The organism is Moellerella wisconsensis (assembly GCF_022592395.1).
In the GTDB taxonomy this organism is placed as follows: domain Bacteria; phylum Pseudomonadota; class Gammaproteobacteria; order Enterobacterales; family Enterobacteriaceae; genus Moellerella; species Moellerella wisconsensis.
The window spans coordinates 1,153,429-1,211,099 of sequence record NZ_CP093242.1; the positions used below are offsets into that span (position 1 = coordinate 1,153,429).

The 57,671-nt window shown below is 39.5% G+C and carries 50 protein-coding genes, 1 tRNA gene and 1 pseudogene (2 of these 52 only partly in view); 23 read left to right on the forward strand and 29 right to left on the reverse strand.

The window, feature by feature from the left end; translation table 11 throughout:
• Positions 1–498, forward strand: partial view of an MBL fold metallo-hydrolase gene (locus MNY66_RS05080; protein ID WP_047255475.1) — the 3' portion only. 150 nt of this gene lie to the left of the window's left edge; 498 of the gene's 648 nt are visible here — the last part of the coding sequence; its start codon lies beyond the left edge, outside the window; the stop codon is at positions 496–498.
• A 183-nt stretch (positions 499–681) separates the two neighbouring features.
• Here the strand turns inward: MNY66_RS05080 and MNY66_RS05085 are convergent, their stop codons facing one another.
• Positions 682–1,872: an amino acid aminotransferase gene (locus tag MNY66_RS05085; protein ID WP_241501577.1), complete on the reverse strand. Its 1,191-nt coding sequence runs from the start codon at positions 1,870–1,872 to the stop codon at positions 682–684.
• A 350-nt stretch (positions 1,873–2,222) separates the two neighbouring features.
• Positions 2,223–3,338, reverse strand: coding sequence for a porin (locus MNY66_RS05090; protein WP_269430895.1), 1,116 nt, complete (start codon positions 3,336–3,338; stop codon positions 2,223–2,225).
• A 375-nt stretch (positions 3,339–3,713) separates the two neighbouring features.
• Here MNY66_RS05090 and MNY66_RS05095 point away from each other — a divergent pair, with 375 nt between their 5' ends.
• Positions 3,714–3,899: a hypothetical protein gene (locus MNY66_RS05095; protein ID WP_047255472.1), complete on the forward strand. Its 186-nt coding sequence runs from the start codon at positions 3,714–3,716 to the stop codon at positions 3,897–3,899.
• A 114-nt stretch (positions 3,900–4,013) separates the two neighbouring features.
• Here the strand turns inward: MNY66_RS05095 and asnS are convergent, their stop codons facing one another.
• Positions 4,014–5,411 (reverse strand): asparagine--tRNA ligase, encoded by a 1,398-nt coding sequence (gene asnS, locus MNY66_RS05100; protein ID WP_047255471.1) that lies wholly within the window; start codon positions 5,409–5,411, stop codon positions 4,014–4,016.
• Between the two features lie 387 nt (positions 5,412–5,798).
• Positions 5,799–7,013, reverse strand: coding sequence for a nicotinate phosphoribosyltransferase (gene pncB / locus MNY66_RS05105; protein WP_047255470.1), 1,215 nt, complete (start codon positions 7,011–7,013; stop codon positions 5,799–5,801).
• Between the two features lie 570 nt (positions 7,014–7,583).
• On the opposite strand from pncB, the gene pepN reads away from it, so the two are divergent.
• From pepN to MNY66_RS05120, 3 genes are all read left to right on the forward strand, one after another.
• On the forward strand, positions 7,584–10,202 hold the full coding sequence (gene pepN / locus MNY66_RS05110) for an aminopeptidase N (RefSeq protein ID WP_241501578.1): 2,619 nt from the start codon (positions 7,584–7,586) through the stop codon (positions 10,200–10,202).
• A gap of 340 nt (positions 10,203–10,542) precedes the next feature.
• Positions 10,543–11,553 (forward strand): quinone-dependent dihydroorotate dehydrogenase, encoded by a 1,011-nt coding sequence (gene pyrD / locus MNY66_RS05115; protein ID WP_241501579.1) that lies wholly within the window; start codon positions 10,543–10,545, stop codon positions 11,551–11,553.
• Between the two features lie 594 nt (positions 11,554–12,147).
• The gene (locus MNY66_RS05120) at positions 12,148–12,693 is read left to right on the forward strand and encodes a cell division protein ZapC (RefSeq protein ID WP_047255467.1); all 546 of its coding nucleotides are present in this window, start codon (positions 12,148–12,150) and stop codon (positions 12,691–12,693) included.
• A 44-nt stretch (positions 12,694–12,737) separates the two neighbouring features.
• On the opposite strand, the gene MNY66_RS05125 is transcribed toward MNY66_RS05120, so the two are convergent.
• Positions 12,738–13,844, reverse strand: coding sequence for a YcbX family protein (locus MNY66_RS05125; RefSeq protein WP_241501580.1), 1,107 nt, complete (start codon positions 13,842–13,844; stop codon positions 12,738–12,740).
• A gap of 98 nt (positions 13,845–13,942) precedes the next feature.
• On the opposite strand from MNY66_RS05125, the gene rlmKL reads away from it, so the two are divergent.
• The 6 genes from rlmKL to rmf all read left to right on the forward strand — a co-directional run bounded on the left by rlmKL (position 13,943) and on the right by rmf (position 22,125).
• Positions 13,943–16,051, forward strand: coding sequence for a bifunctional 23S rRNA (guanine(2069)-N(7))-methyltransferase RlmK/23S rRNA (guanine(2445)-N(2))-methyltransferase RlmL (gene rlmKL, locus MNY66_RS05130; protein ID WP_241501581.1), 2,109 nt, complete (start codon positions 13,943–13,945; stop codon positions 16,049–16,051).
• Between the two features lie 13 nt (positions 16,052–16,064).
• On the forward strand, positions 16,065–17,984 hold the full coding sequence (locus tag MNY66_RS05135; RefSeq protein ID WP_241501582.1) for an ABC transporter ATP-binding protein: 1,920 nt from the start codon (positions 16,065–16,067) through the stop codon (positions 17,982–17,984).
• 106 nt (positions 17,985–18,090) lie between these two features.
• Positions 18,091–19,317, forward strand: a complete 1,227-nt coding sequence (gene pqiA / locus MNY66_RS05140; protein ID WP_241501863.1) for a membrane integrity-associated transporter subunit PqiA — start codon at positions 18,091–18,093, stop codon at positions 19,315–19,317.
• On the forward strand, positions 19,314–20,966 hold the full coding sequence (gene pqiB / locus MNY66_RS05145) for an intermembrane transport protein PqiB (RefSeq protein ID WP_047255463.1): 1,653 nt from the start codon (positions 19,314–19,316) through the stop codon (positions 20,964–20,966). The genes pqiA and pqiB overlap by 4 nt, the downstream gene beginning before the upstream one ends.
• Positions 20,966–21,532: a membrane integrity-associated transporter subunit PqiC gene (gene pqiC / locus MNY66_RS05150; RefSeq protein ID WP_047255462.1), complete on the forward strand. Its 567-nt coding sequence runs from the start codon at positions 20,966–20,968 to the stop codon at positions 21,530–21,532. Before pqiB ends, pqiC begins: the two co-directional genes overlap by 1 nt.
• A gap of 425 nt (positions 21,533–21,957) precedes the next feature.
• Positions 21,958–22,125 carry a ribosome modulation factor gene (rmf, locus tag MNY66_RS05155; protein WP_047255461.1) on the forward strand — a complete coding sequence of 56 codons (168 nt, stop codon included), beginning with the start codon at positions 21,958–21,960 and terminating at the stop codon, positions 22,123–22,125.
• 275 nt (positions 22,126–22,400) lie between these two features.
• Here rmf and fabA read toward each other — a convergent pair whose 3' ends face one another.
• The 3 genes from fabA to MNY66_RS05170 all read right to left on the reverse strand — a co-directional run bounded on the left by fabA (position 22,401) and on the right by MNY66_RS05170 (position 25,393).
• Positions 22,401–22,919 carry a bifunctional 3-hydroxydecanoyl-ACP dehydratase/trans-2-decenoyl-ACP isomerase gene (fabA, locus tag MNY66_RS05160; protein ID WP_047255460.1) on the reverse strand — a complete coding sequence of 173 codons (519 nt, stop codon included), beginning with the start codon at positions 22,917–22,919 and terminating at the stop codon, positions 22,401–22,403.
• A gap of 84 nt (positions 22,920–23,003) precedes the next feature.
• On the reverse strand, positions 23,004–24,743 hold the full coding sequence (locus MNY66_RS05165) for an AAA family ATPase (protein WP_047255459.1): 1,740 nt from the start codon (positions 24,741–24,743) through the stop codon (positions 23,004–23,006).
• 476 nt (positions 24,744–25,219) lie between these two features.
• Complete coding sequence (locus MNY66_RS05170; protein WP_072057336.1) at positions 25,220–25,393, reverse strand: GhoT/OrtT family toxin; 174 nt, start codon at positions 25,391–25,393, stop codon at positions 25,220–25,222.
• A 291-nt stretch (positions 25,394–25,684) separates the two neighbouring features.
• On the opposite strand from MNY66_RS05170, the gene matP reads away from it, so the two are divergent.
• Complete coding sequence (matP, locus tag MNY66_RS05175; RefSeq protein WP_047255458.1) at positions 25,685–26,152, forward strand: macrodomain Ter protein MatP; 468 nt, start codon at positions 25,685–25,687, stop codon at positions 26,150–26,152.
• Positions 26,153–26,267: 115 nt separating this feature from the next.
• Here matP and ompA read toward each other — a convergent pair whose 3' ends face one another.
• Together ompA and sulA are read right to left on the reverse strand one after the other, a co-directional pair.
• The gene (gene ompA, locus MNY66_RS05180; RefSeq protein WP_047255457.1) at positions 26,268–27,338 is read right to left on the reverse strand and encodes a porin OmpA; all 1,071 of its coding nucleotides are present in this window, start codon (positions 27,336–27,338) and stop codon (positions 26,268–26,270) included.
• Positions 27,339–27,693: 355 nt separating this feature from the next.
• Complete coding sequence (sulA, locus tag MNY66_RS05185; protein ID WP_047255456.1) at positions 27,694–28,215, reverse strand: SOS-induced cell division inhibitor SulA; 522 nt, start codon at positions 28,213–28,215, stop codon at positions 27,694–27,696.
• A gap of 298 nt (positions 28,216–28,513) precedes the next feature.
• Between sulA and MNY66_RS05190 the strand changes: the two genes are divergently transcribed.
• Positions 28,514–29,071 (forward strand): TfoX/Sxy family DNA transformation protein, encoded by a 558-nt coding sequence (locus MNY66_RS05190; protein WP_241501583.1) that lies wholly within the window; start codon positions 28,514–28,516, stop codon positions 29,069–29,071.
• A gap of 116 nt (positions 29,072–29,187) precedes the next feature.
• Here MNY66_RS05190 and yccS read toward each other — a convergent pair whose 3' ends face one another.
• Entirely contained in the window at positions 29,188–31,332 is a 2,145-nt protein-coding gene (gene yccS / locus MNY66_RS05195) for a YccS family putative transporter (RefSeq protein WP_241501584.1), read from the reverse strand.
• A 132-nt stretch (positions 31,333–31,464) separates the two neighbouring features.
• Here yccS and helD point away from each other — a divergent pair, with 132 nt between their 5' ends.
• A complete protein-coding gene (gene helD / locus MNY66_RS05200) occupies positions 31,465–33,519 on the forward strand; it encodes a DNA helicase IV (protein ID WP_241501585.1) in 2,055 nt (684 codons plus the stop codon).
• 106 nt (positions 33,520–33,625) lie between these two features.
• Here the strand turns inward: helD and MNY66_RS05205 are convergent, their stop codons facing one another.
• Positions 33,626–34,084 (reverse strand): methylglyoxal synthase, encoded by a 459-nt coding sequence (locus MNY66_RS05205; protein ID WP_047255453.1) that lies wholly within the window; start codon positions 34,082–34,084, stop codon positions 33,626–33,628.
• Between the two features lie 226 nt (positions 34,085–34,310).
• On the opposite strand from MNY66_RS05205, the gene MNY66_RS05210 reads away from it, so the two are divergent.
• Entirely contained in the window at positions 34,311–34,730 is a 420-nt protein-coding gene (locus MNY66_RS05210; RefSeq protein WP_241501586.1) for a CoA-binding protein, read from the forward strand.
• A gap of 128 nt (positions 34,731–34,858) precedes the next feature.
• On the opposite strand, the gene hspQ is transcribed toward MNY66_RS05210, so the two are convergent.
• The gene (hspQ, locus tag MNY66_RS05215) at positions 34,859–35,179 is read right to left on the reverse strand and encodes a heat shock protein HspQ (RefSeq protein WP_197075993.1); all 321 of its coding nucleotides are present in this window, start codon (positions 35,177–35,179) and stop codon (positions 34,859–34,861) included.
• Positions 35,180–35,476: 297 nt separating this feature from the next.
• Here hspQ and MNY66_RS05220 point away from each other — a divergent pair, with 297 nt between their 5' ends.
• The gene (locus MNY66_RS05220; RefSeq protein ID WP_241501587.1) at positions 35,477–35,761 is read left to right on the forward strand and encodes an acylphosphatase; all 285 of its coding nucleotides are present in this window, start codon (positions 35,477–35,479) and stop codon (positions 35,759–35,761) included.
• A gap of 34 nt (positions 35,762–35,795) precedes the next feature.
• Here MNY66_RS05220 and tusE read toward each other — a convergent pair whose 3' ends face one another.
• Entirely contained in the window at positions 35,796–36,125 is a 330-nt protein-coding gene (tusE, locus tag MNY66_RS05225; protein WP_047255449.1) for a sulfurtransferase TusE, read from the reverse strand.
• Positions 36,126–36,308: 183 nt separating this feature from the next.
• On the opposite strand from tusE, the gene MNY66_RS05230 reads away from it, so the two are divergent.
• Positions 36,309–36,396: transfer RNA gene (locus MNY66_RS05230), tRNA-Ser, on the forward strand.
• Between the two features lie 432 nt (positions 36,397–36,828).
• Here the strand turns inward: MNY66_RS05230 and MNY66_RS05235 are convergent.
• The 3 genes and pseudogenes from MNY66_RS05235 to MNY66_RS05245 all read right to left on the reverse strand — a co-directional run.
• Positions 36,829–36,972, reverse strand: a complete 144-nt coding sequence (locus tag MNY66_RS05235) for a hypothetical protein (protein ID WP_241501588.1) — start codon at positions 36,970–36,972, stop codon at positions 36,829–36,831.
• On the reverse strand, positions 36,969–37,361 hold the full coding sequence (locus MNY66_RS05240) for a hypothetical protein (protein ID WP_241501589.1): 393 nt from the start codon (positions 37,359–37,361) through the stop codon (positions 36,969–36,971). The genes MNY66_RS05235 and MNY66_RS05240 overlap by 4 nt, the downstream gene beginning before the upstream one ends.
• 301 nt (positions 37,362–37,662) lie before the next feature.
• Positions 37,663–37,926: pseudogene (locus MNY66_RS05245) on the reverse strand (IS110 family transposase); the annotation flags it as partial.
• A 122-nt stretch (positions 37,927–38,048) separates the two neighbouring features.
• On the opposite strand from MNY66_RS05245, the gene MNY66_RS05250 reads away from it, so the two are divergent.
• Together MNY66_RS05250 and MNY66_RS05255 are read left to right on the forward strand one after the other, a co-directional pair.
• On the forward strand, positions 38,049–38,327 hold the full coding sequence (locus tag MNY66_RS05250; RefSeq protein WP_241501590.1) for a tRNA-specific adenosine deaminase: 279 nt from the start codon (positions 38,049–38,051) through the stop codon (positions 38,325–38,327).
• Between the two features lie 85 nt (positions 38,328–38,412).
• Complete coding sequence (locus MNY66_RS05255) at positions 38,413–38,550, forward strand: hypothetical protein (protein ID WP_239407435.1); 138 nt, start codon at positions 38,413–38,415, stop codon at positions 38,548–38,550.
• A 418-nt stretch (positions 38,551–38,968) separates the two neighbouring features.
• Here the strand turns inward: MNY66_RS05255 and MNY66_RS05260 are convergent, their stop codons facing one another.
• From MNY66_RS05260 to MNY66_RS05295, 8 genes are all read right to left on the reverse strand, one after another.
• Entirely contained in the window at positions 38,969–39,553 is a 585-nt protein-coding gene (locus MNY66_RS05260) for an antirestriction protein ArdA (RefSeq protein WP_241501591.1), read from the reverse strand.
• Between the two features lie 663 nt (positions 39,554–40,216).
• Entirely contained in the window at positions 40,217–40,669 is a 453-nt protein-coding gene (locus MNY66_RS05265; protein ID WP_241501592.1) for a hypothetical protein, read from the reverse strand.
• A 6-nt stretch (positions 40,670–40,675) separates the two neighbouring features.
• On the reverse strand, positions 40,676–40,888 hold the full coding sequence (locus MNY66_RS05270; RefSeq protein ID WP_239407432.1) for a hypothetical protein: 213 nt from the start codon (positions 40,886–40,888) through the stop codon (positions 40,676–40,678).
• Positions 40,889–40,985: 97 nt separating this feature from the next.
• Complete coding sequence (locus tag MNY66_RS05275) at positions 40,986–41,306, reverse strand: hypothetical protein (protein ID WP_072063290.1); 321 nt, start codon at positions 41,304–41,306, stop codon at positions 40,986–40,988.
• A gap of 93 nt (positions 41,307–41,399) precedes the next feature.
• Positions 41,400–42,134 (reverse strand): outer membrane protein, encoded by a 735-nt coding sequence (locus tag MNY66_RS05280; protein WP_241501593.1) that lies wholly within the window; start codon positions 42,132–42,134, stop codon positions 41,400–41,402.
• Between the two features lie 626 nt (positions 42,135–42,760).
• The gene (locus MNY66_RS05285) at positions 42,761–43,597 is read right to left on the reverse strand and encodes a DUF932 domain-containing protein (protein ID WP_241501594.1); all 837 of its coding nucleotides are present in this window, start codon (positions 43,595–43,597) and stop codon (positions 42,761–42,763) included.
• A 59-nt stretch (positions 43,598–43,656) separates the two neighbouring features.
• Positions 43,657–44,082, reverse strand: a complete 426-nt coding sequence (locus tag MNY66_RS05290; protein ID WP_241501595.1) for an antirestriction protein — start codon at positions 44,080–44,082, stop codon at positions 43,657–43,659.
• An 80-nt stretch (positions 44,083–44,162) separates the two neighbouring features.
• Positions 44,163–45,035 carry a GTPase family protein gene (locus tag MNY66_RS05295; RefSeq protein WP_241501596.1) on the reverse strand — a complete coding sequence of 291 codons (873 nt, stop codon included), beginning with the start codon at positions 45,033–45,035 and terminating at the stop codon, positions 44,163–44,165.
• A gap of 548 nt (positions 45,036–45,583) precedes the next feature.
• Here MNY66_RS05295 and MNY66_RS05300 point away from each other — a divergent pair.
• The 4 genes from MNY66_RS05300 to MNY66_RS05315 all read left to right on the forward strand — a co-directional run bounded on the left by MNY66_RS05300 (position 45,584) and on the right by MNY66_RS05315 (position 49,472).
• Positions 45,584–46,444 (forward strand): helix-turn-helix transcriptional regulator, encoded by an 861-nt coding sequence (locus tag MNY66_RS05300; RefSeq protein WP_241501597.1) that lies wholly within the window; start codon positions 45,584–45,586, stop codon positions 46,442–46,444.
• Between the two features lie 37 nt (positions 46,445–46,481).
• Positions 46,482–47,558: a chemotaxis protein gene (locus MNY66_RS05305; protein ID WP_241501598.1), complete on the forward strand. Its 1,077-nt coding sequence runs from the start codon at positions 46,482–46,484 to the stop codon at positions 47,556–47,558.
• A gap of 70 nt (positions 47,559–47,628) precedes the next feature.
• The gene (locus MNY66_RS05310; RefSeq protein ID WP_241501599.1) at positions 47,629–49,200 is read left to right on the forward strand and encodes a cobalamin adenosyltransferase; all 1,572 of its coding nucleotides are present in this window, start codon (positions 47,629–47,631) and stop codon (positions 49,198–49,200) included.
• Positions 49,197–49,472, forward strand: a complete 276-nt coding sequence (locus tag MNY66_RS05315; RefSeq protein WP_241501600.1) for a YkgJ family cysteine cluster protein — start codon at positions 49,197–49,199, stop codon at positions 49,470–49,472. Before MNY66_RS05310 ends, MNY66_RS05315 begins: the two co-directional genes overlap by 4 nt.
• Positions 49,473–49,660: 188 nt before the next feature.
• On the opposite strand, the gene MNY66_RS05320 is transcribed toward MNY66_RS05315, so the two are convergent.
• The 4 genes in view from MNY66_RS05320 to MNY66_RS05335 are tightly spaced (at most 59 nt apart) and all read right to left on the reverse strand, a layout consistent with a single transcriptional unit that may run on beyond the window.
• Complete coding sequence (locus tag MNY66_RS05320) at positions 49,661–50,374, reverse strand: M48 family metallopeptidase (protein ID WP_241501601.1); 714 nt, start codon at positions 50,372–50,374, stop codon at positions 49,661–49,663.
• A complete protein-coding gene (locus MNY66_RS05325) occupies positions 50,371–53,466 on the reverse strand; it encodes a type I restriction endonuclease subunit R (RefSeq protein ID WP_241501602.1) in 3,096 nt (1,031 codons plus the stop codon). Before MNY66_RS05325 ends, MNY66_RS05320 begins: the two co-directional genes overlap by 4 nt.
• A 59-nt stretch (positions 53,467–53,525) precedes the next feature.
• Positions 53,526–56,150 carry a DUF2357 domain-containing protein gene (locus MNY66_RS05330; protein ID WP_241501603.1) on the reverse strand — a complete coding sequence of 875 codons (2,625 nt, stop codon included), beginning with the start codon at positions 56,148–56,150 and terminating at the stop codon, positions 53,526–53,528.
• Positions 56,150–57,671, reverse strand: partial view of an McrB family protein gene (locus MNY66_RS05335; protein WP_241501604.1) — the 3' portion only. Its footprint extends 623 nt past the window's final position; 1,522 of the gene's 2,145 nt are visible here — the last part of the coding sequence; its start codon lies beyond the right edge, outside the window; its stop codon occupies positions 56,150–56,152. The genes MNY66_RS05330 and MNY66_RS05335 overlap by 1 nt, the downstream gene beginning before the upstream one ends.

The window sequence follows — 57,671 nt, forward strand, 5'->3', positions numbered from 1 at the left end:
AAAGTTTTACTTACGCATGGGCATTTCGACCATGTGGGAGCCGCAGCTGCGGTGTCTAAACATTTCTCTGTGCCTATTTATGGCCCACAAAAAGAAGATCTATTCTGGATTGAAGGTCTCTCAGAGCAAAGTCAAATGTTTGGCGTCGAAGATTGTCCGCATTTTATGCCAGACAGATGGCTAGAAGAAGGCGATCAAGTGACCTGTGGTGCTATTACATTTTCTGTCTTACATTGCCCTGGGCATACACCGGGACATATTATCTTTGTAAACCACCAAGACAAATTAATCTCTATGGGGGATGTGCTGTTTAAAGGTGGAGTAGGTCGCAGTGATTTCCCTCGTGGTGATCATCAAGCGCTGATTGATTCAATTAAAAACAAAGTGTTACCGCTTGGCGATGATTATCATTTCATTCCGGGGCATGGACCTATGTCAACTTTAGGCCATGAGCGTAAAACTAATCCATTTTTACAAGATGAAATGCCCGTTTGGTAATTAATTGCGTTGATTAGCCTTTTTTCTGATAAAAAGCACAGACAAAGGGCGCTATAAGCATCGTCATAAATAGCACACAAAAAACCGCCACTAATTAAGGGGCGGTTTTTTTATGCCTAACCGAGTTATCATGCCGAAACAGCTACAAAGCGTTGTGACGATACAAGCCACTTATCGCTCTGTTTACAGAACCTTGACGATAGCTTCGCACAGTGGAACCATATTCTCTAATGTTAGGCCAGCGACATTGATACGGCCAGAGCTGACCGCATAAACACCAAACTCTTCACGCAGACGCTCAACCTGTTCTTTAGTCAGTCCACTGAAAGAGAACATGCCATTTTGATTAATAATAAAATCAAAGTTTTGTTTCGCGCCTTTCTCAGCCAATGTATTTACAAATAACTGACGCATACGCTTAATGCGCTCGCGCATTGTAGCTAGTTCTTGTATCCATTCAGCTCTTAGTGCGTCATCTGACAAAATGATAGTAACCACCGATGCACCATGGGCAGGAGGATTAGAATAGTTAGCTCGAATAACTGCTTTAGCTTGGCTAAATGCACGCTCGGCATTATCGCTATCTTTGGCGATAATAGTGCAAGCACCTACGCGTTCATTATATAAGCCAAAATTCTTAGAATAAGAACTGGCAACAATTAACTCTGGGTTATCTTTGGTGAAAATACGCAAACCTTGAGCATCTTCTTCTAAACCCGTCGCAAATCCTTGGTAAGCAAAGTCGAATACCGGTAATAATCCTTTTTCAGCGCAGAAGGCTGAGAGTTTTTCCCACTGTGCAGGCTGTGGGTCGATACCGGTTGGATTATGGCAGCAACCATGGATAACGACTACATCACCCGGCTGAGCGGCTGACAGGCTGTTTAACATGCCGTCAAGGTCGAAGCAGCGATTTACTGCATCGTAATAGGTATAGGTTAAGACTTCTAGGCCTGCGGCTTCGAAGATATTGCGATGATTGGGCCAAGTTGGGTTGCTGATCCAAACATGTTTAGCATGGGTTTGCTTGGCAATGAATTCTGCTGCAATACGTAAAGCACCGGTACCGCCAGGGGCTTGTGCTGTACGTGCACGCTTGCTGGTAATAATTTCATGTTGTTTGCCGAACAGCAGTTCCTGTGTGACACGACCAAACTCTGGCAGACCACTTATCGCCAGATAATTTTTGGTGTTTTCATTTTCGAGGAGGAATTTCTCTGCTTTTTTGACGGTATCTAAAACGGGAGTTTTACCTGATTCATCCTTGTAAACACCAATGCCCAAATTGATTTTATTGTCGCGAGAGTCAGCGCGGAAGGTATCTGCCAATCCTAAAATAGGATCTGCGGGTGCTGCAGTAATTTTCTCAAACATGTTATCGATTCCAAAGCTCAGTTGTGAAGCCCAATAATGCTGAGATATCAGGTTAACGCGATGCTATCGATTTGCCAACCATTTTACTGAAAATTGATAGGATCTTGTGAGGTGGATAGAAAATGCGTTCAGAGCGATGAAAAATAGCACAGACAAGAGTGATATCAACTATTTTTATTTTGAGCAAGTAAATACACTGAGGGGTTAGGGAAAATATAAAAAGTTAGCTGAATACCAACCACAATAAGTAGGCATTTATAAAATAGCTATAAACATAGGCATAAAAAAGCAGTGCCGAAGCACTGCTTTTCGTAAAATTTACTGATATTCAAACTATCGCTAAGCGATAATTAGAATTGGTAAACTAAACCTAAACCAACTACGTTATCAGTTGCAATACCAGCTGATTCAGTGAAGGTGTTGTCTTTCAACAAGTTGATTTTGTAATCAACCACTGCAGACATATTTTTGTTGAAGTAGTAGTAAGAACCGACTGAGATATATTTCATCAGGTCTTTGTTTGAGTAATTGTAACCAGCTAAGTTTTTACCTTTAGACTGAACGTATGCTAAAGATGGTTTTAAACCGTAGTCAGCAAACATGTACTGAGCAACTAACTCGATGTTTTCAGTTTTATTTGCAACGTTGTCATCTTTACCAAAAACAGTAGTGTTCAGAGTCTGACCGTACATAGCGGCTAAGTAAACGTTGTTTGCATCGAATTTACCACCAACGTTCCAGGCTTCGGCACGTTTACCAGTAGCAGTAGTCTTAGTTTTTTGCTCTTCAGTACGAGCAGAGTTAGAATAACCACCACCCAGAGTAACGCCCCAGCCTAAATCATACGCAGTAGAGAAACCGTAGCCGTCACCATTATTTTCGAACGGTTCTGCTTTCCAACCAGATTTGTTGTCAGCGGTGTTTTTGCCTTGGTACTGCAGGGCAAAGCTCAGGCCATCAACATAACCGAACATATCAGTGTTACGGTAAGTTAACAGGTTACGGTTACGACCAGTCATGAAGTTATCAGTCTGAGACATAGAGTCGCCGCCCCACAGAGGCAGAACGTCGGTCCATGCGTTGGTGTCATAGATAACACCGTAGTTACGGCCGTAGTCGATTGAACCGAAGTCAGCAAATTTCAAACCAGCATAAGCTAAACGGTTTTTATTTTTGTTAGAGTCTTCAGTATTGTTGGTTTTGGTTTCCCACTCAAAACGACCGAAACCAGTCAGTTGATCAGTAATTTGAGTATCGCCTTTGATACCAACACGTACGCGTGAATCGTCGCCGTCTTCACTTTTACCGTTGTTATCTTTTTTGCTATCAGCAAAGTAATGACGAACGTCAACTTTACCGTAGATATCTAATTTGTTGCCATCTTTGTTGTAGATTTCAGCTGCGTTTGCTGCGCCTGCAGCTAACAATGCTGGGATAACTACTGCAAGAATATTGCGCTTCATCATTATTATTACCCTCATTAGTGTTATTCGGACACTTGCCACTGCTAATAATATTTCTCGAAAATTTTCTTAATTATTTTCTGAACTATTTATTGAAGTTTAGTGTCGTCTGTTTTCGGCGTCCAGTGTTCCATTGCTAAATAAATTTATCTACCCCCAATATGCTACAAAAACGAAGATTCTGTAACAAATGGAAAAAAAGTATTACAAAATGTAAATTATAGGGAGTTATTTAACCACTGATTGTACCAGTTATAAAAAAAACATGAAATTTTTACGTTTTATCACCTTAGAAAATTGAACCATTTAAGATGATTTTGGTCTTATGCCCGCGACTGATTTTATTGTGCAAAAATTTTATCGGCGGCTTATTTAATAATGGTTGAAGAAAATGAGATTTATCCGACGATAGTCATCAATAAAAAAGATGATCTGACGAGAAACAGAATGAAACAGGCTACTAAAAATATTAACCGCAAGGATATGAGCCAGAAAGGATATGAGCAAGAATCGCAGAGATTTATAACCGCAGAGACTTATACTCGCAGGGTTATAACACAATAGTAAAGTATAAAGTGAAATAGAATAAACAGTGCGGCAGAAAGTCACCGCACTGTAACAAGTGACACTGAATAGCGTGCCACTTGTTTAGAATAGACGAGTTTAAAGTTTGCTAACTTAGAAGGTTGCGCTACGTGGAGTCCGAGGGAACGGAATTACTTCACGAATATTCGGTACACCCGTCACATAAGCGACTAAACGCTCAAAACCTAGACCAAAACCAGCATGAGGAACACTACCATAGCGGCGCAGATCACGATACCACCAGTAATCTTCTTTATTCATGCCCATTTCGTCTAAACGTTTATCCAGCATATCCAGACGCTCTTCACGTTGTGAACCGCCAATGATTTCTCCGATACCCGGTGCCAAAACATCCATTGCCGCAACGGTTTTACCATCTTCATTTAGGCGCATATAGAAAGCTTTAATATCCTTCGGATAGTTTTTAACTACCACTGGCGCTTTAAAGTGTTTCTCTGCCAAATAACGTTCATGTTCAGAAGACATGTCAACGCCCCAGTAAACAGGGTTCTCAAATTTTTCACCACAGTTTTCTAGGATGTTAATCGCATCGGTATAATCAACTTGAGCAAAATCAGAGTTAACAAAGCTTTCTAAGCGAGTGATAACGTCTTTATCAACACGTTGAGCGAAAAACTCTAAATCGTCTCTGCGTTCAGCTAATGCCGCTTTAAATACATATTTTAGCATTTGCTCAGCTAAACCGGCGACGTGATTAAGATCGGCAAAAGCTACTTCAGGTTCAACCATCCAGAATTCAGCTAAATGACGGCTAGTATTGGAGTTTTCAGCACGGAACGTTGGGCCGAAAGTATAAATCTTACTTAATGCGGAAGCATACGTTTCGCCATTTAATTGACCAGAAACGGTTAAGAAAGCTTCACGGCCAAAAAAGTCTTGGCTGAAATCAACTTCACCTTTGTCGTTACGTGGCAGGTTATGGAAATCTAAGGTAGAAACGCGGAACATTTCACCAGCACCTTCGGTATCAGATGCAGTGATCAGTGGCGTAGAGACCCAGAAATAACCTTGTTCATCAAAAAAGCGATGTAATGCTTGCGCTAATGTGTGGCGTACACGGGTGACGGCACCGATGATATTGGTACGTGGACGCAAGTGCGCAACTTCACGTAGATATTCAACGCTATGGCGTTTGGCTGCCATTGGGTAGGTATCTGGGTCTTCAACCCAGCCAACTACTTTAACCGCGGTAGCATCAAGCTCAAAACTTTGGCCTTTACCTGGAGATTCTTTCACTGTCCCGGTAACTTCAACAGAGCAACCGGTGGTTAGATGCAGAATTTCATTGGTGTAATTAGGTAAATTATTATTAATAACGGCCTGTAACGGATTAAAGCAGGAACCGTCATAGACGGCGAGGAATGAGAAACCAGTTGAATCTCTCCTTGTACGGACCCAGCCTTGAACGGTGACTTCGCTGCCAACCGCTACTTGACCTTGCAGTACATCGACTACAGGCGCTACTTTCATAAAAATGCTCTCTTCTTATTTAACGATTGTTTTTTGGATTTACCCTAATTCCCAATAAATGGGAGCCAGCGCCCTATGTTACTTGTTGATGGTTAGGAAACAAGTAAAAAATAACAGTTTAATCGATGAATAAATCGGAGATATCGCTGTAATTCGGTGGTTGGCGCGATGCGCGAGATGCAGCATTGCTTTATCAACAGATTTATCGGGGGTTATTTAGCCGGAGCAGTCGCACTGCAAATCAGCTTGTACGCTATGATAATCGCTAAAAAGATAAAGAAAAAGTGCTTTAATCGATTGATTTTAAACTAGAGAAATCAAGTCAGTGACTTTTTCACGATAACATCCCTTAGGCCAATGTTAGGAATGTTATCGTGAGGGAGTAATTTAGCAGACTTGAGCCATATTTGGCAGGTCGAAGGCTTTTCTCAATTGATCGACAAATTCATCGTCTTCACAAATAGTTTTACCCGGGCTATCTGATAATTTAGCCACCGGTTTGCCATTGCATTCAACTAATTTAATCACGATATTCAGTGGGACAACGCCAGGGATATTGCAGGTTAAGCGTGTACCGATGCCAAATACCAGATTAATACGCTGATGAAAATAACGATAAAGATCGAGAGATTTTTGCAAATCTAAGCTATCGGAAAATACCAATGTTTTGCTCATTGGGTCGATATTTAACTTTTCATAATGAGCAATGGCTTTTTCACCCCATTCGATCGGGTCTCCTGAATCGTGGCGTAATCCTTGATAGCTTTCAGCTAAACGTTGATCAAAATCACGTAAAAATGCATCCATAGTGATGCAGTCAGTGAGAGCAACGCCTAATTGATCAGGATATTCGGCTAACCAAGATTCTAATGCTGCGCGTTGGCTATTAGCGAGATCAGGACTGATTTGTTGATGTGCCTGAAACCATTCGTGCGCTTGTGTGCCTACTGGTGCTAAATTATGCAGTTGTGCCAATTTATAGTTACTGGTGCCGACTAAATAGGGAAAGTGTTGTTTTAGCGTGGCAACAATTGCAGATTGAACGTCATAAGAAAAGCGGCGACGTGTGCCAAAGTCCATTAATTTAAATTGGGATAAATCAATCTGTTGCGCTTGGGCTTCGCGATGAAATAGCGCGATTAGTTTATGCAGCTGTGCGGTTGCATTTTCCGAAGTCACATGCGGATTACGGTGATGGTGGACTATCTCACTGATTAATGCGAGAAGCGGAACTTCCCACATAATCACTTCACTCCACGGTCCACTAATACGGATAGCCAGCTGTCCTTTATCGGTGACTGAAACATTCACTTGCTCTGGTTTGAAGCGAAACGATTTCAACCAGATTAAATAATCAGTTTTAAAGAAAGGCAAGCCACTTAAATAAGTAAATTCATCATCGCTCAAGGAGAGCTCGGCCATTAATTGGATCTGTTGGCGAACTTGGTTAGCATAGGCACCCAAAAGATCGTCGCTTCTGCAACGGAACTCTGCCACCACCGGAACTTGGCTATAATGATGAAATACGGCCTGTTGCATATGGAGCTTATAAGCATCCGTATCTAACAGTGATGTTATAATAGGTCTAGCGTCTAATGTCATTGTGCGTCAGACATCCTCACGGAGCTTTATATACCGGCAATAGTTAAGTTGCAGTGATTTTGTTTTACACCGTGGTTATCCGAGCGAGTAACTAATTATGCTCATTTGGATAGCTTATTGGCGTAAGTTTATCAAAATGTGATGTTTTCCGATAGAAAACACCCCACAACAACTGAGTTTATTTCGATATAGATCTTAGCTAAATCGTTAAAGTTGCAAAAGTATACCCACTTTAGCAAAAGATAGAAGTGTTAAACGGTCAATCTTTTACAACTTTATTGGTATAGCATGAATATATTCTATCGATACTATCATGTTCTTAACTATTTGGGAGTGCTATAGCACCAATAAGCAAACATGATATTAACAATTAAGCATATTAGCTTAATATAATGAGAGCAAGCCCGCGAATTATTTAATAATATTCCATGCTATTACCGACTAGTTGCATATCATGTGCATAAAACGCTAAAAAATAGTAGTGTAAAAACAGTGTGAAAATAGATAGATAAAAAATTGCGATAATATTAATCGCATAAAGAAAGATTGATAAAGGATAAAAGGCTAGCTATGACTCAATTGCGAAAAGCGAAGTATCGTCAGGATTACCAAGCTCCTGACTACACCATTCACAGTATTGATCTTGATTTTACGCTTGATCCAACGACAACAGTGGTAACCGCTATCAGTCAAATAAAGCGCGTAAATCCACAAGCCAGTACATTAGTCTTAGATGGCGAAGATTTAACGTTATGCAGTATCGAAGTTGATGGTCAGCCATGGGAACATTATAAAGAACAACAAAATAAGCTGATCATAGAATCACTACCGGCTGAATTTACATTAAAAATTGTCAATCAAATTAGTCCCGCACAAAATACGGCATTAGAAGGTTTGTATGTCTCTGGTGATGCGCTCTGTACCCAATGCGAAGCTGAGGGCTTCCGCCACATTACATATTATTTAGATCGCCCCGATGTATTAGCCCGTTACACCACGACTATCCGCGCAGACAAAAAACATTACCCTTATTTATTATCTAATGGTAATCGGATTGATGGTGGTGAATTAGCAGACGGCCGCCACTGGGTTAAATGGCAAGATCCATTTCCAAAACCAAGCTATCTGTTTGCATTGGTCGCTGGCGATTTTGATGTTCTACGTGACTCTTTTATCACTCGCAGCGGTCGCGAAGTTGCGCTTGAACTGTTTGTCGATAAAGGTAATTTAGACCGAGCCCCGTGGGCGATGCAATCGCTAAAAAATGCCATGAAATGGGATGAAACACGTTTCGGGTTAGAATATGATCTTGATATTTATATGATTGTGGCGGTTGACTTCTTTAATATGGGAGCTATGGAAAATAAAGGCTTGAATGTCTTTAATTCTAAATATGTGTTAGCGAAAAACGAAACCGCCACCGACAAAGATTATATGGGCATTGAAGCGGTGATCGGTCATGAATATTTTCATAACTGGACGGGTAACCGGATTACTTGTCGCGATTGGTTCCAACTCAGCTTAAAAGAAGGGTTGACAGTATTTCGTGATCAAGAGTTTAGCTCTGATTTAGGTTCTCGCTCAGTGAATCGAATCAATAATGTTAAAGTGATGCGCGCTGCACAATTTGCCGAAGATGCTAGCCCGATGGCTCATCCTATCCGCCCAGAAAAAGTTATTGAAATGAATAATTTTTATACACTTACTGTGTATGAAAAGGGATCTGAAGTGATTCGGATGATCCACACGCTGCTCGGCGAAGAGATGTTTCAAGCTGGCATTCAGCTATATGTTCAGCGTCATGACGGTAGCGCCGCAACCTGTGATGACTTTGTACAGGCGATGGAAGATGCATCAAATGTTGATTTATCATTATTCCGTCGTTGGTATAGTCAGTCAGGTACGCCGATTCTAACGGTTCGTGATGAATATCACCCAGAGACGGCACAATATACGCTGCATGTGAGCCAAATGACGCCGCCGACAGCTGATCAGACAGAGAAACAACCGCTGCACATTCCATTAGATATTGAGCTTTATCATTCTGATGGCTCAATTATTCCACTATATCGAGAAGGCAGTGAAGTTAATTCTGTTCTGAATGTGACGCAAGCGCAGCAGAGTTTTGTGTTTGATAATGTAAGTGTACATCCCGTACCTTCACTACTGCGTGAGTTTTCTGCGCCAGTTAAATTAGATTATCCGTACAGCGATCAGCAATTAGCTTTTTTAATGAAACATGCCCGCAATGAGTTTTCTCGTTGGGATGCCGCGCAATTATTAATTATGAATTATGCCAAACGAAATGTTGAGCATTTTCAGAATAATGAAGCATTAGAATTACCAGAGCATGTGGTTGATGCCTTCCGTGCGGTACTGTTAGATGAAAAGATTGATCCAGCATTAGCGGCACTTATATTAACTTTGCCATCAGAAAACGAATTTGCAGAGCAATTTACAGTTATTGACCCTGATGCTATTCATGCTGTGGCCGAATTTATGTTCCATACGTTGGCGACAGAGATGGCGGATGAATTTAGTGCGATATACCATTCTATCCATATCGACGGCTACCGTGTAGATCATGCTGATATTGCCAAACGAGCATTAAAAAATATTTGCTTACTGTATATTGCAGCCGGAGATGATAGCCAGAAAGCCAATCAATTAGTGACTGCTCAATTTGAGCAATCTGATAATATGACGGACGCTTTGGCGGCATTGACCGCAGCGTCAAGCGCCCAATTGGCATGCAGTGCATCTTTGATGCAGGCATTTGATGAGCGTTGGCATCAAGATGGTCTAGTGATGGATAAATGGTTTGTATTACAGGGTACTAGTCCAGCAGAAAATGTACTAGATACTGTGCGTGAGTTATTAAATCATCGTTCATTTAGCCTAAAAAATCCGAACCGTATTCGTTCACTGATTGGTGCATTTACGGCTAATAACCCCGTGGCTTTCCATAATAAAGATGGCAGTGGTTATCAGTTCTTGGTTGAAATCCTGACGGATTTAAATCGTCGTAATCCACAAGTGGCATCTAGATTGATCGAACCGTTAATTCGTTTAAAACGTTACGATGAACATCGCCAAGCATTAATGAGACAGTCGTTGGAACAATTGAAGCAACTGGATGATTTATCAGGCGATTTATTCGAGAAAATCACCAAAGCACTCGCGGATTAACCGTCTGATTTTTGACATATATTTGAGCCCCTTAATCTGGTATTAAGGGGCTTTTTTATAGCGTAAATAAAGTTAGAGATAATCTATCTACGGTCAAAGTTTGTGGCTAATAGGATTTTTTGTAGATCAAGCAGGGCATAATCGGGTAATCTATGCGCCGTTTGTGTCGGTTATACTTTAATTTATCGCGCACGAGTGAATAATTGAGGTATGTTTCGGCATTGGCCGCTCAAAATAAATTGCGTCAAAAATGGTTTGCTGAATCGACCTCACTGACTATTTTTATGCCCGGTTTATTATGTCACTTATCGCTTTCTTACAGAAAAGTAGGTTATTTGATATGTTATACCCTCTAGCCCGCAAAGCCCTGTTCCAGCTTGATCCTGAAAAAGCCCACGACTTAACTATTCGCCAACTTCAGCGTTTAATCAATTCACCGTTACAATATGTTATCCGTCAATCGGTAGCGACTAAACCCGTGACTTGTATGGGGTTATCCTTTAGTAACCCTCTTGGGTTAGCTGCGGGATTAGATAAGAATGGTGAATGCATTGATGCATTTGGCGCGATGGGTTTTGGTGCAATTGAAATTGGTACAGTGACCCCGCGTCCGCAAGATGGCAATGATAAACCGAGATTATTCCGCTTGGTAGAAGCAGAAGGTCTGATCAATCGAATGGGTTTCAATAACTTAGGGGTTGATAACCTAGTTGAGAATGTTCAAAAATCCCGCTATGGCGGAATTATCGGCATTAATATCGGTAAAAATAAAGATACGCCAGTCGAGCAAGGAAAAGACGATTATTTGATTTGCATGGAAAAAGTGTATGCGCATGCCGGTTATATTGCGATTAATATTTCGTCCCCAAATACTCCGGGCTTAAGAACGTTGCAATATGGTGAGGCACTGGATGATTTATTAAGTGCGCTAAAATCGAAACAGCAGCAACTGCATAATCAGTACCAAAAATATGTACCTATTGCGGTAAAAATTGCGCCTGATTTATCCGAAGATGAGATTGTACAGGTCACTGATAGTCTTGTTCGTCATAAAGTTGATGGAGTTATTGCAACCAATACCACCTTAGATCGCCACTTGGTTCAGGGATTAAATCATTGCAATGAGGTAGGGGGTCTTAGCGGTCGTCCGGTTCAATTGAAAAGCACTCAAGTGATTAAATTATTATCTCAAGAATTAAATGGAAAGCTACCGATTATCGGGGTAGGTGGAATTGATTCGTTAATTGCTGCCCGTGAAAAAATGGATGCAGGTGCTTCATTAATTCAGATTTATTCCGGTTTTATCTATCATGGGCCAAAATTAATTAAAGATATTGTTAATCATCTTTAATTAATTGATGAAGTAAACTGGGTGAATAACATCGTTACCCCATCGAATATTTAACTGTAATAAATGGCTATTGTGATAAATAGCCATTTTAGTAAATATCGTAAGATTAAATATAAAGCTGGATATGTTCCATTTAAGACCTTTTCCCAATGATTTAAATCACTAATATAGATGAGTTACTCGAGCTCTATATCATAGCTCTGTATTAGAGCGCTTTATGAGTGGTATAGATCACAAGTATTAGTGACATAGTACAGAAGTGTGTAAATATATTTCGCAGGGCTTTCATTCTTTGGCGATTTACCCTATATTGCCTTATTGGTTGTTTTTTGAGTTATTTATCGTTTTAATTTGATGATATCGCCAGATAATATTACTTAGTTTATTTTATCTATGCTCATAGAAATAATAGTCATAGAAATATGGTCATAGAAAACGAGCTATTGATTATTAGATATTATACGGATAAAGCATAAATACTGTTATCTTTGTAACATCTTATCTATAACATTTTGAGTAATGAAGCCCCCTGAATAAGGTCAGTTATTCTGCGCTTAAGTGTATTATAAGAATGACGTGGTGTAAGGAACGAAAATGAAAATAAAACCTGATGACCATTGGCGCTGGTATTTTGATGAAAATCATGATCGTATGATGTTAGACCTTGCCAATGGAATGCTATTTAGGTCATCTTTCCCGTCAAAAATGCTAACGACATTTGCGCGACAAACTACCCCTTTTACGGTGGATGACGCGAGCTATTATAGTATCTTTGATGAACGAGCTAGAAGATTAAATTTACCTAATGAGCAACATGCGGAATTAGTTTTAAATAGCCTAATAGCATTACGTTTTCTAAAACCACAAATGCCTAAAAGTTGGTATTTTGATGTTTATCATCAATTAACTGAGCCATTGTTAGGGCAATTAATTCAAGTTTCATGTAAAGAAACTAAAAAAAATGGAATATTTATCGTGGCTGAAGCAGGCTCCTCTGCCAGTTTATGTTTATTAGCTCAACCGCAATTTGATTTATCGGATCGCTCATTAACATTTTGTGATCCGATTAAAATAATGAATGATCGCATGACTAGGTATCAGCCACAGGCTTCTCATTTATTATACGGTAATGTAATCTAATCTATTGCCATATTGCTGGTTAATCTATAACTTTATTAATTCTTTTATAATTCTAATGTGATATCTCCATTAGGAATACAGCTACAGGCTAAAATACGACCATCATCTTTTATTGCATTTTCTCTTAATGGAGTAACTTGGCCTTTAAGTAGTTTTATTTTACAACAACCACAAACACCGGCACGACAAGAATAGGGTACAGAGATACCGTGGTCTTCAAGCTGTTCTAAAATTACATGTTGATTATTTGCGGGATAAGCTTGTTGATTGAAGGTAATAGATATTGAGGATAACGAGCTGGTGGCATTATGTATTTTTGCTGGCTTATTTTTACATAAATAGTGCTTAGCGGTTTTGGTCGTTAATATTTTGAGCGTATCCCCAACACGAATAATTCCACTATTAAGCGCTAACGCGTTTTGTCCAAAATCCACCTCCCCATGCTCATCCGTTCGAAAGGTTTGTAATGTTGCTAGTGGCTCTGTATCAGGATGTTTAATGCCTTTATCGGGGCTGACGGTGGTTAAAATACAGCGACTACAAGGTTTGACTAAATCAAAAATCACCTCGCCGATTTGAATTGTTTGCCAGCTATCCTCTGCAAAAGCCGGGGCTCCCGTAATAATTAAGTTACCGCGAAATTGTTCCAGTTTGATACTCGCAGGGCAGCGGCGTTGTAATTCTTGCACCGAGGCTTCATTTATCAATAAATAAGGAAAACCATCGGCGAAAGATAAGGGGATTTGTGGAAAATGTTTGACTCGGCGTGATAGAGTTTCACTTAGCCATCTTAATTGTACCGGTTGATCAAAATAACGGCATAGCCATTGATTAATCGCTTCTGGTGCTATCTTTGCGCTAAAATGATTTCCCCAGACTTCGGTTGGTCGTTGGTCATTTTCAAAATCCTGATATAGTATCGTCGCACTTTCACCATCAGGTGCTTGCAGATAAAGTCCATGATTGAGCATTGATGGGGTAAAAAGCAGCATTTGCGGATATCTTCGCGCAGTAATAAATTTGCCTTCTGGTGTAGTTATCATGAAGTTACGATCAAATGTGACGCCGCTCTTACTGGCTACAGTATGGGAGAGGCGAATGCCACGCATCGATTTAACGGGGTGGGTATACAGTCGTGAAAGCTTGATCATTCTATAATCCTTAATAATATTTACTCTGCAACTTTATGACATGTGCGTGAGATTAGCTATAATGCGCAAAAATTTTTCATTCAAATGGTAAGAATACAATGAATTTTCTGTTTGCCAGCACAGCGCGTGGGCTGGAAGAATTACTGAAAACTGAACTAGAATCATTAGGGGCAATAGAATGCAAAATTGCTCAGGGAGGCGTTCATTTTCAAGCTGATGAACGCGTGATGTATACCAGTTTGCTCTGGAGCAGACTCGCATCGCGTATTCTATTACCTTTGAATGAGTTCAAAGTTTATAGTGATCTTGATTTATACCTTGGTGTACAAGCTATCGATTGGACTGAGATTTTCTCAGTCAATGATACTTTTGTGATCAATTTTAGCGGTACCAATGAAACGATTAGAAATAGTCAGTACGGCGCATTAAAAGTTAAAGATGCTATTGTTGATAGCTTCCAACGTAAGATGGATCAGCGTCCGGATGTGGCGAAACAACAGCCGGATATTCGGATTAATGTATATTTGAATCGCGATCAAGTCAGTGTGGCCTTAGATTTGAGCGGTGATTCTCTGCATATACGAGGTTACCGCGATTTAGCCGGTCAAGCGCCATTAAAAGAGACACTAGCCGCCGCGATTATTACCCGTTCTGGTTGGCAGCCGAGTACCCCAATGGTCGATCCTATGTGTGGCTCAGGTACTTTATTGATTGAAGCCGCCATGATGGCGACGGATCGTGCCCCGGGATTACATCGAGATCACTGGGGCTTTAATGCTTGGTTAAAATTTAATCCTGAGCTATGGCGCGAATTAGTGGCTGAAGCGCAAGTGCGTTTTCGCCAAGGACTACAGCAGACAAGTTCACGTTTTTATGGTTTAGATATAGATCGCCGAGTACTGGATATGGCGCGTGCGAATGTGCGCCGTGCTGAATTACAAAGTATTATCTCATTAAAACAAGGTGATGCAGCTAGTTTAGAAAATCCTGTTGAAGCTGGTGTAATAGGAACCATTGTTAGTAACCCACCTTACGGTGAGCGTTTGGAAAGTGAACCGGCATTAGTCGCGTTACATAGCCAGTTGGGTCGGGTGGCTAAAGCGCATTTCCCGGGCTGGCGCTTATCTATTTTCAGTGCATCGCCTGAATTATTAAGTTGCTTACAATTACGCTCAGAACGTGAATTCAAAGCCAAGAATGGCCCGTTAGAGTGTGTGCAGAAAAACTATCAGTTATCGGATAAAACCGCGGCTGCAATTGGTGAAATTGCGCCAGATTATGCTAATAGACTACGTAAAAACGTGAAGAAAATCAGTAAATGGGCTAAGCAGGAAAAAATCGACTGCTACCGTATTTATGACGCTGATTTACCTGAATATAACGTAGCGGTTGATCGCTATGGTGATAAAGTAGTTATCCAAGAATATGCGCCACCAAAAACTGTCGATGAGCAAAAGGCCCGTCAGCGTTTATTCGATGTAGTAACTTCGACGTTACATGTATTGGGGTTAACCTCTAATCAATTAGTGTTGAAAACGCGTCAACGCCAAAAAGGCAAACAGCAGTACGAAAAATTAGCCCAAAAAGATGACTCTTTTATTGTGCATGAATACAACGCACAATTTTGGGTTAACTTGACTGATTATCTGGATACTGGATTATTCCTTGACCATCGAATTGCTCGTAAAATGCTGGGACAAATGAGCAAAGGGAAAGATTTTCTAAATCTGTTTGCTTATACCGGTACGGCAACTGTACATGCAGGATTAGGTGGTGCACGCAGTACTACTTCAGTTGATATGTCACGTACTTACCTTGAGTGGGCTGAACGTAACTTGCAAACCAATGGGCTGCAAGGGCGTCAGCATCGTTTAATTCAAGCTGATTGCTTGACATGGCTAGCGCAGACCGATGAGCAGTTTGATGTGATCTTTATTGACCCACCGACGTTTTCTAACTCTAAACGTATGGACGGGACGTTTGACGTTCAACGTGACCATATCCAACTAATGGAACATCTGAAAAAATTATTACGCCCTGGCGGAACTTTGATGTTCTCGAATAATAAACGTGGATTTAAAATGGATCTGGCTGCATTGGCAGAACTCGGATTACAAGGTGATGAAATCACCGCTAAAACATTATCTGAAGATTTTGCCCGTAACCGTCATATCCACAACTGCTGGTTGATCCGCCATGCAGACTAAAGGAAGTAAATAAATGGCTTTAATGAATATGTCCGGCGCGTATTTGGCGTTCAGTGATGCTCCGCTGCTGGATAATACCGAATTACATATTGAAGAAAATGAACGTGTGTGTTTAGTCGGTCGTAATGGGGCGGGTAAATCCACCTTAATGCGGGTGTTGACTAAAGAACAACCGCTTGATGATGGGCAAGTATTGTATGAGCAAGGTTTAATCGTTGCTCGCCTACAGCAAGATCCGCCGCGTAATGTGGAAGGCACGGTGTTTGACTTCGTCGCTGAAGGGGTGGCAGAACAAGCGGAATACTTAAAAGCTTATCATCAGATATCGCGCGAAGTAGAACAAGATCCAAGTGAGAAAAACCTAAATCGCATGGCAGAACTGCAAGAAGTTTTGGATGCGCAAAATTTATGGTTGTTGGATGCACGCATTAGTGACGTATTGAAAAAACTAGCATTGCCTGCGGATGCTCAACTTTCATCTCTTTCTGGGGGATGGTTAAGGAAAGCCGCATTAGGGCGTGCGTTAGTCTGTAATCCGCGAGTTCTATTTTTAGATGAACCGACCAACCATTTAGATATCGAAACGATTGTCTGGTTAGAAGAGTTCCTCAAAGACTTTAAGGGCAGTATCGTCTTTATTTCTCATGACCGTTCATTTATCCGTAATATGGCGACTCGAATTGTCGATCTTGACCGTGGAAAATTGGCATCATGGCCGGGTAATTACGATACGTATCTCGAAAGTAAAGAAGAAGCCTTGCGCGTTGAAGAACAACAAAATGCAGAATTCGACCGCAAATTAGCACAAGAAGAAACCTGGATCCGCCAAGGTATCAAAGCCCGCCGTACTCGTAATGAAGGCCGTGTGCGTGCCTTAAAAGCGTTACGTATGGAACGCTCAGAACGCCGTGAAGTGTTAGGCTCTGCCAAAATGCAGGTCGAAGAAGCTGCACGTTCAGGCAAAATTGTGTTTGAAATTGAAAATGTTAATTACCAGATTGATGATAAAATTCTGGTTAATAATTTCAGTGCTCAAGTACAGCGTGGCGACAAAATTGCATTAGTCGGCCCAAATGGATGTGGTAAAACCACCTTACTTAAATTGATGTTAGGTGATTTAAAAGCGGATAGCGGAAAGATCCATTGTGGAACCAAGCTTGAAGTGGCTTATTTTGATCAGCATCGTGCAACGCTTGATCCAGATAAAACCGTGATGGACAACTTAGCCGAAGGTAAACAAGAAGTCATGGTGAATGGTAAACCTCGCCATGTATTAGGCTATTTACAAGATTTCTTATTCCACCCTAAACGAGCCATGACACCGGTTCGCGCTTTGTCTGGTGGAGAGCGTAACCGTCTGTTATTAGCTCGCTTATTCTTAAAGCCGAGCAATTTACTGATCCTCGATGAGCCCACCAATGACCTAGATGTCGAAACACTTGAACTGCTCGAAGAGTTGGTGGATAGCTATCAAGGCACGGTATTATTAGTCAGCCATGATCGTCAATTTGTTGATAATAGTGTGACTGAATGTTGGATCTTCGAAGGTAATGGTACGATCAACCGCTATGTTGGTGGTTTTTTTGACGCTCAGCAACAACGTGTGCAGACAGTTGCTTTAAATAAAAGTACTCAAAAAAATAGCCTAATAGTGGAAAAACAAGAGAAACCGAAAGAGCCAGCGAAGCGCCCGAATAAAATGAGTTATCATTTGCTACGTGAGCTAGAACAGCTGCCTGCCCAACTTGAGCAATTAGAAGCTGATATTGCCCAGCTACAGGCTGCAGTCGGCGATGCAGACTTTTTTAATCAACCTCATGATGTGACTGAAAAAGTATTGCAGACATTGACAGAGAAAGAGAACGCGCTAGAAACTGCTTTTGATCGTTGGCAAGAGCTGGAGTTATTAAGAAACGGTTCTCCAGACGCATAATTGAGTCATGATAGCTGAACGGATAAATGCCGAACGCCTAAATAATAGGAGAGAAACATTGTGCTCACATAATCATCATGAACATGTGCTATGTTCACAGTGTGATATGTTAGTTGCTGTCCCTGAGTTAGCTCAGGGCACTAAAGCAACGTGTCCACGCTGCCATACATTATTGACGGCAAAATGGCGTTATCCGTATAAACAGCCTGTGGCTTATGCTTTCAGTGCCTTAGTGATGCTGGTTATCGCTTGCCTGTACTCTTTTGTGAGTATGGGCGCAGCGGGTATAGAAAATAGTATTTCATTGTTTCGAATTATGGAGATCATATTCGCGACAAAATACAGTGGATTAGCGCTATTTTTTTTATTTTTTGTATTAATTATTCCCGCATTCTGCATGATTATTATTATGCTGCTGGGATTAAAAGTGAAGATATCTAAGCCAATAAAAGTGTATTTTTGCCGTATCTTATTTCAAATGAAATCATGGTGCATGGCAGAAATTTTTCTTGCCGGCGTATTAGTCAGTTTTGTTAAATTGATGGCGTATGGTGATATTGGATTAGGGCTTAGTTTTGCACCTTATTGCTTATTTTGTTTACTCCAAGTGAGGGCTTTTCAGTGCCTTGATCGTCACTGGTTATGGGGGCAAATTGAAGCAGCACCCGTGGTTTCTCGCCGTTTAATCGCCGGGAAAACAGGAATAAGCCAAGGTGTGCGCCTGTGCCGGGTTTGTACGGCGATTTTACCGGTAGAGCAGGGGGAATGCCCGCGTTGTTATTCCCATGGTCATGTACGACGTAACAACAGCCTACAGTGGACCGTTGCGTTATTAGTTACCTCGATTATGTTATATATTCCCGCCAATATTTTACCTGTAATGACGACCGAAACCCTCGGGAGTCAGCTAGATTCGACCATTATGGACGGAGTTATTTTATTGTGGGGCGACGGTTCTTATCCCGTAGCTTTAGTTATTTTTATCGCCAGTATTATGGTACCGACGTTAAAAATGATCGCTATTGCTTGGTTATGCTTAGATTCACAGGGGTATGGCAATCGTGACCCTTCGAGAATGCATTTTATTTATGAACTGGTTGAATATGTTGGGCGTTGGTCAATGATCGACGTCTTTGTAATTGCAATTCTTTCATCGTTAGTCCAAATGGGACAACTGATGAGTATTACACCTGCTCCGGGAGTTATTCTGTTCGGTATGGTGGTTATTTTAACTATGCTATCGGCGATAGCCTATGATCCACGTCTTACTTGGGATCGCTGTAACAGAAAACACTCGGATAAAGTTGTGGAACAAGAAGGAGCTGTAGGGTGACAACGCATAATGATACACCTCAGACTGAGGCGAAAGTAAGTAAACTGAAAAGCTGGTCACCAGTCTGGATAATTCCGATTGTCACGATACTCATCGGGGCATGGATTTTGTTTTATCACTTTAGCCATCAAGGGCCTGAAGTCACGTTAATTACTTATAATGCGGAAGGTATTGAGGCGGGTAAAACCAAAATCAAAAGCCGCAGCGTTGATATCGGTATGGTAGAAAGTGTCACACTGGATGATAATTTTAGCCGTGTGGTGATAAAAGCTCGCTTAAATAGTGGCATGAGCGAATTATTACGCGACGATTCGGCTTTTTGGATTGTAAAACCGATGATTGGTCGTGATGGTGTGACCGGATTAGGCACATTACTTTCTGGTGTCTTTATTGAGTTACAGCCAGGTACAGAAACCAAAGAAAGAAATGAGTTTAAATTATTGGATGCGCCTCCATTAGCATCTCCTGATGCGAAAGGTTTACGGGTGATTTTAACCAGTGAGCAAGCCGGGCAATTGAATGCAGGCGATCCGATTTTGTTCCGTGGTTATCGAGTTGGCTCCGTTGAAACCAGTAATTTTGATATGAATAATCGTGATATGCGCTATCAATTATTTATTAATGCGCCTTACGATAAATTACTTACTTCAAATGTTCGTTTCTGGAAAGACAGCGGGATTGCATTTGATATGTCATCACAGGGTGTACATGTTGAAATGGGATCGATATCGACATTGTTAACTGGTGGAGTTAGTTTCGATGTCCCAGAAGGCTGGTCACCAGGAACGCCTATTGAAGAAAAAACAGTTTTCAAACTGTATGATAACCAAAGCAGTATCGAGAATTCACTGTATACCGAATATCAAGATTTTGTCATGTTCTTCTCTGATTCTGTCCGCGGTTTACAGCCTGGCGCGCCGGTTGAATTTCGTGGTATTCGTTTAGGAACCGTAGCTCAAGTACCATTTTATACCGAAGGACTTGATCAGCGTTTAGATAATGATTTCCGTATTCCTGTTCTTATTCATATCGAGCCTCAACGATTTGCTGACGATATCGGTAAAGACTTTGATTTGAAAAAAGAACTTCAGCTCGCGATGAAAGATGGCCTGAGAGCTTCATTAAAATCTGGTAATTTGCTGACAGGTGCTCTGTTTATCGATTTGGATTTCTATCCGAATATGGGCGAGTGGAAAGGACAGCAAGTTGTTGCTGGCTATAAAGTGATCCCAACTACTAGTGGTGGTTTAGCGCAGATCCAACAAAAAGTTATTGCGGCATTAGATAAGATTAATAATATGCCGATTGAACCGATGTTGAATCAAACTACGCGCACTTTAGTTGAAAGTGAAAAAACTATTCAGGAAGCACAGAAAACATTGGCTGAGCTGAATAGCATGATGGCGAATAAAGATTTCCAAAATCTGCCTAAAGATCTGCAAAAAACGCTACAAGAAATGAATCGAGCGATGCAAGGATTCCAGCCGGGTTCACCCGCTTACAATAAAATGGTGGATAATATGCAGCGCTTAGATCAGGTATTGCGCGAGGTTCAGCCAGTATTACGAACCTTAAATAATAAGAGTAATGCGTTAGTCTTTGAAGCGGAACCAACGAAGGATCCAGAACCTAAAAGGGCGAAAAAATAATGAGATATCTGGCATTTATTGCAGTATTTATGCTGGCTGCATGTAGCAGCACACCGGACAAGGCGTATTATCAGTTGCCGATTAATGCGACCAAAATTCAGGAGCAAGCGAATACAACTGGGCGTAATCAAATTTGGGTTCAACGGATTACGTTATCTGATATGTTGGCGGCAAATGGTATTGCTTATCAGACGACTGATGTCAGCTATACTAATGCATCCAGTCATGTATGGGCAAGCCCATTAGATCAGCAGTTGGCTCAGGCATTAGTTGTTGATTTATCTACGGCATTACCAAATAGACTGGTGGCTTTACAGCCGTTAGAAAGTCAGCCAGATACCTTAGATATCACCTTAACCGGTTTCCATGGACGCTATGATGGGCACGTTATTATTCAAGGATATTGGACCTTTTCACATGATAGCCAAATTATTCGTCGTTCATTTGATTTAGCACTAGAACAAACAGAAGATGGATATCCTGCATTAGTGAGAACATTATCAACGGGTTGGCAGCAAGTTGCTAATTCTATAGCGAATGAAATTGAAAGCAGTTCTCGCCCGTGATGCGAGCCTAATTTTAGGCGAGTGAGTCTTTTGCCTTAATTAGTCAAATATAGAGGTGGATATTGATCATTATCGATATCCACCTTTTTTATTACTGTCAGGTGAGATAAGAATAAAACTAAATAGTTTTCACGAAAAATAGATTATGGTGCTAGATAACGAGTTGAAAAAACTAAAATATTAGGTTGATGAAGTAAAAATAGAAAATAAATTAGAACTAACCATGTGATTTATAAGGTTAATGTATTTATATTCGTTACGATTCAATAGATTAAATATAACTTGAGAATATAAGTCACATTTCTGACATTTCTCCTAGATTCTTTACTTGCTTTTCCTGCCTCAGAAAGGTATTTCTAATATGTGGCTGGTTGAAAAACCGTCATTGTTTTCTTTTCCATTTTTAATGATGAGGGAAGTAAGGCATGAAAAGACAGAAACGAGATCGTTTAGCGAGAGCACTATCGAAAGGCTATAAAGCAGGATTAGCCGGGCGTTCAAAAGAATTATGTCCCTACCAAACTATTGATGTACGTTCACATTGGTTAGGGGGGTGGCGTCAGGCTATGGAAGATAGAACCGTTATAGCCTAAAGGCTGATGAATATTCATGACTTACTGGGTTTAGCGCTAAGAAAATAGCATTAAGTTCTTAGAAATAACTCTCTATGTAGGTATTTTTTATATTCGAACGTTGAGAGTTAATGTGTTAATTGTCAGATAAGCAATAAACCATAAACCTAGTCAATCGACTCCACAACACTGAATAAAGAAAAATTAACCTCCGCTAAGGGCGGAGGTTCTCATAGGAACTATAAAGACTTTTTTTGGTGAATTAATTAAAATTTACTTAATTAATTCACACTCAATTAAAATGAGCTGGTATCTTTAAATAGACCCACTTTCAAATCTTTTGCAGTATAGATAAGCTTACCATCGACCAATACTTCACCATCTGCCAATCCCATAATCAATTTACGATTGATTACGCGTTTGAAGTTGATACGATAAGTGACTTTTTTTGCTGTAGGTAAGACTTGTCCGGTAAATTTAACTTCGCCGACACCTAAAGCTCGACCTTTACCTTCACCACCTAGCCAGCCAAGATAGAAACCGACTAATTGCCACATAGCATCTAAGCCAAGGCAACCAGGCATGACTGGGTCATTGACGAAATGGCAGCTAAAAAACCACATATCAGGGTTTATATCAAATTCAGCTTCGACAAAGCCTTTATTGAATTCACCACCGTCAACAGACATTTTAGTGACGCGATCCATCATTAACATATTGCCAGATGGCAATGGAGGACCATTCTCACCGAAAAGCTCGCCTCGTCCAGAAGCTTCCAGATCTTGTTTTGTATAAGATTCGCGTTTATCAACCATTTTTTCAGATAGCCTTAATCAAGTGTAAGACAACAGGATAGCTTACACTTGTACGCTGAACAACTCCGATCTGATATTTATTTTTTAACCTAACCATCTTAAGAACCATGGAAACTTAGGTTTTTCATGATTATTAATCTGGTTAATTCGTTCTTGTATTATAGCTAACAGATGTTCACTTTCTTCTTCACTTTGCTGCTCATAGTAAGGCTGACGAGTTAAAAGTGTAATCGCCTGTGCGACATGCTCAACCGGCCAAATATGAAATTGTTCATTTTTAACTGCGTCAATGACTTCGTTTTTTAAACTCAGATGGCGTACATTGGCCATAGGAATAATGACGCCTTGCTGACCCGTTAATTGGCGCTGAAAGCAAATATCAAAAAAACCTTCAATTTTCTCATTTACACCACCAATAGGTTGAACATAACCAAATTGGTCGACAGCCCCAGTAACGGCAATTTGCTGGTCAATCGGTTGTAATGCAAGGGCACTGATGAGAGCACATAATTCGGCAAGAGAAGCGCTATCGCCATCAACTTCGCCATAGGATTGCTCAAAGACTATAGAAGCAGAGAATGGCTGAGGCTGATCTAGTTTTAATTCATAGTTAAGGTAAGCCTGCATAATAAGCATACCTTTAGCATGAATATTACCGCCAAGTTCGGCTTTTCGTTCGACATCAACAAATTCACCATCACCGAGATGAGCGACGCAGGTAATTCGTGAAGGTTCACCGATAGGCTCAGGATGACCAGGAAATTGCAATACTGACAGCCCATTAATCTGACCGATTACTTCGCCCTCGGTTTTGATTAAAATCTGTTCTTGTAAAATATCATCCTGCCCACGCTCGGATAAATACTGATGTCGCCAAAGACGATTTTCACGTGCTTGTGTAAAGGCGTTGTTATCCAATAAGCCTTGATCATTTTTATAATGTGCTGCATCAGTTAAACGACGCAGTAGCCATAAGGCATCGAATGGTAGCGTATATTGGTCTTCACAATAACGTGTGGCTTGAGTAAGCAATGCTGCCCAGCCATTACTGGCTATTTTAGGTAACTGATGCTCAGCGATGAGTGTATTAACATAACTCATCCATAAAGTGAGCTGCTGCTCATCTTCAAAAAACATCAGCGACTCATATTCGCCATACAACGCACGCTCAAACAGTTCAGGCTCTGCAAACTCCAGCTCTTCAAGACTAAGTCTGTCACCAATAATGATTAATTTGAGATCTAGAGGTGACGCATCAGCTACAAAAGGTAACGCTTGTAGTTCCGATAAAGGTAACCATTCAAAACGTTGCTGGGTGATCATCTGCTTCAATCGCGCCCACATCAGAGGTTGAGCCAGTAAGGTACGCGCAGAGAGCAGTAAAATACCACCATTAATTTTATGCAGTAATCCAGGAATTGCCTGCTGTTTTGACGTAATAAAACCAAACAGTTGCTCTGGCTCAATCCATTCTCGCCATGCGATGTTATGTGTAGCAGAAAATTTACCGTGGAGTTCGCTGTTCCAGCTTAAGGTTGAGTGATCATCGGACAATTGATAATCACCAACAATAGAATGTGTTTCCGTTAACAGCGGTTCGATCGCCGATGCAAAGGTTTTTAAATAGAATTCATTTTCATCCGCTTTGATGAACATAAAGCGTGTGCGAGAGTTTTCCGCGACAAAGCGCTGCATGCTATCAAATAACCGGGGTTGAATATCAGCTAATGAAGATGGAGGGAGTGTTGCTGATGACGTCAATATTGTTTCATATGGCGTAAAATCAGGTAACAGGCCTTGCCATGTTAGTTCTTTATTGATCACTATAATTTAGTCTACTTTCAATGAGGTGGAAGATAACAGCCTGCTATTGGCATCAGTGCTTTCATGGTGAAACCCGACAGCCTATCATGCTGGCAGAAATATTATTTATTATTTTTGATAGCTATAGAAAAATAATAATCCTGCTGAGTATATTATTGATTCGCAGACAAAGCTTTTATACCCGCTATAGTACAAGTGGTGACGATGGTAGCAGTTTTCAATCATCTAACTAACTTATTAATATAAGTTTCTTACTCTGCCCAAATCTTTACTATGGAGCCGTATATCAAAATTTTCACTCACATTTTTTAGCTCTAGTATTTGGGCTATATATTAGCGCCAGATCAAATTAGTGCCAGCATTAATTAGCATAATATCGCATGATTTAACACGATGATTTGGCATCTAATTTTTTGGGAATTATTGAACTCATTTTTGAGGTGTTTTTTATCGAATGCAGTACAAACTGACGGCGACTAGAATAAAGAAAACAGTAATACTACGGGAAGAGACATAGGCCAAGAAAAGCCAATTAATAAGGCACTTAATAGCCGTATTAAAAAACTATCTTTGGTGAGAAGCAGTGTAATCAGTGCAGAGATAACTCCACCAATACCATAAATAAGGAGTATGTGGTCAAAATTTAGCATTAATTTTATTATATTTGTTACGAATGAATACTAATTCTACTACAGTTATGTTGATGGTGTTATCTCTTTTCGCGGAATATTTCTATGGAGTAAAAAATAACAGAGTGTTGTTAGAAGGGGAGAAAATAGATTATAAATGGAATTATATCTTATTGTGTGATTCAGTATGATATTTAGACTGGATAATTTCGACTTATTTTATTTCTACAATGAAAAATTACTTTAGATTACTTTTTTTTGCTTCAAATATTGCTAATATGACTACAAGTTACATTGTCACAGAGAAAAATAATGAAATATCAACAGCTTGAAAACCTTGAATGTGGTTGGAAGTGGGATTACCTCGTCAAGAAAGCACGAGAAGGCGGATCTATCACCCGTTATATCGAACGTAGTGCTCAAGAACAAGCTATCTCTGATTTACTAAAGTTAGAAACTAACCCAGTGGAGGTTTTACACTGGATAGCTAAGCATATGGATCCAAAACTCGATAATCGAATGAAACAGAGTATTCGTGCCCGACGTAAACGACATTTTAATGCAGAGCAACCCCATACTCGTAAAAAGTCGATTGACCTAGATTTTTTAGTTTGGCAACGCTTATCTAATTTGGCGGTTAGGCGCGGTAATACATTGTCAGAAACTATTATTCAATTGATTGAAGATGCTGAGCATAAAGAGAAATATGAGAATAAAATGAGCAGCTTAAAGCATGATCTTCAGGAAATATTGGGTGAATCTAAAAACGATAGAGAGTGATTTCCCTTTTCTTACAACTATTTTTACTACTATTTATGGCCGCCAATAAAAAACCCCATTTTCATGGGGTTTTTTGAGATACTTTCGAAATATACCTAGAACAACTTAATTAATATTAAGCGCCTGGTTGAGTAACAACTTCAGTTGTACCCTGGATTTCGATTTCTACGCGACGGTCTGGAGCCAGACACTCGATCAGAGCTGCACGGCCTTTAACATCGTCACATTTGTTGCCAGTAACTGGATCTTCTTTACCACGGCCTTCTGCAGAGATTGCAGAAACTGGAACGCCTTTAGCTACCAGATAATCTACAACTGACTGAGCACGTTTCTGTGACAGAGGCAGGTTGTAGTTTTGAGAACCGATACGGTCAGTATAACCGATAACAACTACACGGCCTTGAGTTGGGTCGATGTTGCTCAGTTCAGAGAACAGTTCGTTCAGAGCTGATTGACCTTCAGTTTTCAGAGTTGCTTTGTTGAAGTTAAACAGAACGTCTGAACGCAGTGTGAAACGTTTGTTTTCAACAACTGGAGCTGGCTCAACAACTGGAGCTGGAGCTACAACTGGCGCTGCTTCTTGATTGAAGCGGTAAGCCAGACCAACACTCAGCATGCCGTTATCTGGACGAACGCCCAGGTTGTCTTTATCACCCATATGGCTTACCCATTGGTAATCCAGACGAGTTGCCCAGTTTGGAGTGATTGCGTATTCAACACCCAGAGCGTAGACTGGAGAAACACCAGTATCGTTTTCTTTAAAGCGTTCGCCACCTTGGTTAGCTTTAACATCTGTACGCCATACCATACCACCCAGACGTGTATAAACGTCTAAGTCTTCCATTACTGGATAGCTTAATTTGGTAGTCAGAGAAACACCCATAGATTTCAGATCACCGCTGTTATCTGAACCTTTGTATTTCATTTTACCAAACCAGTCGTAGCCCAGTTCGAAACCTAAGTATGGGTTATACTGATAACCAGCATATGCACCCGCACCCAGTTGATCACGGTCAGTTTTACCGCTACCTACTGAATCGAAATCTGAAGGGGTGAATTTAGTGTTTTCGTAATGTGACCAACCTAGTTTACCACCGGTATACCAAGTGTTGTCTTTTGGAGCTGCTTGCGCTGCAGTTGCAAACGCCGCTAGTGCCACTGCTACTGCGATAGCTGTCTTTTTCATTTTTTACGCCTCGTTATCATCCAATTTTGGCATGGCTTCAATGAGCCTTATTATTAGCCATTGGTTTAAAATACTTGCTAAGTTTTACAGTGCATTATGTGAAAAAAAACATCAAAAGTAAATATAATGGCACTACCTTAACAAGCTAAAGTCTACAACGAACTCGAAAAGATACAAGTAGACAGTGCAAAAATAGCGATAAAAAAATAAAATTTGATGGATAAATCATAGAGATAAAAGAGAATGTTGCTTTTGTGATTAGTTGCTTATCTCTTTGATATAAATTGATTTTTAGTATGTATTTTACCCATTTAATACCAAGTGTTAAATTTAGTAAGAAAATTCTTAATCTAGCTTAATGATAACGATTAGGCTGAATTTTTAAGAGATTTAGCTGTCGAGAACAGGGATTAACGATATTATTTATAATCTGAGGCCTCATAATTAGTCCTATTGCCCCCCCTAATAGCGCAGCTTTTTCCAGACGCGCAAAATCGTGATCTTCGAGTTCGGGCAACCAACCTAAAACAATACTGTAATTTCCACTATTTAATGCTTTTTCCATCGCATCGATGGTCGTAATTGAATCAATATGATTCAGTTGCATAATTTTATGTAAAGGGAGCCCAGATTGCGCTAGCCATTTTTTACTTAATTTTTTATTAGGGCTTAACCATAGTAACCAGCGTGACTGGTCACCAAATTGCCGTAATAAAGGAAGTAAAAGATAATCAACAATCGGGTGCTGATCATTATAGACTAATTCACTGATCATGCCTTCCGTCAAGGATGATTTTTGTGTTTGTTGATGAACTAACCCTTTCACATGTGTGTTCAGAGAATATTCAATTGTATCATTCCATGAATAGATGCTCATAATCTACCTCACCATTATGCACTGTATATATGTACAGTAACTGTATATTTATACAATATCAAGATTATTTTTACGAAGTGCTTCGCAAATTTCAATGTTTATAACGGCAATTTGTACAGAACTTTTAGTGAAGTATCACAACGTGATAATTATCTAATTAATTGTAAAAAATAAAAAAATTAAACTTTTAGTAGGGAACTAATCTCATGGATTTAATCTCAAAAAGGAATTTGAGCTAATGATGATACCAGAACAAAAATATCGCTATTTAGCGCGCTTATTTAGTAAATATGGCGAAATGAAAAGAAAAAATCACTTCGGTGGTTATTGTTTGATTATTGATCATGCCATCGTTGGTTTGGTTATTGATGGTGAGTTTTATTTACGGGGGTGCTTATTTGCTCAAAATCACTTTGAAGCTATCGGACTTAAGAAATTAATTTATAAGAAAAAAGGAGTTCTTCTTGAGCTCAGATATTATTGTATACCAGATAAAGTTTGGCAGTATGAAAGTCGATTTTTATTTTATGTTGATCTTACTTATCAAGCTGCTATGGAAGAACAGTTATTAAAACAAAAAGTTGAGGGGCGTATAAAAGATTTACCCAATATGAATATGGCGTCAGAGAGAGCGCTAGGTAAAGTAGGAATTTATCACGTTGCAGAGTTAAAATTGATTGGAGCAAAAGCCTGTTATCTGAAATTAAGGCAATATAATCATTATCGCTTAGGGATTAAATTACTGTTTGAATTAGCGGGTGCGATTGCTGGTTATCATAGTTCAGTTTTACCCCATGATCTGAAGCAAGAGTTGATACGCTGGTATCACACCGTTGATTGTAGCTGTTCAGAATAACATATAATAAGTATAAATTAATTAATCAAAAAAATAACAGGAGCGAGGGAAAATACGCTGGAGTTGCCTATTTTCCCTCTTAATTACACACGGATTTTTTTGTATTAGTGTGTTGATTATGACTGCTGCGATTTAATACTTTGAATTAATGAGCTTATCTCAGGTAATAATTCAAGTAATAGCCGAGTTTGCTCCATAATAAGCAGCGCCTTGTCATTATCATGCACAGAAAAATGATCAATCCGTTGAATTAAGCTTTGAGCCAGATTATCTGATTTTTCTATGACGCTATTATCGCCGGCAAGGGATGACTCTACAAAGCAAACCGTATCATTTAAAATGGATAAGATTTGTGTATTCTCAATTTTCTCTCTATGAGCCCCTAACGCAGATATATAGCTTAGTAAAGTATGATTTAAGCAGAGTAAACGGAAAGCTTGTTCTTGTGTGGTGTGATAAGACTTGGGGTCAGTCGCCATATTGGAGACCACAGAAGCAAATTCAGCATCGCTATTATGTGCATCTCTGCGAGCCACTCGATATTCTAAACGGTTATCTTTGCCTTGATGATATTGGATTAAAATTGCATCTAGATAACGACAGTTATTTTCCATAGTGCGATTAATGACTTGAGGTAGTTGGCGAAATTTCCAATCAGGCCAGATAAAACTCACCGCAAGCCATGCTGTTCCACAGCCAATTAATGTGTCGATAATCCGTGGTAATGCCACTTCAAAGCCTTCACCAAGTAAATTGAAGCTGAATAGGACTAATAAGGTAATAAATAATGTGGCTTGAGCATATTGGCTATTTCGAAACACAAAAAATAGTAGACCAGAAATAACAATAAGGACTAATTGACCTTCAATAGAAGGAACGAAATACAGAATAGGTAAGCCGATCAGTACGCCAGCTAGCGTTCCGATAATCCGCAGGGCTAATCGCCGTTTGGTAGCATTATAATTAGGCTGGCAGACAAATAAGCTGGTCAATAAAATCCAATATCCGCGATTTAAATCAAATAATTGAATAAATGCATAGCCAAAGCACAGCAGTATAGACAATCTAACTGCGTGACGGAATAAGGCTGATTTAGGCGTTAAATGGCGTTTGAAACGCTCGATAATATCTCTAAATCCTGATAGTGATTCATCAGATAATTGAATATTATCTTTATTCTCAAGATCATTAGGTTCTTGTTCTAGGCTCAGCCCCTTTAATTGAATATCGATTCCTTTAAGATTTTTTAGCAAATTATATAATGCATTAATTTCATGACTTGCCGGATGTTGCTGTTTAAGCAACTGTAATGAAGCTTCTAAGTAATTGAATGAATGCTCAAATCTCGGATTATGATTATACTGAGTACGTAGCAAGATTGATTGTGCGACTTGTTGGCAAGCGCGAGCTTGCATGGATAATAAACGCTGAAACCGGAATAAAATATCACTATGGCGGAATGAATGGCTTAAATTTTTATATTGAATATGTGAAGAACTTGCACGTTCATGAATATCTTGCGCCACAAAATAATAGTGTAACGTATGGCGTGTACCTCGTTGTCCTCGGTCTCCTTTTAAGCGACTGAGTAACACTAATTTAGCCTGATTCATCGTATTAACTAACGCGCTATTAGCCATAGTTAAGTCAAAGATAGATTGCTGATGATCTTCTTCGATATCGGGATCAAATAAGTTAGCTTTTGCATCTAAGAACGAAGATAACTGCTGATAGCACTGGGCTAAAATATCTTGTAACGGTCGCACAGGAAACAGTAAATGGCCAATCAATGTCAACAGGTTGTACCAAATAGCCCCTGTAAGTAACAGTACTGGCTGTTGATACCAAGTATCAAAGATAGGCGCACCCAGCATGGTATAAATAGCAATTAATAATGCACCAAAGGCAATAGTGGCATAGCGTTGTCCTAGAGCCCCCAGCATAATAAAACCGCCGGTAGATAGTGCTAATCCGCACAAAAACAACCAGGGGTAAGGAAATAGCAACTCTATTGAAACTGATGCAATTAAAAAGCATAACAATGTGATGGCTAAATTTTTAAGCCGCCCGGTGAGGCGATCATCAAGGTCGGTTAATGCTGCGGCAACTACCCCTAAGGTTAAGGGGATCGTCGTTTTTGGTTCTTGACCTAACAACCAAGGAACCAATGTTGTTCCTGTAAGTGAAATTAGGATTCGGATATAATACAAAAAATGACTGTTATATAGAATGCGGCGATAGCCGGAGAGCAGGGTAAGCACACAGTACCTCTAAAAGGGGACAAAAAGTCTCTAATTTTTATAGGATAGCGTGTTTAGCGGTAAGAAAAAACCACCTGAAATCAAGCAGTCGTTATTTTCGTTGTTCAATTGATAAAATACGGTGTAGCGCGAATGGAACTGAAATCAACACAACTTGGACAGCGTTTGGCACAGCACCCTTATAATAAGGTGCGATTACTTAATGCAGGCATCGAAGTCAGTGGTGAAAAACATCAGTATTTGATCCCTTTTAATCAGTTGTTGAATATACATTGTAAGCGGGGTCTTGTTTGGGGAGAGTTGGAATTTGAGCTACCCGATGAGCAAGTCGTTCGTTTACATGGTACAGAATGGAAAGAAACACAACATTTTTACTGTTATCTAAAAAATAAATGGCAATTATGGAGTAATGAAATGAGTGAAATCAGCGCGGTAGTATTGTCAGCGCTGGTGGATTCGATTACGCAAAAATTACAGCAACAAAGTTGGCTTGAGCAATCTAGTTTAGTCAGTATTCAGCAATTGATAGAACAAAAATTTGCCGCTTTACCTTTGCCAATAACTCGATTAGTTGAATTTAATCAATGTCATGAAAATTATTTATATTGTTTATCTTGGCTGAATGAAGGTGAGCAGAAACGCCATCAAGTAAATCAGCAATGGAGCTGTTCGATATTAGCAAAATATGCTGATTTTTTTCAACAAATTGAAACTACTCCGCTTAATACATCCCAGAGCCATGCTGTAGTTAACGGTGAAAAAAATGTGCTTGTGTTGGCCGGAGCGGGCAGCGGTAAAACATCGGTGCTAGTCGCTCGGGCAGGATGGTTATTAGCTCGTCAGCTGGCATTGCCAGACCAAATTTTATTATTAGCTTTTGGGCGTCAAGCGGCGATCGAAATGAATACACGGATTAATGAACGATTAGATCAACAAGATATTCATGCTAAGACATTTCTCGCATTAGCGCTGCACATCATTCGAGAATGTGGAAAAAAACCACCTATAATTAGTGAATTAGAAACGGATCAACAAAAAAAGTATCAATTATTACTCGATGAATGGCGGGTACAATGTGCCGCTAAAAAAGCACAAGCTAAAGGCTGGCGAGAATGGCTTACTGAAGAATTAGGCTGGGAGATCCCAGAAGGTGATTTTTGGCAAGACCCATCGATTAGCCAGCGCATAGTCAGTCGTTTAGATAACTGGTTAGGTTTAATGAGAATGCATGGCGGCAGTCAAAAGGCAATGATAGAAGAAGCGAAAGACGAAATTAGTGGGTTGTTTCAAAAGCGAATACGTCTTATGGCACCATTATTAAAAGCGTGGAAAGCTGCATTAAAAGCAGATAATGCTGTCGATTTTTCGGGGTTACTCCATCAAGCCATTTATTTACTAGAAAAAGGCCGCTTTGTCAGTCCGTGGAAACATATTTTAGTCGATGAATTTCAGGATATATCACCATTAAGAGCCAAGTTATTACAAACTCTTCGGCAACAAAATAAACAAAGTTCACTCTTTGCCGTGGGGGATGATTGGCAAGCTATTTATAGGTTTAGTGGGGCTGAATTGAATTTAACTAGAAAGTTTGAACAATATTTTGGCGTGGGAGCAATATGTATGCTCGATACCACCTACCGTTTTAATCAGCGTATTGGACATATTGCCAACCAATTTATTTTACAGAATCCTGCACAGTTAAATAAACCTCTGAATAGTTTGGCAAAGGGAAATAAAAAATCGGTCGTATTGCTGCCTGAAGAACAATTAGAAGCGTTATTAAATAAAATGAGTGGGTATGTAAGAGATGATGAACGGATCCTACTGCTTGCGCGCTATCATCATCTTAAACCCGAAATTTTAGCTAAAGCTGAGACACGTTGGCCAAAATTAAATATCGATTTTATGACCATTCATGCAGCTAAAGGCCAACAAGCTGATTATGTGATTATTTTAGGATTAAGTTCGAATAAAGAGAGTTTTCCTGCACTAGCACGTGAATCAGTACTCGAACAAGTATTGTTACCACAACCAGAAAGTTTTGTTGATGCAGAGGAACGTCGTTTATTGTATGTGGCATTAACACGTACAAAACATCAGGTGTGGTTGATGTTTGACCCGCAATATCCATCTGTTTTTGTTGAAGAATTGGTCAGTTTGGGTGCAGTTAAACAGCGAAAACCTTAGTTTCAATTAAATTAACTGCTGTGTGCACTATTTATTAAATAGAACACACAGATTATTGAATGGAATACACTGCTGCGGTAGTAAAATTAGCAATATACGGCTAGTTTTATTGAGTTCTATCTGTCAAGTAACGTGCATAATCAGGAATGGTTATATCAATACTGCCTGAAAAATAAGGTGATGTGATGATAAAGTCAGCGGTAGCAGCATTAGTAGCTACGGGGATATTCCAGACGGTAGCTAGACGCAGAAGGGCTTTTACATCAGGGTCATGAGGTACGGCATTCAGGGGGTCCCAGAAAAAAATTAAAATATCAATTTTCTGTTCTGCAATCATCGCACCGATTTGCTGATCGCCCCCCATAGGACCACTCATCATCCCAGTAACTTGCAGTCCAGTATGCTGATTAATTAAATTTCCTGTAGTGCCTGTTGCAAATAATTTATGCGAAGATAGCTGCTCTAGATTATGTTTTACCCAAGCTAATAACGAAGGTTTACAGTGATCATGAGCAACAAGAGCAATATTTTTAGGTGTTTGCAGGGTACGAGTTGTTGATTCCATGGAGATCCTCTCAGTGAGATAGCTATAAGTAGTGATAATTATATTTTATCATTATAAATTATAACGTTACTATAATTGGCTTATATTTAGATTATCATCAATATTATACCTATAAGTAGATAGCATTGTGACTATATAGCGGTATATGATTTATCGTTATAATCTCAAATATGCAGATATATGATAGTGTCTATCAATAGCTTATTGTTTTTGGAGTGGCTTTTATATGATAAAACAACAAATTAAACAAATTTTGCAGCATTCAAAAGTGATTGCATTGGTCGGTGCTAGTGACAATTCATCCAGGCCAAGCAACGAAGTGATGCACTATTTATTAGAGCAAGGATATACAGTGATCCCTGTGAGCCCAAAATTAGCAGGGCAACAATTATTGGGACAAACAGTTTATGCGCAATTAAAAGATATCCCACAACCAGTTGATATTGTTGATGTCTTTAGAAATGCACAAGCTGCGCCAGGTATAGCCGTGGAAGCAGCAGCAATTAATGCCAAAGTTTTATGGTTACAGTTGGGGGTGATCAGCCCAGAGGCTGAACAAATTGCCTTGCAAGCAGGGATGCAGTGTGTGATGGATAAATGTCCAAAAAAAGAAATTAAAGCATTGGGGTTAGAGAAATTGGATTAATATAATCTTGGTTAAGATAAATAAGATTTAAACTAAACAATTTGAATTCTACTCTATATTTAATAGGATAATATTCAAGTAAGGCAGAAAGTCTGCCTTACACGGGATTTAGATCCAATATTGACGGATTAATTACGCAAGCGCGGCGCCTGTAACTGAGACCGGATAGATTCAGCGAGTTCATCCATCGAAGATTGCTCTGGATGGTCTCCATAAGTTTCATAGGTGATTTGCGCTTCCGCAAGGTAAGTGTGGATAGCTTCACCGTCATCATCCTCCATCACAACATGATACCAAGGCGCATTACGTAAGGTATCATTTGATGAAATTTCATCATTTTGTGGTTGTTCGAGCGAGTATTCAGCATCAACATCAACAATAACGCCTAGATACCCAAGGAGTTTGTGTCTTACTTGTTGTCCAATTCCAAACTTACTGGTGATCATCATAGCCACCTCCAGACAGCCTTGCTTAATAATCATATTATACGTCTTAGATATGGGGGAGATGAATCATAATTTCAAGTTAATAGTATTTAATTGTTTATCAACCCTATTAATATTTTCAACGCAATAGATCGTATTTATAGACAAAAGCAGTAACTTCTCCTTCAGACTATCCGTAGAATGATTAAAATACAATAGTGGGATCATTCAGATTTATGGACAGTAATTTATCTCCTACTATATTTAATACTACTATTTTAGGGCATTACCCTATTATTGGAGCCAATCATTGGAGGCAATATGGCAGAGACAAATAGCCTACGGGTATTCTATATTTATGGGCGGGTTCAAGGCGTTGGATTTCGTTACCAAGCGTATCATTGGGCAAAAAAACAGGCACTAAAAGGCTATGTGATGAATCGTGAAGATGGTAGCGTAAAATTAGCTATTTATGGTACTCAGGATGATATACGCCAAGCGGAACAATGGCTAAAATCTGGTGGACCTTTTGGCGCAAGAATAGAACACTATTTTGCAGAGAACGGTGAGCTTGAAGTCGTGGCAGATTTTACAGTCCGCCACTGAGTAAAGATGTGCGCTTAGGAGCATTTGATGCAGACTAAATACATTTAACTGGTTTTGGTAATCCAGCGAGTTTTGTTGCTTGTTTTGCTGGGCCTTTAGGAAACAGTCGATAGAGATAACGGCTATTACCTTTTTCTTCGCCAAATTTCTTTGCAACAGCTTTTACTAGCATACGGATAGCTGGTGAAGTATTAAATTCCAGATAGAACTCACGTACAAAACGAATAATTTCCCAATGCTCATTAGTAAGCGAAATATTTTCGCTTTCAGCTAATAGAGGAACCATTTCCTCACGCCATAGCTCGCTATTTATAAGATAACCATGAGCATCAGTTTCAATTTCCTGACCTTCAAACACCAACATAATAATTTTAATCCAACAGTAGAGAGTGATGAAATCTAGCAAATTTTGGCTGAGAACCCAAGTTTTTCACACTGCATTGATGATATTTTAATCCATTGAACCAGAAACCGCATATTTTTACATCACTTGAACATATCAGGGGTTTACATCGATAGGCGAGATGTTTATAGTGCTCGTCATTGCGGAGGGGTGGCCGAGCGGCTGAAGGCAGCGGTCTTGAAAACCGCCGATGGGAAACCATCCGAGAGTTCGAATCTCTCCTCCTCCGCCAGAATTCAACGCCATGCTATTGATTAGCATGGCGTTTTTGTTTTTTAGGTTTTATGAGTATGCCATCCAGTATGCCATTTTATTTTGGCTTCCCTCCGATTGTATTGGCTAGTATTGGACTCAATTTGGGTATAACGAGTTCGAATTGAGACTAGTAAGATAATAAAGGTGAAGTAATGGTAACAATACCCACCTTCGATTATTATTTTATCATGAGCTCTAATTCTTAGTCATGCACTCAACTATCCCCAATGTGTTTATGTTCTTGGCACTGACCCATCCGAGTTTAGCCGATTCAGGTAAATCATCAAAAAGTGTTATGGCATGGTAGAGTTGTACCCATTGTTTATCATCCGTTCGTTTAGCGATCTAGAATTGTTCTTTTCCTGATGTGAGCTGATAGTTGATAGACTTGGACGTTCTATCAGGTTGCTCATAAATCTGAAGCATATTGGCAGGAGCTGAGCTCAACACAATCTCGATAAGTTGGTTTAGTTTGTTCGCCGTAATAAATTCTCAACGTGATGACAGCAATAATTCCCACGAAAGGAAGGCTATTTAATGCGCGATGTTTCATTGAAAGATAACCTCCACATGGTCAATGTGTTTTCCTTGGCTGTAAGCATCCAGCCACACTTTTTTGTTAATACGGGATAAGCGGTAATAGGTATCGAGAGGGCCGTCTTCACAATCGCCAGTCGAGGTACTGAATAGTTGGTTTGTTTGACTATCAATCACTTCGGCAATCACGAAGGCGCATTTAGCGCCCAGATTCACTGTGCTCGTGACGACATAACGTCCCTCGAGGTAATCATCAACACGACAATCCTTATCGGCAATCGCTTGGTTATTACACATTGGTGTAAAACCACTTTTATCGATGGCGGTATCAAATACATTCGTGTTAAAGGCGCTCGCGGTAAAATTGAGGCAAAAAGTCATGAAAATGAATACGTATTTAATCATGATTTATTATATGAACGCATCCCGTTTGCAACAGCATTCATTGTTTTGACATTGACGGGTAGGTTGCAGCTTTATATCCGACTTTTTGCAGCCATAAAGCTGCGAGCCCCTATGTAATTCGCTGACTCACACCTCATTTCCTCTGCGAGCTTCAAGCTCAAAAAATCATTCAGGTTTAGTGAGTCCCGGTTTTACCTGTCTTTGTCATCACGCTGGCCACCAGAGCAACCTTTCAGTATTCACCCTTTTTTAAGCGTTAATGTTTATCAGTATCAGCGATTAATACGGTCTGATACTGATATGATCGGTGACACATGACGAATGCTTTTACAAAACGGCCTTGCAATAATCGCACTTCATGACCCTGTTTTTTCAACTCACGCACCCAGTGCTGTGAGCCTCCACGGGCCTCCATGCCAATCAGGCAAGGTTCCCGGTTACTAAAGAACGTCAGAAAATCCTGACAACGGATCTGTTTATCAAACACTTCACCTGTATATTCATTAATGAAGTGAACTTGGATCAAATGCTTTGCGATATCAACGCCAATCGGTGTATATTTCATGTTGTGGAGTCTCCAGTCTGAGGGAGCTTTATGCATCCCGTATCGGGCACTATGATGCCGGAAATCTATGAGGCTCCGCACCTCACTGCTCATCTTTTGTGCGCCTAGTCAAGTTAGATGGGATGCGTTCATTACATAAAATCATGAATTTATCTGAGTACACGCTGTATACCAGTTGTGAGCCCTGTTGTATGTGCTCCGGTGCGATGGTATGGAGTCAATCAGGTCGGATGGTTTATTGCCTTTCTCATGATGAGCTAGCTGAGATTGCGGGGTTTAACATCATGTTATGCAGTGGTGAGATTTTCGCTAAAAGTCCTTTTAAGCCTGAGGTGACTCACGGTGTTTTAAAAGAGAAGACAATGTTAATTTATACACAATATTTTCAACCAACGACTTAACATCAAACGTCGGCCAATAATGAAAATATCGGTTAAGTTGACTAATAAGATAACGAGTCACGATGATATGATTAGCAGGTAACTAATGACATTCATTAAATTACCCGAAAAAGCGGGTTTTGCTCTGCGTCATGCGCCGCCGGAACAACAGCATGCTTTTCTTGCTGTGATTGTGCATTGGCCCAGTAATGTGGGGCAAAGTATCCAAGCCTATTCTGAATAGCTTAAGGCCAAAATAGCCCAAATCGTGGCGGTCTAGGGTGGTGTATGGCTTAACCCTGAAGAGGGCAACCAAAAGCTGAAACTGCAATGTGCGCAAGGCCACCTGATTAACACTCGTCCATTCTACTTACGCCAAGGGGTATGGTGCATAGGGTGTTATGTTGAAAGCCAATATGTGGCTATCTTGCTTCTATTAGTGCATTTGTCATCACAGTAAGATAAATATCCATTTAATGGTTTGAATTAAATAAAAAAAGAATACCATAATAGCCATCTTCACGGATATCCATAAAGATGGCATAAAGTAGGGTTTAGTTTGATTAACGTTCTAGCTTATGGATGTCATTGGGGAACCACGACATTCTTTATTTCCCGCCTTAAGGAATGAAAGCGGTTTGACTCTCATGTTGTTGTCCTATCTACCCACCCGTATGATAAACATATCCTCCACTGTGAAAAATTCCGCCTTGCTCAAGACAAACATCACGTCCATAGCGTTCATAGTCAAAGTAATGGGATAAATGCCCAAGTTGTGCTAAATCATAACAACCACTTTCTTCTATCCAGTAGTAACCTAAGTCATATTCATTATTGACCCCCGCTAATTGCTGGAAAGAATCTAAATTATCCGCTAAATGAATTAAATCATGGATTGAACTCGCTGAAGCTCCGATTTCAATTGCCGCCTGATAAAGGTCAATTTCATCAGGCGATAACATGGCTAATTGTGTGGCTAACTCGTTCAACTCATCTAAAAGGCTGTATTCTGAAATGTAGGACGAAAGGCCATCAATTGAGGATTCATAGTCGGTCAAGAAATACTCTTCATAGTGAATACCATCAATGCCAATCCGCATTAAACAGTGTTCTATTTCTTTTGAGGTTGCCGGAAGCTCAAGCCACTCACCGACCAGTTCGCCTTCGTTATATTTTCCTAAATTCGTAATAAAAACAGAGATAATCCCTGATTTTAGGCATGAGGAAGCCGTTGCTGTCATGTGCATATTCATGTCCTATTATTGATGTATTGAGTTTAATTGATGGGGATATTTTGAGAAAGAGAGCTATTTTTCTTTAAGTAAAAGAGATTGATATGAAATGTCTGGAAATATAGGGTCAAATACAAATAGATCGTAAATTATTAAAATAAAGTGACACAGAATTCTGAACACTTTCTACCTGCGAAGTGATATTTCATTCGTCACTAACGAGTGCCATTATGTTTAACGAGAAGGTAAAGTCTTCGCTCATCAGAGAGCTTATACTCTTTGTCTTTAGGTTTGGCAGTCTGTATCTGTCAGGTGCTGAGTTCGGTGAAGTTATATGAGTGATAATACAAGGAATATAAAGGAGTTTACTTGACTTGAGGATGCCACTGTAGAAATAAAGGTAGCGGACTGGGAATCGACTTTTCATCATAACATCATATATTTAAAGTGATTAATTTAGTTCTGTTTAATTTATACCCTCAATTGTGCCCTCAGCTTTAAAATGGTATTTGCCGAGCACCAAAATGGTCTCTTTTTTGAGAATATGATCTCGAAAAGGGCAGGGATCCATATGGAGACCTGTTTATTTGATCTCTTGAAATAATAATGAATGAGATGATTGATATCAATGAAAAATGGCCCAATTTTGATGGGCCGATAAACAAAATAGAAGGGGGATCAGCGGGCAATATCGCGATAAAATACGGCATTACAATCAAAGTCGGCAAAAATTTTTGCCCTGTTTTTAGGATTGGGGGTAAACTGACCAATCGGTTTATCATTGGCGTACACTGCAAATGAGTTCGCTTTTGTTATCGCTTGCGTAAAGAGAGTCCAGGAATTACCTTCACTACGCGTTTTGGTTTCCTCCGGAATGTAATAGACTTCATCGTCAATAACAAAGGCGATATTGTTTGTATCGATAGGATGTCCATCTTGATAAAGATAAACGCCATTATCATATTCCTCATCAGCAGCAATATTACAGGCAAGAATAACACTGAGATGTTTATCATTACTGATGGCGTACTCCATATAGCCTTGTGCGAAGGTTGCCGACCAATAATTGGGGATAGCGAATGCACTTAGTGAGCCGCTCATGAGAACACAGGCTAATAGTATTTTTTTCATCATCATTTAACCTCTACGATGTCGAGAACAATATTGAAGCGCTTTGGCGGAATAACCGAGATATTGGCGTTGTTCTTCCGTTAATGATTGTGCCGTATTGATTTTTGATGCCATAAATTGGGCGAGTTTGTCTTCAGGGAATTTTTTAGTCAGAAGAGTGAATGCGCATTCACATTCCTGTTTATTAAAGGCATTACTGTTGTTAACACATTGATGCATAAAAACCTCTTTGGGCGAATCTGAACAACTGGTTATCAGGAATAAGCTTAAAATAAGCAGATATAAACGAAATAGGTTGCGATTTTTCATTGGATATTCAGCCATAAAAGAAAGAGTACACAGGGATCAGCCCGACAAACCAGCCAATGATTTGAGGGCCGATAGCCCAAAAGAGCTTGGCTTGTATCAGCCCTATCGCACCTTCGCGTGTTGTGATGTAATCTGGCATAATTGCGAGTCGTATAGCATTACCGATAAACATGCCCACTCCGGTGCCTAATCCCATGACAACGAAAAACTTAATCCCCGCCCAAATACCGTAGATATGACCGGTAGGCGAAATCCAATTATAAACAACGACAATTGCGCTAATGACAAAAGCAATTAGCAGGTATTTAATAAAATAAGATGAGTTCATGTAACCGCCTTTTTAGGATGTAAAATAGCCAACATCAAAAAGGCATGTTGGCTAGGTAAGTTGAGGGTAATCTATAAGGCTGAATGCCAGAGATTAGAATCGGTAAGTCAAACCAAGCATGATGTCATTGGCCTTCACTTTGATTTTTGAGGTGTTTTCCCCATCGCCTACCGCTGTCGTGATGTCGGCTTTTCCAGCATCTAAATAGCGATAACTTAGACCCATATCCCAATCGTCATTGATGGCATAGTTCACCCCCGCACCGACACTCCAGGCAAAGTTATTGGCGGTATGCGTGTGAGTATCATGCAGAGAGAGTCCTGGAGTATAAGAATCAGCGCGGGTGGTTTTAAAATCCACGGCCGCATAGCCTAGCCCGACAGAGATATACGGCGTGAAATTTGAGCTATTTTTAATGTCGTAGTACCCATTGACCATTAACGTATTGAGTTTGATTTGGTTTTTAATATCACGAGTTTGATGTACGCCATTACGCACACGGTCGCGGATGTTGTAGGTTGAATTCGCTTTATCACGCGCCATAAATTCCAATTCAGCGCGAACAGGGATATCAAACTGATTGGAAAAGTCATAACCTAACGCAAGTCCACCGCCAAATACGCCAGTACGATGGCTATCTCCATTTTTTGTACCATTATCACCGGCATCAGCATAGCCACTGTAGACAAACTGCTGGCCAGACATTTGCACAATGGATGCGCCCATTTTACCCGTGACATAAAGCCCCGTTTTACTGTCATCCGTGTTAGCGAATGCTGGTAATGAAATGCACCCCATTAGGGCGGAAACAATAAACGCTTTTTTCATGATTGATTTCCTTTTAATCAATATCACATTAAGTATGGTTGAATCGCGTTATATCAGTGGAAGGCATGAGAGATTTGACTCAATCACCTTAATATCACTGACATAAAGATAATTTTGCGTGAGATAGTTTAACTTAATCGATCTGTTAACCTATCAATAGTTAAAATACGAACGGCAATATCGATAGTAACTATCAATAAACGGTTATCGAACGGTGTAATCGATCAACTGTTGTTTTGGTACTTAAATAAGAAAAAGAGTCGATGACGGAGTTAGTCAAAATGGACAGGAATAAAATGATGTTTAAAGAATGCTCTCCTTTATTGAATAGGTTGGTATGCTCGATATTATCAAGCACCAAAATACGGGATAAGTCTTTATGTTAGCGCTAACGCTTTATAAGCAACGCCGTTTACTCATGTTATAGATATGAAAACCGAACTCCGTTAAGACCCAATGGTTTGATGTATTCCATTGAATCATTCCTTTTTTCTCCAGCGAGTTGAGTGTCCTTTTGTTGCAGAGTGAGCCATAATTGAGTTTCACATTACTCAAGGTTTTTAGTTGCCGTTCTGATAATTTCATCGCGTTCACCGTAAGATCCAATTATTTAACGTATACTGTGGCTATAGTTGTTCGCATCCAGAAAAGTGCGCATGCATTTGCTCTGTCAGTACCCATAACGCTTTATTGAGCTTAATATCGCCATCTATCCCATTCACTGAACGCGTGCGAGCGCGTTTACCTTTAGCATTCCTACCGGATAATCCCCCTTTAATTAAATTTTCTTGCAAACGTTGGTAGACGGTCCACAAATCGTCTTTCTTATCTTCAAAGCGGCGAGGTTGTAACACTTGGGCTTCATTGATCGGTTGATGTTCTTCGCCATAACGATACATGAGAGCGGCTTGGGCGAAGATCTGTTGTGCTGGTGGCGGTAATAGTAAGGACTGCATTTGCTCACGTTTTTCAGCGATAGCATCAAACGTATCTAACACTTCGTAAGCCCCTTCAATCACTTTATCGACGACATTACCTTTATGGGGAACTCTGACCTCCCCAAAGGTATTGCCACAAACCAGCCCATTTTGACAAACATAGCGAAAAAAGCCCGGTAACATTTGATAACTACTGGAGCCATCATGGCTATTAAGTAAGATGATTTCAGGCACTTGGCTACCCGTAATTTGGTCATGACGTCGGAGCCGTAACATATGCTTAGTATGATCACGACGGCTGTCATCTCGCACACGAGTTTGGCATGCAAAGAACGGATAAAAGCCTTCTTTTTGCAGGCTATCCAATAAGGTAATCGTAGGAATATAAGTATACTTTTCGCTACGAGAATCGTGTTTCTCTTCAGAGAACACACTGGGTACGGTGCGAAATAACTCTTCGAGAGTTAACGGGCGGTCACGGCGAATGCTATTCGCCGTACCAAAGCGGGACGCTAAGCGAGTCATAATGAATTTCCTTTAAAATAAAGTAGATAGATAATACGAAGGCGTAAATAAGGACGTGGTTAATCGATTAGATGGAAAATGGCGGAACGTTCTGGGTGTTGCGCGGCATAATCACGCAATTGATAAAAGCGATCGACGAGGGTGTCACTTTCAGTTTGAAATAACCATAAACTGTACATCATCAAACACACGGCAATGCCTGCCGCTTCACAGCTAACGTTCGCTTCATTGCCGTTATGCGGGTTGAATAGCGTCAGTGTCTCTTGAGGTAAATCGGGATAAATAAAAGCGCCACCATTGGATAAGGTGCAATATTCCCAATACCCCCCCTGATAGTCATCACAAAACTGCCCCATAGTGGTAAAGATGACCACTTCAAAGGTGGTCCAGCCTTTCACGCTTCCGAAGTGGTTGAGCCAAAAATCCAGGCGTTGTTCATCGGGGACAAGTGTCATTGCAATAGCGGATCCAGTTGTATTATTCATCAGTTGATACTCCAAGAAAAAGAAATAAAAAAGCGCCAATCCCGTTAAGGACTGACGCTGAGATGGGGTAATGTAAGAGGTTAAAAGAACATTCTCCACAGGGATTTAGCGACGGATACGATACTGTTTTTAACGGTGCTAACCGTACTTCTTATCAATGGCGGCAAGGGAATGATATTGATTAAGGTATCCACAATATCACTGACACATTGACCAAAATCGTTACGTGCGGCGTTCTCCACCGATTGCGTCCGGTGAGGGCTGTTCAGTTGCCTAGCTACTCCGCTACTGGCTTGCGCCGGTAACGCCTGTATGAGTTGCTCTGCTAATTCAGTGAGTTGATAGTTTTCGACCGCAGAAACTGTTATCACAGGATAATGCGGCTTAAAGGCGGTTATGACGGCTTGTTGCTTTAATTTTAAGTTATAGGCCTGCTCTGAGGATGGCTGGTGGTTGTGTTCATTCCACTGGCGACAAGGCTCTATTTTATCGGCTTGGTTCAAGACAAATAGAAATTGATTAGGTTGGTAACCGCATTTCTTCGTGAGAAAGCGATAACACTGTTCATCAGAAGACCATGCTCGGTCATCGGCCTTGAGTACCCAAATGATTAAATCGAGTTCTGGTAATAAGTTGCGATAGAGCTGGTGGTACTCTTTATCTCGTTCGATACTTTCCCCCACGCCGGGTAAATCTACAAAAGTGAGAGTATGGTTGTTCATTGTCATATTGAAGCGTTGGGCTTGGCGTGTACAGCCAGAGACATCACTCACAGGTGATAGGGGTGATTGAAACAGCGCGTTGATAAGACTGGATTTTCCCGCTCCCGTTTTACCCATCAGACCGATGATGGGAGAGTAGTTGATTAGGTGGCTGAGTTGGTTGAAAAAAGAGGTTTGGAATGAAGTCGGTAGAGTCGATAGGGGGGGGTTAAAGTGAGAGTGCTGAGACATATTACTCCTTGAAATAAAAGAAAATGATAGCTATTCCGTCAAGGAGATAATATATATCTGAGATTTTTTCTGTTAGTGAGTTGAAACTCTGTAAATATCTCATGATTGACTTACATCTTAATAATGTATAGCAACCATTTGTCAGGGGGCTTTTTTGCTAGTTAATTCTGTATTTGAACAAATAATTAAGAGCCTTATGTGGAGAGTAAGCTAAAGCCGGCTTACTCTTTTTATTGTAGACAAATGTATGTTTATAAACAATGGGTTACGATTTATCTAAATTTAAGATGGACCTGTAGGAACTTATAGTTAGCATGAAATATGGAGAATACGTAAATTAATCAATGAATGGGTTATATATATGCTTAATCTATCGATAATTGATGATTGTTACGAATTACACTGATATAAAATTAATTAACAAAGTATACATCTATTAAAAATAAGATTTATCCTATTGGTGAATTTGTTTGGTACTGACGCTATTTGTCACTTGATTTGTTATTCTATGGATAATTATTCTTAACTTAAATTTACGTGAGATAAACATGGATGATTACAAAAAAAATCAGGGAGTCAGATTAGCAACAATTATTCTTGATACATATCTTTATGGTGAAGTAAATAAATTTGAATTGGCATCTCGTTTTAAAGTTACTGAGAGAACGATTTATCGAGATTTAAATTCATTAAGCTTAATTCTTGAGCATAAAGGTAATTCTAATTATGGGTTTTCGATGGTTGTCGAATATTACAAAATGATTTCTTTTTTGGGGATAGATAAATACCTCCCTGATTTTAATCAGTCATTTTTGAGAAGTATCCCACAAACAATTGAAAGTAAAAGTGTTCTCATTAAGTTTAATGGTATTGAACACAGGGTTAAAAGTTATCTCAGCAAATACTATGAAAAAATCAGATATTCAATTGATAACAAAAGAAAATTACAAGTTCTATATAAAGGTAAAAATCGTATTTTAACTCCCTATAAACTAGTTTGCCATAATACGATTTGGTACCTGAAAGCAACTGAAGATAATCAATTAAAGTCATTTTCATTAAATAGAATTGAATGGTTAGATGTAAGTAAAGAGTCATTTGAATTTGATGCCAGTGTTAGTGGTATGTTATTGAATAGTCAAGATCCATGGACAACAAGCAGCTATTTTGATGTCCGAATGGAGATATCATCTTCGATAGCAGAATATTTTAAAAGAAGAGATATCTTTCCTCGGCAATCTATTATTGAGGAGAATGAAAATTATTTCACTATTTCATGTGTAGCAATGAGTGACAAACAAATATTACCTTTAATTCAATACTGGCTACCTAATATTAAGATATTAGAGCCCGAATGGTTAAAGTTAAAACTTGAACGAAATCTATACGACTATATTAAACGTTTATAGTCGATTATTTCAATGTCATAAAAATTAAGAGGGTACTATGGCTATTCCATTTATTATTGCTGGGGCTGCTATTGCAGCAGCTGCATTTGGCGGGAAAAAAGCATATGACGGTTATCAAACAAAGTCAGAGGCTGATGAAATTTTAGAAAAAGCACAACATCGTTACGATGAAAATAAAGAAGTACTAGAAGATATTAATGTCAGCACAACATCTGAATTAGAAAAGCTTGGTACATTGGAATTAAATATTGGTGATAATTTCAATAAATTCAACACGATAGCTCAAGCTATTTTAAAAAAACTTGGTGAGTCAGGTCAAGATATCACGGTTTCTATTCCTCAACATGAAATTGATAAAATTCAAAGTTTAGCGATTTCAGCGACAGAGTATCTTGGAACAGTAGTTGGTGCTGGTGCATCAAGTGCAGCTGCTGGCTTTGCTGTTTATGGTGGAGTCATGGCATTTGCTGCGGCTTCTACAGGTACACCAATTGCAGCACTGTCTGGCGCAGCAGCGTATAATGCAACAATGGCTGCTATTGGTGGAGGTTCATTGGCAGCTGGGGGATGGGGCATGGCTGGCGGTGCAATGGTCTTAGGCGGAGCTGTTGTTGCACCTATTCTGGCAATTGCAGGTTGGGCTTATAATTCTCATGCTGAGAAAGCATTAGAGAATGCACAAAAAATTCGTTCTGAAGTGCGTGATGCAGTCCATAAAATGACACTCGCTAAAGAAAATTTAACCAAAACCAAAGAATATGTTGTTGCTATTTATCAAGTCTTGGAAGCTCAATTTGAAATATTCCAACCTTATTTATCTAAACTGATTGAAGCAAATGAACTTATTGAACGTGCTAAAGCATCAGGACAGCCAAATAGTAAAGTTATTACGGATGACTTGAGACTCATCATGAAAAATGGTTATAGCCTTGCGTCAATTATGACCAATCTAATAACAACTCCACTATTTAAACCAAAATTGAATGAAAATAATGAAGCGACTATTGTTGATGGAGTCATTGAAATTGAAACTGATAGCAATGGATTGAAAGTGCTAAATCAGGATAGCCTGGATAAGCAGTTAGATGAAACAGAACGTTTCACTCTCTCTTAATGCTTAATGTTGATGACGCGTAGTAAATCATAAGTAGCCGTGTTAGGCGGCTACTTTATAGGTAAGGCATATGCAACAGTCAAATTATAATTGGCAAAAAGAAATTAACGATACAATTGTTCAAAGTTTAGTCACTTCCTTTGGTCTGGATTTTTTATTATTAAAGGATAAAAAAGGTGGGGATGTTGATACCATACATAACGTTAGGCAGAATATTTGGGCAACAGAGGCAGAGCAAGAACGCTATGAAAATCGCGGAGAATATGATTCCCATGAATATCATAGCCATCAAAATTACAAAGAAACAAATCGACAAGGAAAGCAAAAAAAGCTTGCAGGCGAGCTAAAGGATTCTTATACCGGTGAGACATTTAGTCAACATGATGTGACTAACCTTGACCATATCATTGCTGCTTATGAAGTACATAATGACCCAGCTCGGGTTTTAGCGGAGCTTAATGGAGCTGATTTAGCTAATCGCGATTTTAATTTAACATTTACTAATGAAACAATAAATAAATCGAAAAAAGCCAGCAAAATGGCTGATTTTATTTTGCGTATGCAATCTCAGCAAGCTCAAATAAAAGCAGATATAAGTGCATTAGAAAATAAAGGACAACTGACCGATGTTGAATTAAAAAAATTAAGGACGCTGAAGAATAAAGAAAAGGCCAATTTTGATGCGATGAAGGCTGTCGATGAATCAGCTAGAAAGCAATATGACGCTGAAGTTAGCAGTAAGTACTATGGCAGTAGTAAATTTTTTGCTAATACAGCTTTGTCTGCTGTCAATACAGGCATCAGAATGGGGGCTAGGCAGATGTTAGGGATTGTATTTGCAGAGCTTTGGTTTGAATTAAAAGATGCTATCCCAAAATTGATCAATAGCCATAAATCAAATTTTAAATTTAAAGTTTTTTTAGAAGATTTGGGAAATGTAGTTACTAACATTTGGGAAAGATTGAAAGTTCGTTTTAAAGATTTCTTTACGGAATTTAAAAATGGTTTATTTGGTGGTTTATTAGCCAGCGTCACTAACACTTTATTAAATATATTTTTCACCTCAACAAAGCTGGTGGGTAAATTAATCCGTGAATCTTGGAATAGCTTAGTTTCAGCGGTTAAGTTACTGTTTTTTAACCCGGAAAATTTGGCGTTAGGTGATTTGCTGAAATCAGCAATAAAAATCATCTCTGTAAGTATATCTGTCATATTAGGCTCAGCGCTGACAACATGGCTAAATGGTATATTAACATTTCCTTTTGGAAATGATGTCTCGATATTTATAGGGGCGTTAGTTTCGGGATTAGTTACATTAGCGATGTGTTATTTTTTAGAACACAGTGAGCTAATGAATAAGGTCTGGCGTTTTTTAAATAAATTTCGTGATAAATTTGAGCTAACATTGCAGTATTATCAACAGGTTAATTTAGCTTTAGATCAATATTTAGTTGAATTGTCACAATTGGAATTTAATTTTGATGTCGTTGAAATGCAGTTATTTGTGAATGAATTACAAGCGACCAATTCAGAATATGAACGTAAAATTATCCTTGATCAGGAAATCAAGCGTAATAATATCGCTTTACCTTATGATGTCGATAATGAAAATTCATTCGACGAATGGTTAGATTCCTTATGACGCTAACGCTTGAACATAGCTTTCCTTGTGATAAATGTGGTGCTTGCTGCCGCCATGTAGACCGCGCGGAGGAAACTCAGTTTCTAGATCGTGGTGATGGTATCTGTAAGCACTATAATGAAACGAATTTGCTATGCACTATTTATCATGAGCGGCCGGATATATGTAGAGTGGATAAACAGTATGCACTTAACTATACCAATCTGTATACATGGGATGAATTTGTTGAGCTTAATAGAGTGGCTTGCGAAATAATAGTGAACAGTGAATAGTGCCACATTAGAGTTATACTCATGAGGCTTCAAGTTGTGGTATTTTGCTAAGGTATGGTGAACGTCTTTATCAACTTATTCATTTGATGTATACCATACCTTCAATTTGTTAGCGAATAACGTATTTTAATTAAATTATTATTTAACGTAGTGGTTAAGATTAGTTGAGTTCTTTATAAGGGCTAAAGTTAGTACAACCAATGGCTGTAAGCCAACGGTGCTTTATTCAGCAAGTCTTTGCGTTCTTGCCAGTCAGGAAGTAGCTTATCCATATAGGCTTTAAATCGTTCATTATGTTTACGTTCAAGTAGGTGAACTAACTCATGAACTAGGATGTATTCTAAACATTCTGGTGGTTTTTTGGCGAGTTCTAAGTTTAACCAAATACGTTTTGCTTGCGTATTGCAACTGCCCCATTTGGTTTTCATTTTTCTCACGCCCCAAGCGTCGACAGTGACACCTATTTTGCTTTCCCAAATAGGTAACAAGTCAGCTATTCGCTTTTTAAGTGCTTCACGGTAGTATTTAGTGAGAACTAAAGCCTTTTGCTCAGCAGTTGCAGTATGGCTTACATACAAATGTAATCGCCCACGGCCTAATTTGGCTTCATGCTTTCCTATATGTGTTACAACATTGAGGCGATAGCGCCGACCCCACAAGTAATGGCATTCTCCACTGACCATTTCGCGTTCTGATTGGCGGGGTTGTTTTATAAAATTATTCTGCTGCTGTTTAATCCAAGGGATACGACGGATCACCGCCATACGAATAGCTGTTTCTGTCATAGATACAGGTGCAGATACACGTACACGACCATCTGGTGGTAACACGCTGATATGTAAATTTTTGATTGCTTTACGATTCAACTGTATTGCGATTGAACCAATTTCAATCATCGTCATGATTGATACTCTTTTTGCGCTTTAGCGAGTTCCATTACAGCTTGAATATCCAATTCATAACCGGCCGTTTCTTCTCGAATAGCATTGGCAATTTCCCGTTCTTTAAAACGATCTCCAACCCAGTCCGCCTTCTTCGTATAACGAATTGCACTATCAATTTTGGTGGCAAGCAATTCATCTTTGCCAAAGTTATCATAAAAAGCACGCTTGGGATTAGTATCCATCGATGCAGGATAGCTAGATGCTGTTTGCTCAGGGCGTACCACTTTAGCGGCGAGTTCACGTATTTTCTCTAGGTAATCCTGATATTCAATGGCCTTTTGTCGGCGAAGTTCGATCAGTTCATTCAGCAAAACTGACATCTGTTCATAGTATTTAGGGTTAACCGGGTTTTCATCAACAATGATTTTTCGAACGTTATTCTCAATAGTTTCAGCCATGGCTCCCGGATTTTTACGCAGATCCTCGGGCAGAGCATCGACAGCACTGACTCCTTTTTCGACGATTAATTCAATCAAGCCGAGCTCTTCAAAGTCCATAAGGACTTCACTATCATCGGCACGAATATACATATCTAGCAGATGACGCATTGCAGGCTCAAAGCGCTTCATTTCGACGAGATCACCACTTGCAAGCTTCACTTCATCGCGAACTTTTTCATAGTGGCAAACTTCAGACCTAATTGAGTCAACATCATGAGCAGAATAACCAGCATCAGGCATTTCGTTGGCGATATTTGCGAATGCCCGCAGTAACTTGGCAACGCTCTGGTATAAGGTTAGACGTAGTGCCTCTTTCTCGGTTAACTCATCTTGATTTAAGCCTGATTCGCCACAAAAATAATGGATATAATCCTCTGTATTTCGTGGTGCTTTTACTGGTTCACATAATGCTCGAACCATTTCCAGAGCACTGTCCAAATCGAGTCTCGCTTGCTCTAATCGGTCTTTTAGTAAACCAACCACATCTTCCTTGTCATAGCCCTCAAATGCGCCTTGAGTATAATCAGAAATAGCTTTATCTAATGAACGGAACAAATCTTTATAGTCGATGATATAACCGTATTCTTTATCATCACCATCTAGACGGTTAACTCGGCAAATTGCCTGAAACAGGCTGTGATCTGCCATTTGCTTATCAATATACAAATAAGTGGCAGAAGGCGCATCAAAGCCAGTTAACAATTTATCGACCACAATCAGCAGGCGCATTTGCCCGGGTTCATCAACGAAACGCTTTTTAACTTCCTTTTCAAAATCCTCAACTTTATTAGCTGCTTTGTCTTCAGGTAGTTCGAAGTAGTCTGCTAACATTTTGCGGTAAATATCGTATTTAAAGAGTTTTTCTGTTAAGCCTTCCCCAGTCTCCTCACCTTTAATGCTTGCAGGTGTTGGTTGGAAACTGGTGACGATGGCAATCTTACCCGCTAAATCGGTCTGGCTAAACATCTCATAGGCTTTACAGGCCTGATAAACGCTGGAGCAGACTAACATTGCATTACCATGGCCATCCATTAGACGTGGTCTAGTATCCATATCCAGCAAGATATCATTCACAATCTGCTGTAAGCGTGATTTACTGGATAGCACCTTTTGCATTGTGCCCCATTTTTGTTTGAGCTGCGTTTTAGCTATTCGAGATAATCCGCGAGTTTTTGCCTCGAACCACTCATCAACTTTCTTTTGGGAGGTAATGTGTTGGTCTATATCTCTTGCTTCATAGCGTAAATCCAATACTACGCCATCGGCTACAGCCTCATCGAATTTATAGGTATGAATATAAGGACCAAATATCTCAACTGATTTTTTTTTGTCTTTTTTCATCAGGGGAGTGCCGGTGAAACCGACAAACATGGCTTCGGGTAAAATGGTCTTCATTGCATTGTGCAACTTGCCAGATTGAGTACGGTGGCACTCATCCACAAAGACAAACAATGTTCCTTTAGCATTGAAACTCGATGGCAGTGATTTTTTCAGTTCTTCAATAAATTCATCGGTCGCGGTATCACTTTCAGAATCAGACTGTCGCCCAAATTTATGCACTAATGAGCAGATCAACCACGGGTTAGGTTGATTTAACGTGGCCACAAGATCTGCACCACTTTTGGTGCGGTAAATTTCTTCGTCAACACCTGTAAACACTTTTTCAATCTGTTCGTCAAGTTCAGTTCGGTCAGTCACAATCAGCACACGAGCATCAGTGACATTTTCCCGTATCCATTTAGCTAACCACACCATCGTTAAGCTTTTACCTGAGCCTTGAGTATGCCAGATTATGCCTCCCTCACGCTTTGCGATATGATGCTTAGCCGCTTCAACACCGAAAAACTGGTTGTGGCGACAGGTTTTCTTTGTTCCTGCATCAAAGACAATAAAGTCATGGATAATTTGTAAAAAGCGCGCCTTATTACATACACGGCTTAGGTGAAAATCGAGTTTATAGTCATAATTATTTTCTAGCGGTTCCTTCCACTCAAGATAAAATTTTTCGGGTGTTTCAATTGTGCCGTAACGTAGTCCCTGAGTATCATTGCCTGCCATCACCAATTGCATCGTGGTGAAGAAATTACGAATAAAATCTTTCTTTTGGTTATCCAGATTTTGGCGAATACCTTCAGAAACAGAGACAGATGAGCGTTTAAGCTCTATCACACCCAGCGCAATACCGTTGACATACAGCACAATATCTGGGCGTTTCTTATTTTCACCTTTAATTGAAACTTCTTCTGCAATTGCAAAGTCATTGGCTTCGGGATTATTCCAATCAATCAACCAAACAGTTTCATTTTGGTAGCCAGCACCTTCTTTATCTTTCACACCGTAACGTAATAAGCGATAAACCTCTTTGTTGGCGTAATAGAGTTTTTTCCCTTCACCCAGTGCGGCGGCTGCATCTAGCTGGCGAATTGTGCGATTGATCAACGCTTCACTTACACCACGCTTTGTTAACCAATCAACAAGGATCTCAACTTCAATATTCTTATTATTTGCACGATCTTGCCAATCACCTAAATAGCGATAACCTAAGTCAGTTTGAAAAAACTGAACGATACGATTTTGGGTGATGCGTTCGCGCTGACCTACGTTGCTCATAATAGTCTCTTATATATTTGATGCTTGTTGCCTTTGCGTATTTAAAAAATACTTGTTTGTTAAGAAGCATTAAACGTTTGTGATCCTCTGCCATTACTTGATAAAAATGCCTCACATTCTGGGCAGACGATGTTGGTTGTTTGTGTAGCTCGAGTACGATGATAAGTCCAGTTTATTCCATTTTTATATAAAGGTCTTCGACAAGACGCACATAGTGTTTCGATCGTATTTTGACCACAGGATTTACAGTGAATTTTATTCACATTATTTCCAGCCTTAGTTTCACCTAAAGAAATAATAAGATCGTTACTACCACATGATATGCAGTTTTTATTATGCCAAGTAATATTCTTTCTATTACCATCATCGAGAATGACGGTATGATTTTGAAGAAACATACCAATGAGACGTTGTAAATTTTCAATAGAATTTCGGTGCTCTCGACTAGGGCTCAAATATATAGCACCTTTTTTATGGTTGATTTGACGAGCATGTCCATAATTGCAATATTTTCCCCACGCTAGCGGCGAGGTTCGTATGTCAATCACGTTGGCAACAGGGTGCACAATGAATACCGAATTATTTCTATCCTCACTGTAATTTTTATCGCCGTAAAGATCATCAATCAAATTATTAATATGGTGTTCACTTACATTCCCACGAAATTTAGCATCAAGCACCATTCTTTTAATGTTATGTTTATTGATATACCATTGGATTTGGTTTGAGTGCTCGCTTGAAAAAGCATTTGTGTCCGGCTTCGAAAAGTAAGTTTCGTAATGTAAGTCGATGACAAAATCAGGTCTTTTACCTGAATCTAATTCCTTCTCATAGGTCAAGACTAGGGCGAGTTGCCGCGTTTTACATGAAAATGATATCTCAATATTTCTTTCGTTTTTCAATATGCTATCAATAAGCTTTTGCTGCCAATTGTGTTGAGCTTGAAAGCGATAAATATCTTTAATAACAATAATTAATTGAAGCAAGCACCATCTTTCATAAAGATTCGGTAAGTTAACGAGCCCTATTTCATCAATGGTCATCATGTCATTTAACAGCGAGTCATCCATTCCCTCTAGATTTGAAATTTGTTGATATGCACTTTTTACGGAGGTGTATAAGGGGTTCTTAACAAAAATCATAGAATTAGGGAGACTTTGTTGCTGTTTTACCTTGTGTGTTCGGAAAAACTGTATAGATTTTTTAACACGGGTAATTAAAGAAGGAATGTGCGAGTTGAATTCACTCAACTGGTTTAGTACATCCTTAATAGCATCGAGCCTTGCTTGTGTGATCTGTATTTGATTACGAATGCTTTCCTGCTCGTCGGGAGTTAAATGAGTGACCCATTCATTATTTGCCAAATTGACACGGGTTGATTTTAAATGGGTAAGCTCTTGAGTCAGGGGGGAGCGTAAGATATCAATAGCGTGTATGTTGGTAAAACAAAGCCGATAGAATATTTTCCCATTGCTGTTTTTATCGCTATACTTTTTTCCTGAGCCTGTTATTCGAAATTCGTATGCAGTTAAATTCTTTTCATTACATAGCTCCTTAAAATTAATCCCTGATGAGAAAACGACATAGGTATCAAAATCTTGGCTAATGATTTTTCCATTTAATGAGAGTACAAAGTAATCAGTATCAGATTTACCATAGGTATTATTTAATGTAACCGTATAGGTTTGGTCAATAAAGTTCTCATCACCACGATTTATTTGCTGTGCCTTAATTACATTATTCAACATAAGGCTCTGATTTTCCAATTCTGAAGTAATCGCTTGGATCTCATTATCAAAAATGACTGGATCGACTACCTTTGTTTCTTTTCTGCTTTCTGTTTTCAGCCAATGTTCGTCTCTTTCAACTCGATCGTGCATAGCGTTCACTTGATGGTATGCAAGCCGACTCAGGGTGTTGAGTAAATATAAAGTTCTTTGCATCAAATAATGCACAAAGCGGTTTTCTGGAATATCGTAAGATTCCTTATATGATCGACTTGTCAAACGCTTAGAATGGGGTTGAGTCACAATCTCACGAAAGGTTTTAGCGACAGGTTTTACTAAGCGCTTAGGTAGTTTCTCTTGTACTTCAGATAAAATGACGTGAGGCTTTTTAACGATAGCCTCAAAGCTCGACGTTAGCTCGCCAAATAATTTTACGATATCCTCTGAAAAAATGGAGGGGGCTTCATTTTGAATCTTGATTTTGCTTGCGCTTTTATTATCGAGGATCAGCATCCAGAGTTTGTTTTTAAGATCTGATAAATAGTACTCAAGATCTGAAACAGAAAAATTTACAGTATGGTTTTCTAGAATTAGCGTTTCATTCTGCACGCTAATTTCGACACAGCCTGCGGTATGGTATATGGTCGAAAAGTACTTATTGTGCTTTGTATCCCAATTTCCCTTTTGAACCCACCAGATTTTATCTTCTCCTGGAACCTTAATTGGCATCAATGGAGAAGAACCATTATTTGGCAGTTTTAAATAGGGCTCATAAATAAGTTTATCGGCAATGCATATTCCAATATAAAAATATTTTTGTGGGTAGGCGACCGTATTGCCTACCCAATGCTGCTCGACTCTTTCTAGCTCAATGGGGTGAGAACTTGCCTCAACTTTCAATACTGAACGATCTGCATTCCAAACTATATCTATATACCGGATGTCGATGGATTCCATTAGCGCGACCAGTAGTTAACAATCCAATCATTACTTGCAGCATTTCGTATAATGCGATCTAGCTCATCAATACAGGAAGTGACAGAGCTACTCGCAATACTGTCTAACTCGCTTTGAAGGTAGTCCCTCAAGGAAGCCAATAAATCTTTACGAAGTAGGTCACCTTCAAGTTGTTTATCGCCATCAAACATCATTTTAGGAAGAACTTTATGGAGAATGAGGTTATTGAAAATAACTTCTTCGCTCGCACCAAACGGAGCGAGTACATTTTGGTAGAGTCTCGCCTGACGAATTGTTCTCATACCAAATTCAATACCTAGGCGGTCTAAGTACTCTTTAGTTAAATAGAGAAGTTTATTAACGAGGGGATCGTTTCTATCAAATGGTGGATAGGGTTGACGAATACCTAATTCGCTTGGTTTAAGGTTTACGGGTTGTGACATATCCAAATCAAATGATTCAATTTCTCGTTCAACTTCATCCCAGTCAGTCAATAATGGGCTAGTGAATCGCATCAAATGTGCCCGATCAAGAATTTTAGGTGAAAGATAATGTGTTGTTTCATCAACATTGATAGCGCCAATAATGCGAACATTAGCAGGTAATTCCAATTTAGCTGGCGTGCCTAAATAACTGTGTAACATTTTCCGAAGCCGGGCATGGTATTTTAGAAGTGAATCCCCTTCATGGAAGCCACATAACTCATGGAGTTTAGCGTTAACTTGCTCATCACGCATTAAGTCGAGGAAGCTGGTGAGATCTGACTTATTAAGCTTGGTTTTTGAATCTTCTATTAATGCTAAAAAATTGCGCGCCTCACTCAATAAATGCTCTGACTCTGAGTCTGAATAAAGTGAAATCTCAGGGCTGTAATGACGTTCTTCAAGCAGGCTCAAGAAATCTGCAAAATAGTACTCGACTCTCGCTAAGTTCATTTCATCCAGACAAATGAAATAGGGAATATCAGGGTTTTGTTTTGCTTCAAATAACGCGTCGAGAAATGGGGTTGTGAGGTACTTTTGTTCGAGTGGATTATAATAACCAAGTAAATCCTCAGCACTGGTCCAGTTTGGCTTAACGGGAATGATGACGGCTTTGCCGCCAATTGCGTCGGCAAAAGACTTAACTAAATTCGTCTTACCTGACCCCGAATCACCGGCTAAAACAATCAAGTCATTGGTGCACACCAATGCAAAAAAATCTTCTAATACATAACGTTGGTACATAATGTCTTTTTTGTACATAAAGGCTTGAATGTAACCAACAGCGAGTTTTTGATCACTATCAAAAACGGTTTTAAAATCATGACCGATGAGTCGTTCACTGACCTTGCTTTGTCCCAATAAAGTATCAACATCGGCTTGTGATATAAGATCGAGATCGAGCAGCATTGAAGCCGTATTCTTAACGTATTCAGTTAGTTTGTTCAATTTATACTCCAATTCCGTTTGTTGCTTAGAAAACTCTCGTTGCTGATTCGCCATTTCTGTCTGTAGGTTCTCTAAACTTTGCATATTTTTA

Excerpts from the sequence above, each read along its gene's own strand:
- MNY66_RS05315 (WP_241501600.1), top strand. The coding sequence starts at position 49,197 with ATGACGCTAACGCTTGAACATAGCTTTCCTTGTGATAAATGTGGTGCT.
- pqiA (WP_241501863.1), top strand. The coding sequence starts at position 18,091 with ATGTTAGTTGCTGTCCCTGAGTTAGCTCAGGGCACTAAAGCAACGTGT.
- MNY66_RS05285 (WP_241501594.1), bottom strand. The coding sequence starts at position 43,597 with ATGACTCGCTTAGCGTCCCGCTTTGGTACGGCGAATAGCATTCGCCGT.
- MNY66_RS05210 (WP_241501586.1), top strand. The coding sequence starts at position 34,311 with ATGATAAAACAACAAATTAAACAAATTTTGCAGCATTCAAAAGTGATT.
- rlmKL (WP_241501581.1), top strand. The coding sequence starts at position 13,943 with ATGAATTTTCTGTTTGCCAGCACAGCGCGTGGGCTGGAAGAATTACTG.
- MNY66_RS05305 (WP_241501598.1), top strand. The coding sequence starts at position 46,482 with ATGGCTATTCCATTTATTATTGCTGGGGCTGCTATTGCAGCAGCTGCA.
- MNY66_RS05250 (WP_241501590.1), top strand. The coding sequence starts at position 38,049 with ATGCGTTCATTACATAAAATCATGAATTTATCTGAGTACACGCTGTAT.
- pqiC (WP_047255462.1), top strand. The coding sequence starts at position 20,966 with ATGAGATATCTGGCATTTATTGCAGTATTTATGCTGGCTGCATGTAGC.
- MNY66_RS05170 (WP_072057336.1), bottom strand. The coding sequence starts at position 25,393 with ATGCTAAATTTTGACCACATACTCCTTATTTATGGTATTGGTGGAGTT.
- MNY66_RS05090 (WP_269430895.1), bottom strand. The coding sequence starts at position 3,338 with ATGATGAAGCGCAATATTCTTGCAGTAGTTATCCCAGCATTGTTAGCT.
- rmf (WP_047255461.1), top strand. The coding sequence starts at position 21,958 with ATGAAAAGACAGAAACGAGATCGTTTAGCGAGAGCACTATCGAAAGGC.
- tusE (WP_047255449.1), bottom strand. The coding sequence starts at position 36,125 with ATGTTGGTGTTTGAAGGTCAGGAAATTGAAACTGATGCTCATGGTTAT.
- MNY66_RS05330 (WP_241501603.1), bottom strand. The coding sequence starts at position 56,150 with ATGGAATCCATCGACATCCGGTATATAGATATAGTTTGGAATGCAGAT.
- MNY66_RS05095 (WP_047255472.1), top strand. The coding sequence starts at position 3,714 with ATGGTTGAAGAAAATGAGATTTATCCGACGATAGTCATCAATAAAAAA.
- MNY66_RS05265 (WP_241501592.1), bottom strand. The coding sequence starts at position 40,669 with ATGAAAAAAATACTATTAGCCTGTGTTCTCATGAGCGGCTCACTAAGT.
- MNY66_RS05325 (WP_241501602.1), bottom strand. The coding sequence starts at position 53,466 with ATGAGCAACGTAGGTCAGCGCGAACGCATCACCCAAAATCGTATCGTT.
- sulA (WP_047255456.1), bottom strand. The coding sequence starts at position 28,215 with ATGAGCATCTATTCATGGAATGATACAATTGAATATTCTCTGAACACA.
- MNY66_RS05310 (WP_241501599.1), top strand. The coding sequence starts at position 47,629 with ATGCAACAGTCAAATTATAATTGGCAAAAAGAAATTAACGATACAATT.
- MNY66_RS05280 (WP_241501593.1), bottom strand. The coding sequence starts at position 42,134 with ATGAAAAAAGCGTTTATTGTTTCCGCCCTAATGGGGTGCATTTCATTA.
- helD (WP_241501585.1), top strand. The coding sequence starts at position 31,465 with ATGGAACTGAAATCAACACAACTTGGACAGCGTTTGGCACAGCACCCT.
- fabA (WP_047255460.1), bottom strand. The coding sequence starts at position 22,919 with ATGGTTGATAAACGCGAATCTTATACAAAACAAGATCTGGAAGCTTCT.
- MNY66_RS05240 (WP_241501589.1), bottom strand. The coding sequence starts at position 37,361 with ATGATTAAATACGTATTCATTTTCATGACTTTTTGCCTCAATTTTACC.
- MNY66_RS05085 (WP_241501577.1), bottom strand. The coding sequence starts at position 1,872 with ATGTTTGAGAAAATTACTGCAGCACCCGCAGATCCTATTTTAGGATTG.
- MNY66_RS05300 (WP_241501597.1), top strand. The coding sequence starts at position 45,584 with ATGGATGATTACAAAAAAAATCAGGGAGTCAGATTAGCAACAATTATT.
- asnS (WP_047255471.1), bottom strand. The coding sequence starts at position 5,411 with ATGAAAGTAGCGCCTGTAGTCGATGTACTGCAAGGTCAAGTAGCGGTT.
- MNY66_RS05235 (WP_241501588.1), bottom strand. The coding sequence starts at position 36,972 with ATGAAACATCGCGCATTAAATAGCCTTCCTTTCGTGGGAATTATTGCT.
- MNY66_RS05255 (WP_239407435.1), top strand. The coding sequence starts at position 38,413 with ATGACATTCATTAAATTACCCGAAAAAGCGGGTTTTGCTCTGCGTCAT.
- MNY66_RS05290 (WP_241501595.1), bottom strand. The coding sequence starts at position 44,082 with ATGAATAATACAACTGGATCCGCTATTGCAATGACACTTGTCCCCGAT.
- MNY66_RS05125 (WP_241501580.1), bottom strand. The coding sequence starts at position 13,844 with ATGATCAAGCTTTCACGACTGTATACCCACCCCGTTAAATCGATGCGT.
- ompA (WP_047255457.1), bottom strand. The coding sequence starts at position 27,338 with ATGAAAAAGACAGCTATCGCAGTAGCAGTGGCACTAGCGGCGTTTGCA.
- hspQ (WP_197075993.1), bottom strand. The coding sequence starts at position 35,179 with ATGATGATCACCAGTAAGTTTGGAATTGGACAACAAGTAAGACACAAA.
- MNY66_RS05190 (WP_241501583.1), top strand. The coding sequence starts at position 28,514 with ATGAAAAGAAAAAATCACTTCGGTGGTTATTGTTTGATTATTGATCAT.
- MNY66_RS05220 (WP_241501587.1), top strand. The coding sequence starts at position 35,477 with ATGGCAGAGACAAATAGCCTACGGGTATTCTATATTTATGGGCGGGTT.
- MNY66_RS05205 (WP_047255453.1), bottom strand. The coding sequence starts at position 34,084 with ATGGAATCAACAACTCGTACCCTGCAAACACCTAAAAATATTGCTCTT.
- pepN (WP_241501578.1), top strand. The coding sequence starts at position 7,584 with ATGACTCAATTGCGAAAAGCGAAGTATCGTCAGGATTACCAAGCTCCT.
- MNY66_RS05295 (WP_241501596.1), bottom strand. The coding sequence starts at position 45,035 with ATGTCTCAGCACTCTCACTTTAACCCCCCCCTATCGACTCTACCGACT.
- MNY66_RS05120 (WP_047255467.1), top strand. The coding sequence starts at position 12,148 with ATGAAAATAAAACCTGATGACCATTGGCGCTGGTATTTTGATGAAAAT.
- MNY66_RS05270 (WP_239407432.1), bottom strand. The coding sequence starts at position 40,888 with ATGCATCAATGTGTTAACAACAGTAATGCCTTTAATAAACAGGAATGT.
- MNY66_RS05135 (WP_241501582.1), top strand. The coding sequence starts at position 16,065 with ATGGCTTTAATGAATATGTCCGGCGCGTATTTGGCGTTCAGTGATGCT.
- pyrD (WP_241501579.1), top strand. The coding sequence starts at position 10,543 with ATGTTATACCCTCTAGCCCGCAAAGCCCTGTTCCAGCTTGATCCTGAA.
- pncB (WP_047255470.1), bottom strand. The coding sequence starts at position 7,013 with ATGACATTAGACGCTAGACCTATTATAACATCACTGTTAGATACGGAT.
- MNY66_RS05260 (WP_241501591.1), bottom strand. The coding sequence starts at position 39,553 with ATGCACATGACAGCAACGGCTTCCTCATGCCTAAAATCAGGGATTATC.
- matP (WP_047255458.1), top strand. The coding sequence starts at position 25,685 with ATGAAATATCAACAGCTTGAAAACCTTGAATGTGGTTGGAAGTGGGAT.
- MNY66_RS05275 (WP_072063290.1), bottom strand. The coding sequence starts at position 41,306 with ATGAACTCATCTTATTTTATTAAATACCTGCTAATTGCTTTTGTCATT.
- MNY66_RS05320 (WP_241501601.1), bottom strand. The coding sequence starts at position 50,374 with ATGACGATGATTGAAATTGGTTCAATCGCAATACAGTTGAATCGTAAA.